The organism is Rhodovulum marinum, from assembly GCF_004343075.1.
GTDB classification, from domain to species: domain Bacteria; phylum Pseudomonadota; class Alphaproteobacteria; order Rhodobacterales; family Rhodobacteraceae; genus Rhodovulum; species Rhodovulum marinum.
The window spans coordinates 1-57,098 of record NZ_SLXP01000012.1 but is presented as its reverse complement, the minus strand read 5'-3'; the positions used below and the strand labels follow the sequence as shown (position 1 = coordinate 57,098).

Here is a 57,098-nt window from a genome sequence, read left to right as displayed (position 1 = left end):
TTGAAGGCAGGCCAATGTGTTGTGCCAATGTAGAAATCGAGAAAGTCTGTTACAGCCCGATACCGCACACGATCGATGACATTGCCCAGGGCTCCGCCAATGATCGCACCGTAGGCAAGCGTTTCCACCGCATTGTCGGCGCGAAACAGCATAACCCCCAGCCAAACACAGATGGCAAGAGCGAAAGCGATGAGGCTCCACCACGGCGCGCCGCCCAACATCCCGAAAGTCACGCCGTCATTACGATAAAAGACGAGGTTGAATCCCGGAAACACGGGAATTCCGGCGCTTAAAGTGACGGCATTCGCAACGACAATGGCTTTGGTGATCTGATCGATCGCGAACGCAGCAAGTGCTGCGAAGACGCCGATCATCGGAGATACCTTGTTTAGTGACATTGCCTCATCCCAACCAGACATCAAGGAACAGCATCAGAACGAGCCCGACTGCGAGACCGAGCGTCGCCCTGTTCTGATGGCCGCTGCGATGGGTTTCGGGGATGATTTCGTGGCTAATGACGTAGAGCATTGCGCCCGCGGCAAAGGCCAGACCCCATGGAAGCAGCGGTTCCGACAGTGTGATGATGCCGGCCCCGAGCAAACCGCCAATCGGCTCGATCATGCCCGTCAGCGCCGCGATGCCCCAGGCGCGCAGCTTCGGATATCCCTCGCCCAGCAGAGATACAGCGACGGCCAATCCTTCGGGCGCATTCTGAAGCCCGATGCCGATGGCGAGCGGCAGACCGCCCTCCATACCTCCGGATCCGAAGCCGACCCCAACCGCAAGGCCTTCGGGGAAGTTGTGGATCGTGATTGCGATGATGAACAGCCAGACCCGCCGCAAAGACGCCGCTTCGGGCCCTTCGCGTCCCGTCTTGAAGTGCTCGTGCGGCAGCTTTTCGTTCATCAGGGCGACAGCCCCCATGCCCAGAAGAATCGAAACGCATACGATGGCCGCAGGCATCGCGCCGTTTTCGAACATCGGCTCCGCCGCATCCAATGCCGGGATGATCAGCGAAAAGAAAGAAGCGGCGAGCATCACACCGGCAGCGAAGCCGAGCGACAGATCGCGTGTGGCCCGAGACGGGATGCGCCCGAACAGCACGGGAACTGCTCCGACTGCTGTGAGCGATCCGGCGGCAAGACTTCCGAGAAAGCCGAGCATTATCGGAGACAGATTTTCCATGGGCGGGCCAGATTATCCTTCGGCGTAGCTCGAAAAGACTTCCGTCGACCCGTCCTTGCGGATGAGGAAGACATCATAGGCCTCGCGGTCGTCTTCTGGCCCCATGCCGGGCGAGCCATAGGGCATCCCCGGAACAGCGAGGCCGACGGCGTCCGGGCGCTCCTCGAGAAGGCGGCGGATGTCAGCGGCCGGTACATGGCCCTCGATCACGTAGCCGTCAATGAGCGCGGTGTGGCAGGAGACCATGCGCTGCGGCACGCCGTTGTCTAGCTTGAAGCGCACGAGAAGCCCGCCGAACATGTCCTGGCCGGTCGGCACAAACCCGTTCTCTTCGAGATGTTTCATCCACGAGAGGCAGCAGCCGCATCCGTTGGTCTTGCGGACGTCGATCGCCGTTGCCTCTGCGAGGGCCTGGGCCGCTGGGAACAGGGCGAGCGTGATGGCAAGAACTTGTGTCATGCGTTTCATGGGTCAGAGCCTTTCGGTTGTCGTTTTGGCAATCTCGCTGCCGAGGTTTTCATTCAGAAGCGCCCGCGCCTCGGCCAGACGCGAGAGCGCGGCGGTATCATCCGCATCGCTCTCGGCCGCTTCGGCGAGCCGGTCGTCAGAGAGGGGGTCAGTCGGGCGCCCATCCACGAGCACCTCATAGTGCAGGTTCGGACCTGTCGCCGTGCCAGTCGCGCCGACGCGGCCGATCACGTCTCCCGCCGCAACGCGTTGGCCTTGTGCCAAGTCTTCCGGCACGGCGCTCAGATGCGCGTAGCGCGTCATGGTGTCGGAGCCGTGCAAGATTTCGACCACGCGACCATATCCGCCGCGCCAGCCGATGAAATTGACCCGCCCCGGTGCCGTCGCTTGAACCGGTGTCCCACGTGCCGCTGCAAAATCGACGCCGGTGTGCATCCGGACGTTGCCAAAGACCGGATGCGTGCGGCGTCCGAACACCGAGCTGAGGCGCGCACCCTCTACCGGCTGTGCGAAGACGCGCAGCACCTCGCCATCGACGTAGATCGTCGCCTGACCGCTGCCGTCGTCCGGCCATACGATCTCGTAAAGCGAACCGCCGATCTCCAGTGCGGCGAAGGCGAGTTCGGGCTGTCCGATCCTGTCCTCTCCGACCCGCGCCTCACGCCAGAGAAGCCTTAGTGTTTCGCCACCGGCCATCTCGCGGCGGAAATCCACGGTCCCACCCAGCATCTGCGCAAGGTCCACGGAAAAACGGGCGGGTATGCCGGCTTCGTCGAGTGCCGCGAAGATCGAGCTGTCGATCATGGCTTCGCCGGCAAGGGTTACGATTTCCGGATCCGGAGCCACGACCTGCGTGGACATCTGCTCGCCGAAAACCACCTCGATCCGAACCCCGTCCTCGACGGCGAGTGAGACGGTGCGGGGGCTGCCGTCCACGGTCGAAGCGACAGTGACCGAGTGCCCCGGCCGCAGCCGTCGCAGATCGTATTCCGCACCAAGCGCGAGGGCAACTTCGGCTCTGTCAGGTGCCGCAAGACCGGCCTCTGACAGCAAGAAATCGAGCGTTTCGCCCGGAGCAATGTCGCGCGACCACGTCGACAGGGGTGGCTCGATCGCTTGCACCGGCCTGTCGGCAAACGCGGCCTGCAGAAGGGGCAGCGGGCTGAGGTCGGGTGCATCGTCTGCCCATGCCGCCGCGGGCAGCGTCACGGGGATGTCAACGTTCTGGGGGGCTTCAGGACCTTGGGGCATCCAGCTACCTGCCTGGGCAAGTTCCGGCGGCACGGGTTCTTTCGACATGGAATCAGAGATGGCGATAGCCGCTCCCGAAACCGTCCCCGCAATTGCGACACAAGCCGCCAAAGTTCTGAGCCTCATGTCGCCCCCTCCATTTCTTCTTCCAGCGCGCGGCGGATCTTCGGCACCGCGAATTCTTTGGGCTCGTGATAGTCGATCATGGTGACGAATCGCCCAGAGGCTGCGAACAGGAAGACGCTCGCGGTGTGGTTCATCGTGTAATCGCCGCTCTCCGCCGGTACTCGCTCGTAGGTGGCGCGGAAGCCGTCCGCGACGCGCGCTATCTGCTCTTCCGGTCCCGTCCAGCCGCGGATCGCCGGATGGAAGTAGCCGACATATTCGGCCATCGTTTCGACAGTGTCGCGCTCGGGATCGACCGTGATGAAAACCACGTTCATCTCGTCGGCCTCGTCTCCCAGATCGTCGAGCCATCCCGAAATGTCAGAAAGCGTGGTCGGGCAGACATCGGGACAGTAGGTGAAGCCGAAGAACGCCATCGTCGGGCGACCGATCAGGGTTTCCGGCCCGACCGCGTTGCCCTCATGATCCGTCAGACGGAAATCCATCTCGGTCAGGGCCACAGGCCGCTGCCCGACAGGTTCGGGTCCACCGGGTCCATCGACCTGCCACCAACCGACGAAGAGCATCAGGGCGACCGCCCCGACACCAGCCGCGCCGTACCCCAGGACCGCCCGTCGCCGCATCAGTCCTCTGGCCCCCGCGCGGCGATTCCGAGGATCGGCACCTTGACCGTCACTTCGCCTCCGTCGTCGAAAAGCAGGGTCAGCGGAAAGGTGTCCCCTTCCGTCATCGGTTCTTGTAGCCGCATCAGCATTGCGTGCAGGCCCCCCGGTTCGAGCGCGACGCTCTCGCCCGGGGCGATCGCGATCTCCCCCGCCGGGCTCATGGAGCTCACACCTTCGGCATTGGTCTTCGTCTCGTGGATTTCGGGCATCATCGCGAGCGGTGTTGTAAGGCCGATCAGCGTCACCGGCTCGTCGCCAGTGTTGCGGATCGTCATGTAAGCGGCCCCGGGACGGTTCATCCCGATGGAGGCGCGGGACCACGCGTTCTCGACGACAACATCCTCGGGTCCGGCCAGCGCGGGCACCGAGAGCCCTCCAAGGGTCAAAAGCGCGGCCAGTGTGCCAGTCAAAATATACTTTTTCATCGTTCTGATCCTGCCCTTTCCATTCAGCTTTGCGCGGCAGCGACTTCGGCGGCCACCAGACGACGCAACTCTGCCTCCCCGAATGGATCGAGCGGCTTGCCGTTCACAAAGAATGTGGGCGTCTGGCGAATTCCCACGGCCTCGACGTCAGCACGATCCTGGTTAAGGATCGCCACGACACCGGGTGCCAGCATTTGCGTGCGCGCGGCTTCGGCATCGAGTCCGGCCGTGGCGGCGATCTGAAGGATCAGGCCAGGCGCCGGGGCACCGTGCGACGCCCATCTCGGCTGTTCCCGCAGAACGGCCTCGAGCACCGGCACGTAAACGTCCTGCATGCGCGCCGCTTCGAGCACGCGGATGGCTTCCTCGGATGCCGCGCCGTGGAAGGGCGTGTAGCGGATCACGACGCGGACAGCTTCCCCATGCTCGGCCATGATGTCCTTCACGATGGGATGAAAGGCGCGACAGGCCTCGCAGGCCGGATCGAAGAATTCGACGATCGTGACGGGCGCATCCGCAGGCCCGAGGATGGGCGAGTAGGGGCGGATCATCGCCTCCGCAAGTTCCGGAGCAACGGGCTCCGCTTCGGCCACTGGGCCGGGGCGGATTGCAAACCAGGTGGCTCCGCCGAAACCGGCGGCGCCGAGGGCAAGAACGGACAGGATCAGGCCGCGTCGATTCATGTTCGTGTGTCCTTCAATGAAAGGGCCGACAGCGCCCCGATCAGCGCGAAGGCGGCGAGCGCCATCAGCGGGATAGGGATGCCGAAGACCAGTTGGTTGTCATCGGTGCAAGAGGGGCCGGTGGCCGTGCAGGGCTGGACGCGTTCGGGAACAAGACCGACGTACAGCCCCATGTGCCAGAGGGCGATTGCGCCGCCGCCAAGCGCCAATGCGATGCCGTAGCGCCCCACGCGGCCGTCCCGCCACCAAAGGCCGAGCCCGAGGACAATGGCCAAGGGGAACATGAAGGCGCGCTGGAACCAGCACAGCACACAGGGCGTCTGCCCCAGCACCTCGCCGACAAAAAGCACGGCAAGCGAGGCGACGAGCGCGATGATCCACGCCAGCCCGAGGGCTGTTTCTCCGGACATACGGTTCATGTCGGTCAGAACCTCTCTTCCAGATCGGCGAGTATCTCTTCGGCGGAGGTGCCGTAGGGCCACGAGTCGGCGAAGCCCGCGTCGGGATCGAAGAGGAACAAATGCGACGTGTGGCCCATCGTGTAACCATCCGGCGCCGCAGCCTCTTCGACGCGTTCAAAGAAGATCGGAAACGTCTCGGATGTGGCGGCGATCTGTTCCGGCGTGCCGGTCAGACCGATGATGCCCGCATCGAACAGCGGGACGTATTCGGCGAGTGCGGCGGGCGTGTCCCGTTCGGGGTCGATGGTGATGAAAATCGGCTGGACCTTGGCGGCATCGTCGCCCAGACCGTCCATCACCGCCGCGACCTCAGATAGGGTCGTCGGGCAGACGTCGGGGCAGTTGGTAAAGCCGAAAAAAACCAGCATCCAGCGCCCCGCAAAGTCCTCCTCGGTTTGAACCATACCCTGGTGGTCCGTCAGTTCGAACTCAGCGAAAAAAGGCGGCTCGGCGTCAGTTCGGGCGCTATCGGCACGATAATCGGACCATAGCAAGAGCCATACGAAGGCAAGCGCTGCCACGCCTGCCAAAACCCAAAGAAACTTCTGTGCCGATGTAAGGGACAATCCTGTTCGCCTGTTTTTGATTCTTATTGCAAGTGCGGATACATCCTCTAGCCGCTAGAGGTTCAAGCACGAAATCATGGTATAGCTTGAACTCACGCGTCTGTGAAACCGACACTTGTTTATTCCGACGGCAAAACCTACACAAACTGTATCTTTTTCATGGAGGCGAAAATGCTCACGATCGGTACTCTGTCAAAGAAGACTGGCACGAAGGTGCAGACCATCCGGTACTACGAACAGATTGGGCTCATGCCCGAACCTGGCAGGACCGAAGGCGGGCAGAGGCGCTACGACAATGCACAGCTCGACCGGCTGTCCTTCATCCGCCATTCGCGACAACTCGGTTTCTCGCTCGATGCGATCCGCGAGCTGCTCGACCTCAGCGACCATCCCAACCGGCCCTGTGATGAGGCTGATGCCATCGCGCGTCGCCAGCTCAAACAGGTGGAGCAGCGCATGGCCCGCCTGAAGGCGCTGCGCACGGAACTGAAACGCATGGTTCACGAATGCAGCGGCGGGCGGACGGGAGATTGCAAGGTGCTTGAGGTGTTGCGGGACCATTCGGAATGCTTGACCGAACACGAGGAAATCGGGGCCTGAAGGAATTCAGCCAACATTCCGGCTGGAACGCAGATCTGCCGCAGAAGTTAATGTGTCGTACAACACAAGCTGGAACCACAAAATGGCCGCTAGACAAGATTCAATGGAGAGACGGACGCTTTGGATCGTTCTGGCGCTCAATATCGGTTTGGCCGTGGCTTTTTTCGCAACAGGCGCCTTCGGCGACTCAAGTGCCCTGATCGCCAACGGGCTCGATAACCTCTCCGACAGCTTCGTCTACGCGATCAGCCTTTTCGCTTTGTCCCGATCCGCCAAATGGAAACGCGGGGCGGCGAACGTTTCCGGCGGGCTGCTGATCCTGTTCGCTGCAGGCATCCTCTACGATGCGTGGCGCCGCTACATCGGTGGGTCAGATCCGCTCGGGACGATCATGATTGCAATGGCCCTGATCGCGGCGGCTATCAACGCAGTCTGCGTTTGGCTGCTCGCTAAGCTCAAAAATCCAAACGTCAATATCCGCGCGGCCAACACCTTCAGTTACAACGATTTCGCCGCGAACCTCGGGATCGTCGTGGCCGGTGGCCTCGTCGCTTGGCTAGGAACCAACTGGCCGGACCTTGTCGTCGGTGTGATCGTCGCCGGGATCGCGGCCTGGGGCGGTATCGACATCCTGCGCGACGCACACGGCGAACACCACAAAGCGGTTCACACGGACAAATAGTTGCGGGAGATTCTTTCTGAAAGAAAGGATTGAAGCTATAGTGACTATAGCAATTAGTCTTGTTCCAAGACGATTCGAGGAGCGACCCGTTGCAGATGATCGACCCCCTACTTGTACCCACCAAACTACTGGATTTTGATGCCGCGCCTCTTGCGCGTCTAATTGAGAACCGCAGCTGGCGCGGCTTATCCGAATACGATCGGATCGGAGCTGCCTATGATTTCGTTCGGAATGAAATCGCGTTCGGATACAATCGAGCTGACGACATCCCCGCATCCGAAGTGCTTTCCGACGGCTATGGGCAGTGCAATACCAAAAGCACGCTCTTGATGGCGCTGCTGCGTGGTGTCGGCATTCGTTGCCGGTTGCATGGGTTTACGATCCACAAAGGCTTGCAGCGCGGTGTTGTCCCTGAGCTGGTGTATCCGCTTGCTCCGCAGGAAATTCTCCACTCATGGGTCGAGATCGAATTTCAAGGTGCCTGGATCAACCTTGAAGGCTTCATCCTGGATGACGCTTTCCTCGATGTCCTGCAAACGTCATTCTCGGACACAGAAAGTCTCTGCGGTTATGGCGCGGGCACGGATTGCCTTGGCGCGCCTCCCGTCGCCTGGAACGGAGAAGATACCTACATTCAGAAAACCGGCATCGTGCAGGATTTCGGCGTGTTTGATACGCCGGACGCCTTCTATTTTTCCCATGAGCAATCCTTTGGATGGCTGCGTGGTGCCCTTTACCGTCATATCATACGCCACTGGATGAATGCGCGCGTTCGTGGTTTCCGCAGCGACCGCCTCAAGACTGACCGACGCGCGACACACGCGCATGAGGAGCCTGCCAATGCCACATGACCACGGGCACGCGCATATCGATCCGGATTCTGGCGATCGGCGGGTTGCCATCGCGATCTGGGCGAACGGGCTTCTTACCGTTGCGCAAATCGTCGGGGGCATATTGTCGGGCAGCCTGGCACTGATCGCCGATGCGCTGCACAACTTTTCCGATATGGCCTCGCTTGTCATTGCCTTTGCCGCACGCAAGATCGCGCGCCGCCCGGCCGATGAGCGCATGACCTTCGGCTATGGCCGGGTCGAAATCGTCGCGGCCCTGATCAACTACACCACCCTCATCGTGATCGGCTTCTATCTGATCTACGAAGGTGGCATGCGCATGATTGATCCACCCGAAGTCATGGGGTGGACCGTCGTCATTCTCGGTGGAATCGCGCTTGTGGTCGACACGCTGACCGCAATGCTGACCTATTCGATGCAGAAGGGGAGCGTGAACATCCGTGCGCTTTTTCTCCACAACCTTTCGGATGCGCTTGCTTCGGTCGCGGTTATCGTCGCTGGGTCGCTGATCATCCTTTACGACATGCGTTGGGTCGATCCTGCCATCACCATCGGCATCGCGACCTACATCCTGTATCTGTCTTTCACTGAAATAGGCGGCCCAATCCGAACCCTGATGCTCGGGAGCCCGCCGGACATCGACAACGAGGCCGTCGTCGAAGCGATGCGGAAAGTCGAAGGCGTCGCCGACGTCCACCACGTCCATCTCTGGCAAATGCAAGAGCACGAGGCTGCGCTCGACTGTCATGTCGTCGTGGCAGCCGAGGGATGGTCGAAGATCGAAGAGATCAAGAGCGCGATCAAGGAGCGGCTGAAGGAAGAATTCGGCATCAGCCATTCCAGCCTCGAATTCGAGCACGAGGATCGCGCTCATCAGAACGCCGATCTCTACGGTCACGGCAACGCAAGTGAAAAGGAGAAGACCAATGTTCAAGGAAACGCTGACCGAGCGTGATGATGTCATCGGGCTCGTCTGCGAAGGCAAGTTGACGGAGACAGAATTCAAGTAAATGCACGCGCTGCTTCATGAGCGTCTTGGAACAACCGATAATCCGGGTCTGGTTCTCGACCTTACAAGTTTCGAGGGCTACGAAGAGCCTTCGGCGATGCTAGAAGATCTGAAGGTCGACACCGCCCACGCGAACGATTTCGGTCGCATAGCGGTTGTCGGAGAACGCAGATGGATGGAATGGGGCGCACGGGTGGTCAACCTATTGACGGGCTCCGAGATGCAGTGGTTCGAATCCAGCGATACCGAGTCCGCAATTGCGTGGGCGCGTGACGGGTAGCCAGCGATTCTGCAAGAAAAGGACTCTGGCCTGGAAATTGACATCACATCAGATGCTTCACGATTAATGGAGGAACGGAACGATCTAAATGTAGTCAGCAACATTTGTCTGCTCGGATGAAACAATCCGATGCAGTTTGATGTCGACTTTAGGCTGCATAATAAGTCCCTACGCGCTGAATTCTTCGAAATTTAACATAAACTTCATTATGCGTCTTTATACTTGGTGTTGCGATAGTATAATATCGTATGTATGCTGGACTCCTGTCGCGTAGCCCTTAATTGTGAGATGGGAAATCCAACGAAATCAACGGCTGAGCTTTGCCCTTAAATATGAGATTTTGCCTTTAATTCTGATATTTTTGCCCTTAAACCTGAGACAGGGTTCACAGACATTTGCGGCAAATATCGATGGATGGTGATGGCGAAGACTGCGTTGCTGTTGGTGCTGAAGAGGCGCGCAGGGCCGCGGTGCTGCGCCCTCTTGTTCAGGCATATCTCAATGGGACTGGCAGCCTGGAACGTGGCATCAATGACGCCGTTTGGGAGCTTGGTGTCAGCAGGGCGACGGTCTGGCGTTGGATAAAACGGTTGGCGGAAGAGGGTGGGCGCACCAGCGCTCTGGCTCCGCGGAAACGGGGCCGCCCGACCGGGACGATGTTAATATCCAGCAAAGTCGAAGCGGTAATCGAGGAGCACCTTCGCCGCTATTTCTTGCGCCGGGAGCGTTCGAGCTTGTCGCGCGTCGTGACAGAAATCCGCAGCGCTTGCTGGCAGGAGGGCTTGCAACCGCCGACACGGCGAACGGTTCAGCGTCGTCTGGATGCGATGGATGCCCGCGAAGTTGCGAAGGCACGAGAGGGCGCAAAGGCGGCCCGCCAGAAATTTGCGCCGGTCACAGGTGAGAACAAGGCCAGTATGCCACTGGAGATCGTCCAAATTGATCATACACCGGCGGACATCATTCTTGTCGACGGCTTTGAACGCAAACCAATTGGGCGGCCTTGGGTCACGCTGGCGATCGACGTCGCAACGCGGATGGTGACCGGATATTACACCTCTCTCGAGGCACCTTCGCGTCTGTCAGTGGCGCTTTGCCTGACACAGGCGGTGGCCCTCAAGGAGGAACTTCTTGCGGAATTGGCGTGCGATGTTCCTTGGCCGGCACAGGGCAAACCGCACAGCATCCACGTCGATAACGGTCGCGATTTCCGGTCGCGCGCCTTTCGGTCGGCCTGTGCGGATTGGGGGATCGATCTGGTCTATCGACCGCCAGCAAGTCCTCACTTCGGTGGTCACATCGAACGGTTGATCGGCACCATGATGGGGGCCGTTCACCTGTTGCCGGGAACAACGCAATCCTCGATCGCGGCAAAGGGCGACTATGACGCCGAAAGCAAGGCCACGATGACGTTGAGCGAATTCGATCGCTGGTTTGCTCTGGAAATCTGCCGTTACAACAACAGCATTCATTCAAGTCTTGGCTGCACGCCCGTTGCCAAATGGGAGGCGCTCTCAGAGCAAATGACAGGCGACATCCCCTTCGAGATGGAAGCCTTTCAGGTGAGCTTCCTGCCGAGTGAACTGCGCAAGATCAGGCGTGACGGCATCCATCTGTTCCAGATAAGGTACTGGTCCGATGCCCTTGCAGGCCACATTGGGCGCGGGGATGGAAAGGTGGTCGTTCGCTACGATCCTCGCGATATCTCAATGATCTGGGTCGAACTGGACGATGGCCGGTATGTTGAGGCGCGGTACAGAAACCTGGAAATTCCGCCCGTCTCGCTCTGGGAATATCGCGAAGCGATGAGGAAGGCCCGTGCCCTTGGCAAGTCCGGGTCTAATGAGCTGGTGCTGGCTGAGCTGATCCGACAGCAACGCCAGATCGAAGCTGAAAGCCGGGGCCTGACGAAGGCCGAACGCAGAACCCGTGAAAGAAAAGGGACATTGAAGGGCACGAACTCGGCCGTCTCGACAACCGAAGGGCTGCGCCCGATCGATACGGGTGATACATCGCGCCCATTGTTCAAGGTGGAGAGATTGCGCACACCGACGCATCCGGTCGGGCATTCCGACAACATCCGGTCACCGCGAGACGTCGCCACTGAGCGTGCTTTCTTGATGTCGCCTCTGTTTGATGCGGTCAAGCTTTTCGAGGTTCGTGATAGGGGAGCCGCGCGCGGCGCCGTGCGCGCCCCACGACGCTGGCGCGGCGTCGCGCGTGGCGGTGGCCCTGTCGCGCGTCATGTTTCGTTCTTTCGCAGTGAGGGGCCGTCCAAGGGCAACCTGTGAGCGTTGTGGACGATGCGGTCGAGGATTGCATCGGCGAAGGTCGGCTCGCCGATGACGTCGTGCCAGGCGTCGACGGGCAGTTGGCTGGTGATGATGATCGATCCGTTCTGGTAGCGGTCCTCGACGATTTCCATCAGGTCGCGGCGCTGCGATGTTGTCAGCCGTTCGGGCCCCCAGTCGTCCAGGATGAGCAGGTCGGTGCGAATGATCTGGCGGAACAAGCGGGGAAACCGCCCGTCACCATGGGCGAGTTCGAGATCGGCGAACAGACGCGACAAGCGGTGATAGAGGACGGTGCGACCGTCGCGGCAGGCTTTCTGTCCGAGCGCGCAGGCCAGCCAGGTCTTTCCGACACCGCAGGGGCCGGTGATGATCAGATTTTGCCGCTTTCCGATCCAGTCGCCGTGCGCGAGCTGGCGAAACAGGTCCCGGTCGAGTCGCCGCGGGGCGCGGTAATTGACGTCCTCGATGGCGGCGCCCCCATGGCGCAACTTGGCCGCGCGCATCCGGCTCTGGTAGCGCTTCGTGCTGCGGTTCGCGGCCTCGCGGTCGATCAGAAGACCCAGCCATTCGGCATGGCTGATCTCGGCGGCATCGTCTTGCCGCTGCAACTCGGCGAAGGCCTCCGCCATGCCATCGAGCTTGAGGGCACGCAGGTGGTTCAGGGTGGGATGGTCGAGCATTCGGATGTCTCCTTATCAGTGGAAATAGCTGGCGCCGCGGATATTGGGATGTGTGATCGCCGGGCCCTCCGCGGGGGTCTCTGGCCGTCGGCGATGCAGGTTGTTCCGGAGGATTGATTTGACCGAGCTGTATGACAGGCCGCCAATCTCGCCAGCACGCAGGCAGGCGGCTTCAAGGGCGTCCCGGCCATGGGGCTTGGCGAGGCGCACGATCCCGATGCAGGCGCGGAAGCCTTGCTCGGGATGGGGCTTGGCGCGCAGGATCAGATCCACGAGGTTCGCCGTGTTGGGACCGATCTTCTCGGCCATGCGCCGCAGTTCGGCGGGGGTGAGCCCGGCATATCGGCGATGGCTGGCGGGCATGTGCGCGGCCACGGTCGTATGCTTGCGGTTCCCAGACGTTCGGACATGGGAGGCCACGCGCTGTCCTTCATGGAAGATCTCGACAGTCCGGGCCGTGATCCGGGCCCAGAGCGTCTTCTTCAGGAGCTGGTGGGGCACGGAGTAGTAGTGCTTATGAACTTCGACATGGTAATCGAGGCCGACCCGCCGCTCGACCCAGTCGGCATACTCGTAGGGGGCCGCGGGCAACGGCCGGAGCGCGGGCTGGTCGAGCTGTTCGAACAGATCCCGGCGGCTGGCGCCCAGGTGCCGGGTCATCTTGCCGTTCAGTCCCGGCAGCAGATCGCGGATCGCCGCGTTCACTTCGGCCAGAGAAAAGAACCGCCGTTTGCGCAGCCGCGCGATGATCCAGCGCTGGACGACAAGAACGCCGACCTCGGCCTTCGCTTTGTCGCGAGGCTTGTAGGGACGCGCCGGCAGGATCGCCGTGCCGTAATGAGCGGCCATCTCGGCATAGGTGCGGTTGATCTGCGGCTCATGAAAGCAGGCCTTGGTCACGCCAGCCTTGAGATTATCCGAGACGATCTGCTCGGGCACACCGCCGAAGAAGGCCAGCAAGCGAACATGCGCGCCGATCCAGTCCGGCAGGCTCTGGGTCCAGGTCGCCTCGACATAGGTATAGTTCGAGGCACCCAGGACGCCGACGAAGATTTGCGCCACGCGGATCGCGCCGGTCTCGCCATCGATCACCTCGATGGTATCGCCGGAATAGTCGACGAACACGCGCTCGCCAGCCGCATGGTGCTGGCGCATGGTGGGCGACAGGCGGCCTTCCCAGCGACGGTGGAGGTCGCAGAACCGACTGTATCCATAGCCATCGTCCGGATGGGCGGCGCGATACTCCTCCCAGATCAGCGACAGCGTGACCCCCTTGCGGCGGAGTTGCCGATGAACCGCAGCCCAATCCGGCTGCGCCAATCCTCGGCGCGTTTGGCCGCCCGGCGGTGCAAACAGCCGTCGTTCCAGCGCGGCTTCGTCCAGCCCGTCCGGGAGCGGCCAACACAGTTCGGCCCGTTCCGCCCGCTTGAGATACTCGCTGATCGTCGACTGCCCGACGTTCAGGCTCCTCGCGATCTTCCGCGTCGACAATCCGGTGGCCCTCAGGCGAAGGGCTTCTGAAATCTTGCGCATTGGCAATCGTCTCATTCTGGGGCTCCTTGCTCGTCCTCGATGACGGCAAGGCTACCCTGCTGCACGATCGCCCAGCAGCCGGTCTCACAACTCGAAACCGGGATGATCGGATACCTCGGAATCCGTGACCGGATTAAATCGGAATGACCGACCGGATATTATCGGAATCGGTGACCGGATGACCCCGGTGTGCGCAGCGGACGCCGTCGCGGAACTCAACCCCGCTGATGACCTCTGGCAGGCGGTTCCGGCCGTCGAGCCTCCGCCATTTCTTCTGCGCCGACATCATCAGCCGGAAGGCCATGGCGAGCCCGGTCTTTCGGCTCAGGCAGCCCTTGGTTCGCCGGGTGCGGTGCCGGACGGTGGCGAAGGTGCTCTCGATCGGATTTGACGTCCGGATATGTTTCCAGTGCTCGGCCGGATAGTCGTAGAGGGTCAGCAGCGCGTCCCGGTCCTTGACCAGCTTGGCCACCGCCTTGTCCCATTTCACGCCGTAGGTTTCGACGAAGAAGTTGAAGGCGACGTTGGCTTCGGCCTTTGTCCCGGCCTGCCAGATGTCGTGCAGGTGTCCTTTGGCCCTGGCCTGCGCCGATTTCGGCAGCGCGTTCAGCACGTTCATGGTCTTGTGCAGCCAGCACCGCTGCTCCTGCGTCGTGGGGAAGACTTCGCGCAGGGCCGTCCAGAAGCCGAGGGCACCGTCGCCGATCGCGAGCTTGGGATCCTGCGTGAGGCCGCGCCGCTTGAGATCGAGCAGCACCTCGCGCCAGCTCTGGGTGCTCTCGCGGAAGCCGTCGGTCATGGCCAGCAGTTCCTTCCGGCCGTATTCATCCGCCCCGACGATGACCAGAACGCATTGCTTTTCCTCGGCCATGCGCGGCTTGAAGTAGACACCGTCGGCCCAGATGTAGAGGAACCGCCGGGTTCCGAGGTCGCGCTTCTCCCAAGCCTCGTATTCGGACCACCAGTTGGCTTTCAGGCGGGTGACGGTCTTGGCCGACAGGCCCTTGGCGTCCGGCCCCAGAAGGGCGGCCAGCGCCTCGCCGAAATCGCCGGTGGAGACCCCCTTGAGGTAGAGCCAGGGCAGCAGTTCCTCGACCGATTTGGCCTTGCGCAGGTAGCGCGGCAGGATGCTGGGCGTGAAGGAGATCCTCTCCGCTCCCGGCTTGCGATCCCGCACCCGCGGCACCTTCACGGCGACCGGACCGATCCCGGTCAGGATTTCGCGCTCCGGCAAATGTCCGTGCCGCACCAGCCTGGCCCGGCCGTCATCGAGCCTTTCCTCAGCGAACGCGGCGAGGAGCGTTGCCAGCTCGGCCTCAACCGCTTGTTCGATAAGCTTGCGCGCACCCTCCCGGATGAGGTCCGTCAGCGGATCCGGCGAAAACCCCGATGGATCGGGCAGCGTGCTGATGGTAGTCTCCGACATGTGGCATGTATGGATGCCGCCTTTGGTGCAAGGGGTATTTTGAACCTCTTTGGGTGCGATCGGGTGCGGTCATGTATTAGGCCTTGTCGTTGCGGCACTGTTCATGGCCGCGGGCCGATATGGTGATGCGCGTACCGGGTCCAAATCATATCCGAGGGCTTGGACGCCCAATGCCACATAGATGGTTTTCCCGGTCCGGATCTGGCCGATCAGTTTCCCATAAAAGCTTCGGTGACCTCCTCACACATCGACCGAGGCAGAGATTGGCGCGTCTCGCTGTTACGCGACCGCCTCGGGGTTCTTGTAATCCTCGTTCTTCGTCAGCATCGCCCAGATCGCACGGGCCATTCTATTTGCCAGGGTGACCGCCGCCACGAGTTTTGGTTTCCGAGCCAGAAGCCGTTCAAGCCACGAGCCCTTCTTGATGCCAAAACGGGTCGCTGCTGAAATAACCGACATGGCGCCTCTGATGAGATGGCTGCGAATGTCTACCTGCCCCATCTTCGAGACCTTCCCCAAGCGGCTTTTCCCGCCTGTGGAATTCTGTCTGGGCACCAGTCCCAGCCAAGCCGAGAAATCCCGCCCGCGGGAAAAACATCCCGGATCCGGCGCGAATGTTTCGACTGCCATTGCGGTTTGCAGTCCAACCCCGGGGACAGTCTGCAAGCGCTTCACCACCGCGGATTTCTTGGCCATTTCCCGCATCTCACCCGTCATCTCTGCGATCTGCGCTGTCAGCTGCGCGATATGGTCGACATAGACATGCGCCAATTCGCGGACTTTGCATGGCATGGACACCGTTTCGTCTTCAATCATCGCAGACAGTTTCTTCAGGCCACACATATTGGTCGCGGCAATCACACCGTGTTCCGCCAGATGCGAACGCAAGGCGTTGATCGTTTGGGTGCGTTGGCCAATGAACATCTGCCGCGTCCGATAGGCCATCGCGCTGATCTGCTGATCCTCGGGTTTGGGCTCGACAAACCTCATGGTCGGACGTGAGCCCGCCTCGGCAATGGCTTCCGCGTCTGCCATATCATTTTTCTGGCGTTTGACATATGGCTTCACATATTGCGGTGGGATCAAGCGTGGACTGTGGCCGAGGCGTTCAATCTCCCGCGCCCAACCGTGGGCGGTCGCACAGGCTTCCATGGCGACGATGCATTTGGGTTGCTCCGAGAGAAACGGCAGAACCTGGCTTCGAGAAAGCTTTTTGCGAAACACGACGGCACCGGCTTCGGAGGCACCATGCGCGTGGAAAACGTTCTTTGCCAGATCAAGGCCGATGATGGTTGCTGTAGTCATGTGGGTGCCTCATTCCTTTGCCACGCTGCCATCAGCATGACGATATGTTGCGATGACGCCGGGCGGCGGCATCCACACCATCATATCCCTTTCTCGGCTGAGAATTGACGGCGTCTGAACACCGCCATGATATGCCGCCCCTCAGGGCATCACCAACTTTCGCGCGTTACTCCTCACTCCCGAAGCGGGAGTTCTGCAACAACGCCGATCTTGCCCGCGATCAGCAAGACCACGGCAAGATTGAAGGAATGGAAGGGATGAACCGTAAAGAAGGTCACGCGGCGGCGCCTGTCAGAATGCTGTCAACTGATGTTGATTCCGCTTTGCCCCGGATCCGCCTTCCGGTCAAGGGCGGGGCCCCGCGCCTGCCTCAGGCGGTGGTGTGAAATCCGTTATCGGCATAGACCACCGATCCGCTCATGGGACTTGCGGCCTCGGTTGCCAGAAAGGCCGCCAGCGTACCGATCTCTTCGATGCTTACCAGTTTTCCCGCAGGCGTACGGGCGCGAATCTTATCCATCAGCGCATCGAACCGGTCGATCCCCGAGGCGGCGCGGGTCTTGACCGGACCGGTTGAAAGCGAAAAGGCACGAATCCCTTCGCCCGCCAGATCGGCCGCCGCATAGCGGACCGAAGCCTCCAGCGCGGCCTTTACCGGACCCATGAGGTTGTAATTCTCGACCACCCGATCCGCGCCGTAAAAGCTGACCGTGATCAGCGAACCACCCGCCTGCATCAAAGGCCGCGCCAGCCGCGCCATGCGCAGGAAGGAGTGGCAAGAGATATCCATCGCCGTCGCAAAACCTTCGGCCGAAGCGTTGACAACGCTGGTGTGCAGATCCTCGCGCGGGGCGAAGGCGATGGCATGAAGCAGAAAATCAAGCCGCCCCCATTCAGCGGTAATGCGGTCAAACACGGCTTCCAACTGGCCGGGTTCACGCACATCGCAAGGAAGGAACAGCGGCGCACCCACTTCCTGCGCCACGGGTTCGACCCATGGCCGGGCCTTTTCATTAAGAAAGGTCAGCGCCAGCTCTGCCCCCGCCGCGCGAAAGGCCCTGGCGCAACCGGCGGCGATGCTGGCCCCATTCGCCACGCCAACCACGAGGCCGCGTTTGCCTTTCAGATCAATCATGTCGCTGCCTCTTCGCTGACGGCCTCCTGGGCGATGATGCTTTCCTCATCGGTCGGAATGACAAGAAGCTGCACCCGGCTGGCGGCGGTGCTGATCCTGCGCGACCCTGCTTCATTGGCATCGGGGTCAAGCTCTGCCCCAAGCCAGGCCAGCCGCGCGGCGACACGGGCGCGGATACCGGGCTGATGCTCGCCGATTCCTGCCGTGAAGACCAGCGCATCGATCCCGCCCATGCTGGTCGCCAACCGTGCCACCTCGCCCGCGATGCGCAGGCAAAAGAGGTCGATCGCCTCGGCAGCCTCTGGGCGCGTGCTGGCCATCAGCTCGCGGCTGTCAGCCTCGAAACCCGACACGCCCAGAAGGCCGCTTTCACGATAGAGCATGGTCTCGACCTGTTTCAGGCTTTGCCCCATTTCGCCCATCAGATGCAGGATCACGCCGGGGTCCAGCGCACCCGAACGCGTCGCCATCGGGATGCCGTCCAGCGTCGAAAACCCCATCGAGCTGTCGATGCTCTTGCCGCCCCGGATCGCACAAAGGCTTGCGCCGCTGCCCAGATGTGCGGCGACCACCTTTGCATCGGTGGCCAGATCGCCCAGTTGCCCGGCGATATAGCGGTAGGAGAGACCATGAAAGCCATAGCGCTTGATCCCCTGATCATAAAGCGCGCGCGGCAGGGCAAAGCGGCGGATCAGGGGCGGGTTGGTGGCATGAAACGCCGTGTCGAAAGAGGCTGTCTGTGGCACATCGGGGTAAAGCCCCCGCATCGCCCGGATCAGCGCAAGGCTTTGCGGCTGATGCAGCGGCGCAAGCCGCGCCAGCGCGTCGATCTGCGCGATCACCTGATCGGTGATCCGGGCTGGTCCTGTGAAGACATCGCCGCCATGCACAACCCGATGGCCGATCACCGCAAGGCGCGAAAGATTGAAATGCCCGGCCAGCCAGGCAAAAGCCTGGTTCAGCACGGCTGTCAGATCGCCGGGATCCGCTGTGATCGGGCCTGAAAAGGTCTTGCCCTCGCGCGTCAGGCGCACTTCGAAAGGCTCATCGCGGAAATCGATCACGCCCGAGGCCAGCGGGCGCGGCGCGGCGGCCTCCAGTGCGTAAAACCCCAGCTTGATAGTCGAGGATCCGGTGTTGAATGTCAGGATCAGATCGCGGGTCACGCCTTCCCCTCCGCTTTGCGGACCGCGACCAGCTTGGCCAGCGCAGCCGAGGCGATGCGGGCCGATAAAGGATCCGCCCGGCTTGTCAGAACGATTGGCACCCGTGCGCCCAGAACCAGCCCCGCGGCCGTGGCGCCCGCGAAATAGATCAGCTGTTTGGCAAGCATGTTCCCGGCCTCGAGATCCGGCACCAGAAGAATATCGGCCTCGCCCGCCACCTGCGAGACGATGCCCTTCGTCGCCACCGCCTCGGGGCTGATCGCATTGTCGAAGGCCAGCGGCCCGTCAACCAGCGCGCCCGTGATCTGGCCTCGAGCCGCCATCACCGTCAGCGCGGCGGCATCCAGCGTGGCGGGCATCGTCGCGTTCACCGTCTCGACCGCCGCCAGCACCGCGACCTTCGGCTGATCGCGCCCCAGAAGCCGCATCAGATCGACGGCATTCTGGCAGATGTCGCGCTTATGCTCTAATGTCGGTGCGATATTGATCGCGGCATCGGTGACGATCACCGGCTTGCGATAGGCGGGCACATCCATCGCATAGACATGGCTGATCCGGCGTTCGGTGCGCAGGCCGCCGCTTTTCGAAACCACCGCCGCAAGCAGTTCATCGGAATGCAGGCTGCCCTTGACCAGCACCTGGACCTTGCCACAGGCCGCCAGTTCCACCGCCCGCGCCGCCGCTGCATGGCTGTGCTCTGTCTCCTCGATCCGGAAGCCGTCAAGCGCGACCCCGGCCTCGGCGGCCGCCGCGCGAATCTTTGCGCCGGGACCGATCAGGATCGGGTCAAGCAGGCCTTCGTCGCGCACCTCGATCGCGCCAAGGATCGCGGATTTCGAACAGGGATGCACCACCGCCGCCCGCACCGGGGGCAATGCGCGGGCCTCTTCGACAAAGCCCTGCCAGCGCCCCTTCGGCAAGACCACCGCCTCGGGAAGGTCACCCGGCACCCAGGTCACCTGCTCGACCGGGGCCAGCACCAGCGCCTCGCCCGAAAGCACCACCTCGCCCCGCTGATTGCGGGCGGTGGTCGTCAGGCGGACACGGTTCTTGCCCTCGATCAGCTCGGCCACTTCAACTTCGGCGGTGATGGTATCGCCTGGCGAAACCGGCTTGTTAAAGCGGATCTGCTGGTCGAGATAGATCGTCCCCGGCCCCGGCAGGCGGGTGCCCAGCACCGCCGAAATCAGCGCCGCAGTCCACATGCCGTGCACCACGACATGGCCAAACGGCCCATGGGCGGCGAAACCGGCATCCAGATGCGCGGGGTTGGCGTCGCCGGAAACAGCGGCGAACAATTCAATATCCTTGGGACCGACGTGGCGGACAAGACTGGCGCGGTCGCCGATTTTCATCTGGTGAAACAGATAGTTGGTCAGAGTGCCGGTCATCTTGTCACCTCTGGAAAACATATGTGCCGGGCGCATCTGCCAGCGCGTTGCCCATTGCGGGCGGCGCGGCGGGGGCACCCGAACGCGCGGCAAGCCAGGCCTGCCAGGGCGTCCACCACGAACCCTCGGTTGCAGGATTGGCCTCGACCCAGGTCTCGGGCGGCAAAAGCGCGTCGTCATGGGCGCGGGTCGCCAGCCGGTAGCGGCGGCGCGGGTGACCGGGAGGAGAGACGATCCCCGCATTATGCCCGCCCGACGTCAGCGCGAAAGTCACCTCGCAATCGGTGAACTGGTGGATTTTGTAGACCGACTTCCAGGGTGCGACATGATCGCGCTCGGTCCCGACGGCAAAGATCGGCACCCGGATGTTCTGCAACAGAACTGTCTTGCCCCCGGCGGTGAAGCGTCCCGAAGAAAGCTCATTATTCAGATAAAGCCTGCGCAGATATTCGGCATGCATCCGATAGGGCATCCGGGTGCTGTCGGCATTCCAGGCCATGAGATCATTCATCGCCGTCCGCTCGCCCATCATGTAATCGCGCACCATCCGGGACCAGATGAGGTCATTCGAGCGCAAAAGCTGAAACGCCCCCGCCATCTGATCGGCAGAGAGATAGCCGCGGTTCCACATCATGCTTTCAAGAAGATGCAGCTGGCTTGGGTCGATGAACAACGCAAGCTCGCCCGGTTCGGCGAAATCGACCTGCGCGGCAAGCAGCGTCAGCGAGGCGAGACGCGCGTCCCCCTTCCCCGCCATGGCAGCCGCCGCGATCGACAGCAAAGTGCCACCCAGACAATAGCCGGTGGCGTGGATTTTCTGATCGGGCATTAGACGGGTGATCTCATCCAACGCGGCCATCACGCCCAGCCGGCGATAATCCTCCAGCGTCAGATCACGATCCTCTGCACCCGGATTGCGCCAGGAAATGGCGAAAACCGTGTGGCCCTGCGCCACCAGCCAGCGGATCAGGGAATTCTCCGGGCTGAGGTCGAGGATATAGTATTTCATGATCCAGGCCGGAACGATCAGCACCGGCTCGGGGTGCACGGTTTCTGTCGTGGGCGTATACTGGATCAGTTCGATCAGGTGGTTGCGGAAGATTACCTTGCCCGGCGTCACCGCCACATCGCGACCCGGTGTAAAGGCCTCGACACCCTCTGGCGGCTCCTGCCGGATCTGGCGGACGACGTCCTGCAGCCAGTTCTGCCAGCCCTTCACAAGGTTCATGCCTCCGGTAGCCCAGGTCCGTGCCACAACCTCGGGATTGGTAAAAGGGTTGTTCGAAGGCGCACAGACATCAAGGATCTGTTTCGCGGCAAAAGACACCACATCCTCGTGGTGCTTCGTCACGCCCGGAACCTCATGGGTGACGTTATGCAGCCATTGCTGCTGCAGCAGGAAAGCCTGCGACATCCAGCTGAAGGGCGGTTTCGCCCAGGCTTCACCGGCGAAACGGCGGTCGCCCGGCAAGGGCGTGATGACCGGCGCGGCCTGCGGATCCATCGCCGAGGCCATCAGATGCGCCATGAGACGCTGCCATTTGCGGCCCGCCTTGACGCCCAGTTCCATCTGCTTGCCCGGTGCCTGCGCCAGATGAAAGGCCCAGTCGACATAGGCCATCATCAGCGAGCCGGGCGAGACCCCGCCGCTGAGCTGTCCCGAGAGCGCCTCTCGTATGCGGTCAACGGCCTGAAAAGCCTCGATGCCAAGGCTTTCATCGCCGGTTGCACCCGAGCCATCTGATTTGGGAGTAAGGGCCATGTCGCGTCTCCAATTTACCGGCGGAAGTTAGCACAGAACTATCAACGAGTGTTGATCGAATTCAAAGAGTTCAAGATTTTTCTTGAACATAGGCATTGCGCCCAAGGCCCGATGCCGACGACATGTCGTAAAGCGCCGTCAAACCGCCGAAACAGCCGCCCCCGGACTGAACAGGCAAAGCATCGGCGTCCGGCGGCGGACACGGAATCCCCTGTCCCTGCCCTGATCATCATGGACGATTACCGGCAAAACGGCGCGACGTCGAGGCCATGACCCGGCCAATGCCGCTGGCACCAACGCCGGGCCAAGGCCGCGGCCTCAATCCGCCAGCACATCACCGATGCCAGTGAAGACACCACCGACCTGATTGAAGACAAAGGCCCCCGCCAAGCGTACCTCATCGAAAAGGGTGTTTTCAACCACAGCCCCGGCCTCGCCGGAAAGCAGGCCGACATAGCGGCTGTGGGCGGGATCATCGGTCGGAATATCGGTAATATCCACGATCCGTATTCCGGTCGCGACCGCCAGGCGCTGGACCGCCGGATCACGCACATCGACAAGCCCAAGCCGTATCCGACGTGCCGAAAGCCGCGACGACAGTTTCAGCGCCAGATCGTCCGAGGAGACGAGCACCGTGATGGGATGCTTCATCGGCCCAAGGCTGACCATCTGGGCGCGGAAAAGATCGATATCAATATCCGGGGCGGCAAGGATGACCTCGATCCGGTCCAGCACATCGTCCCGCCCGGCAAGACGCAGTTGCACCAGCGTCTCCATCGTCAGCCGCGCGCCCATGCTGTGAGCCAGCACCGGCACCGCGTCGGAAGCGGACCGACCCTTTGTCAAAAGCCGCAGCAGATCGGCAAGCGCCGCGCGGGAAAAGTCAGACGCGTCACGATCAGCCAGATAGGCGCCCGGATAGCCTGCCGAGGGCCATGTAAAAAGGACGGGCTTTTCCTCGATATGCGCATCGACCGAAAGCTGCGCGGTACGGAACAAGGCCTCATGAAAGCGGGTGTTGAAGCCGTGGACATAAAGCCCGACCCCCTCGCGCGAGAGACGCTTTGCAAAGGCGTCACGGCTAAGCGTCTGCCGGCTGCGCATCACGAAATTCCGGTCGGCGCTGCTGCCATTGCGATCCGGCCATTCAATCTTTCCCGGCCGATGGCCAGGCGGCACCGAGACCTCGTATTCCAGCCAGCTTGGCCGGATGGAGCGAGAGTCGCCAAAGGCCCCCGGCAGATTTGCCTCGGGCGCGCGGGTGGTCATGGTCAGCACCCGGACAAGGCGGGCGCCCTCGGGCAGGGCACCGGCATCGGGGGCCAGAACTTCCGGCCCCGGACGCGCAGCGCAGCCTGCAAGCGCAAGCGTCAGGATCAGAAGCAGGCGGCCCAACATATGCCTTACCGCAGGAATTTCTTGAATCGTATCAGTGCCAGCCAGAACAGCGCCACCCCGATCGCCGCCAGCGCCGCGAACTGGGGCCAGACCACGTCAAGCCCCGCACCTCGGAACAAGATGCCCTGCGAGAGGATGATGAAATGCGTGTTGGGGGCTGCAAGCATGATGGTCTGGATGATCTCTGGCATGGATTCCCGCGGCGTCATCGCGCCTGACAGCACCTGCAGCGGCAAAAGCGCCATCATCAGCAAAAGCGCGAATTGCGGCATCGACCCGGCGATGGTGGCAAGGAAAATTCCAAGCCCCGTCATGGCGAAAACCATCAGCACCGCGCCCGCAAGAAACAGCACGACCGAGCCCTGCACCGGAACCGCCATCAGCGCCTGCACCACAACACTTAGCGAAAAGATCGACCCCAGCAGCACCACCAGCCCCATCGACCAGATCTTGGAAAACATGATCTCGGTCGTGGTGACGGGCATGACCAGCAGGTGCTCGACCGTGCCATGTTCCTTTTCGCGGATCAGCGCCGCGCCGGTCAGCACCAGCGACAGCATGGTGATCGACCGGATCACGGCGGAAATCGCGCCGAACCACTTCGGATCCAGCGAGGGATTATACCGCGCGCGGAGCGCCAGATCGACCGGCAGCGCGGTCTCGGCCCGGTAGCCCGCCACATATTCCGAAACCTCGGAGGACACGATCTGCTGGATATAGCCGCCGCCGGTGAAGGCCTGGCTCATCCTTGTCGCGTCGATATTCAGCTGGATCGCCGGGTTTTTTCCGGCCAGCACATCGCGCGCGAAATCCGGTGGGATGTTCAGCGCAAAAGTATCCAGCCCCTGATCCATCCGCCGATCCATCTCGGCCGTCGTGGTCATCTGCGGCTCGACAAAATAGGGCGGATAAAAGGCCGAGGTGATGCGGGCGGAGAGATGCGACTGATCCTCATCCACGATCGAGATCGCGGCATTCGTCAGCGCCTCGGGCGAGACGTTCGCAGAGGTCCAGATCGAGAGCGAAAAGGAATAGACGATCAGCACCAGCATCACCGGATCGCGCCAGAGCCCGCGCAATTCCTTGACGCCCAGATTGAAGGTGTTGCGCAGGTTCATCCGCCCCTCACTTCGCCTGTTTTTCCAGGAAGGCCGCCGCCAGCCCGATAATCACCGGAATGGCGATGCCCATGGCCAGCATCGGCCCGGCCAGTTCCGCCATTCCGAAGGCCTTGGAGAAAGCCCCCCGCGCGGCGGTGATAAACCAGGTCGAGGGGTAGATCTCGCCCAGAACCCGGCCAAAACCCGACAGCGAAGAGACCGGGTAGATCAAACCCGAATAGCTGACCGCCGGGATCATCGTCAGCATGGCGGTCGCGAACAGCGCCGCGACCTGACTTGCGATGAAGACCGACACCAGAAAACCAAGCGCCGTGGTCGCGGTGACATAGATCAGCGCCGAAAGGGTAAAGCCCAGAAAACTGCCGTTGAAGGGCACTGCGAAGAATGTGACCGCCATGGCCATCATCAGGAAGAAATTCAGCATGGCCAGCGCGATATAGGGCAGCTGTTTGCCAAGCAGAAATTCCAGCCGCGTCACCGGCGTGACGTAGAAATTGATGATCGAGCCCAGTTCGCGTTCACGCGCGACCGAAAGCGTGGTCAGGATCGCCGGGATCATCAGCAAAAGCAGCGGGATGATCGCCGGGACCATCGCATTCAGGCTGCGCACGTCGGGGTTGTAGCGGTATCGGGTCACCAGTTCGAAACTGCCGCCGCTCGCCTTGTCACCGTAAAGCTGACGCGCCTGACGTGTGATCCAGTCGGCATGCATGCCCTGCACATAGCCCTGCACCGTATTGGCGCGGCTGGGGTTGGCGCCGTCGAACCAGGCCCCGACCTGCACATCCCTGCCTGCCGCGATATCGGCGGCAAAGCCGGGCGGGATCTCGATCGCCAGCGCCAGCTCGCCCGAGCGCATTCTTGCGTCGATCTCGTCGTAACTTGTCAGGGCCGGCTGTTCGATGAAATAGCGCGATCCCGCAATATCGGCGATATAATTGCGGCTGGTGGTGGTCTGGTCGCGGTCAAGGGCGGCGAAGGTCAGATCCTCGACATCCATGTTGATGCCCAGCCCCACCACGATCATCAGAAGAAGGCTGCCGACCAACGCCATGGTCAGCCGGATCGGATCGCGCTGCAATTGCAGGCTTTCCAGCTGCGAATAGCTAAGCAGTCGCCGCAGGCTGAAGCCGGATTGCTGCGCGTGATGGGTCACCCCGGCTGCGGGGGCCTCGGGCGCAGCGGCGGGGGCGGGTGCCGTCTCGCCAATCGCCTCTTCAAGATAGGCGATGAACGCGTCTTCCAGCGTGGCGCAACCTTTGGCTTTCGTGATCCCCTCGGCGGTGTCCGAGGCCAGCACCTTGCCCGCATGCATCAGGCTGATGCGGTCGCACCATTCCGCCTCGTTCATGAAATGGGTCGAGACAAAGATCGTCACGCCATCCTTGCGCGAAAGTTCCGCCAGAATGCGCCAGAAGCCGTTGCGCGCCACCGGGTCCACCCCCGAGGTCGGCTCGTCAAGGATCAGGATCTCGGGCGCATGGATCATCGCCACCGCCAGCGAAAGCCGCTGGCGGATACCCAGCGGCAACGCCTCGGGCAGGCTGTCGGTCACGTCGCCCAGATCGAACCGGGCGATCATCTCGTCAACCCTGGCGGGGATCTTCTCGGCCGCCATATCGAAAAGCCGCGCGTGCAGATCAAGGTTCTGACGCACCGTCAGCTCGGAATAGAGCGAGAAGGCCTGCGACATGAACCCGACCCGGCGGCGCACCGACAGATCGCTTGCATCGACCTCATGGCCGAAAAGCTTTGCCCGGCCCTCACTCGGCTCCAGAAGCCCGGTGAGCATCTTCATCGTCGTCGTCTTGCCGCAGCCGTTCGAACCCAGAAAGCCGAAAATCTCACCCCTGGGGATGCGGAAGGAAACATTGTCGACCGCCACGAAATCGCCAAAGCGCTGCGTCAGCCCCTCGGCCTCGATGGCGATATCGCTGTCATCGGTGGTCCGCGGCGGGATCACCACGGCACTGTCTTCGCCCCGGTCTTCTTCGGGCAAAAGCGCGATGAAGGCTGCATCAAGCGTGTCGGCCCCGGTCCGCGACAGCAGATCGCTGGTGGTGCCGGTGGCCAGCACCCGGCCCGCATTCATCGCAACCAGCCAGTCGAAGCGCGCGGCCTCTTCCATATAGGCGGTGGCGGTGATCACGCTCATCCCCGGCCGTGTCGCGCGGATGCGGTCGATCAGATCCCAGAACTGGCGGCGCGACAGCGGATCGACGCCGGTGGTCGGCTCGTCAAGAATCAGGAAATCGGGATCATGGATCAGCGCGCAGCACAGACCCAGCTTTTGCTTCATGCCGCCCGACAGCTTTGACGCCGGGCGCGACCGGAACGGCGTCATGCCGGTCGCAGCCAGCAGATCGGTGATCCGCCGCTCGCGTTCGGCCTTGTCATGACCGAAAAGCGAGCCGAAGAAATCAAGGTTCTCTTCGACCGAAAGCGTCGGGTAGAGGTTCTTGCCCAGACCCTGCGGCATATAGGCGGTGCGGGGGCAGACGCGGTTGCGATGCGCCACATCGCGCATATCGCCGCCCAGAACCTCGACCTTGCCCTGCTGGATCACACGTGCCCCGGCCAGCAGCGACAGAAGGCTGGACTTTCCGACCCCGTCTGGCCCAATCAGCCCGACCATGCGCCCCTCAGGGATCTCCAGCGTCACATTGTCAAGCGCCGTGACCTTGCCATAGCGCAGCGTCAGGCCGGAGACCCCGGCAACTGAGCCGGTCATTTCACGACATTGGAAAGAAAGTCAGGCCAGGCGGCATCCGGATCAAGCCGCAGATAGGCCATGCCCGGCAGGCCGGTTTTGACATATTCGATATGCCGCGACAGCAGCTCGGGGTCGATGCGGGCACGGACGCGGAACATCAGCTTTTCGCGCTCATCGGCGGTCTCGACCGTCTTTGGCGTGAACTGCGCCACATCGGCAACATAGGAAACCGTGGCCGGGATCACGAATTCCCGCGCCGCATCCATGACAAGGCGCACCTCTGATCCGACCTGCACCCGGCCGACCTGCGATGTCGGCAGAAAAACCGTCATATAGACATCGCCCAGATCGACAAGGCTGAGGATCCGCCCGCCAGAGCCGACAATCTCGCCCTCTTGTGCGATGCGATACTGGATCCGGCCCGTGCGCGGCGCTTTCAGCGTGGCGTCGTCCAGAGAGGCCTGGATCGCATCAATCGACGCCTTTGCCGCCTCGACGGCCGCACTTGCATCGACCACCTGCGCCTGCGCGCTGCTGACCCCCGCCAGCGCTGCCGCATGGCTGGCTTCGGCCGAGGCCACACCGGCGCGGGCCTGGGCGTCCCGGGCGCGGTCATCATCCAGCACCTGCTGCGAGATCGCACTGGTCTTTGCAAGCTGCTCAGAGCGTTCAAGCCTGCGCGACGCGGCATCGGCAACCGAGCCTGCCTGATCAACCGCGGCCCGGGCCGCGCGCTCTTGTGCCTCGGCCTGAGCGACCAGCGCCCTTGCTGTCTCGACGCCGATTTCGGCGCGGGCAAGCTGCGCTTCGGCCTGACGTTTTTGTGCGTTCAGCTGCACCACGTCCATCTGCACCAGCACATCGCCTGCGCTGACCATGTCACCTTCGGCAGCGGTGATTTCGGCGATTCGGCCGCCGGTGAGCGCCGCGATATCCACCTCGGTCGCCTCGATCCGGCCATTGGCGCTGGCAAAACCCGCCGGCAGACCGGCGGGTTGCAGCCGGTCCCAGGCCAGCCAGCCAAGCACGGCGACAACGGCCAGGCCGCCCAGAATAATGGTGTTTCTGCCGGGCTTTGCCATGATCTGCCTCTGATTGCTGTGCTGATGGATGCTTCGCGCATGTCCCGATGCGGTTTTCGCCCTACGCTCCCCTGTTGTCAACGCTCGATGACAGGGTAAAAACCTGTATTGTCGCGCAAAAGCGGCTGCTGGTTGTTTGCTGTTGAAAAACCAGCTAAACAACACGACCCGGTCTGGGCTGCACCTTGCCGCACCTCTGCTCCGGGGCAGCATTTTCAGTTTCTTCGCGTCGAAGCCACCGGACGAACACAAGCCACCCATGCCAAGGACGCTCAACTCAGCCAACTCGACCGACCGCATGCCGGGGCAGGCAACCGGGAAAGAACGCATTCTTGCATCGGCGATGCTGCTTTTCGCGCGGATGCCCTATTCCGACACCAGCCTGCGCGACATCGCCGCCGCGGCTGGGGTCGATGTGGCCTATGTCCATCGCGCCTTCGGGTCGAAGGCCGAGATATTCCGTCAGGCCTTGCTGGCGCTTGCGCCCCTCGATGACATCGCCGCAGGGGACCCCGATGGCGCGACCATGATCAACCGGATCTGCGATCTGGCCTTCCTGCGTGATCCGCGCAAGGTAGAAGATGTCAGGCCGCTTCATTTACTGACACAGTCCAGCCTCTGCAGCGAGGCGCGGGCGATCATTGCGCAATTCTTTGGCACGTCACTAGCCCTGCCTCTAAGCAGGGCGTTTGGCCATGCGGATCCGGGACGGGCGCATTTCGCGCTTAGCCTTCTCAGCGGTTTCGTGACCCATCGTGCGATTTTCGGGCCTGCGGATTTGCTGGCTATCCCCGAGGCGGATCAGCGACAGATGCTGCAAACCGCCCTGATGAACGCAATGCTGCCTGGTTGTTCAGATGGGGTATTCGGCTGGCGTCCCATCTAGACCACTATCCAAGTCAGCTTGCCAACTGCGATCCTGTATAAGTTATGTTGGGATTTCCGCGTTTCGTGCGGAGATTTCAACACGATTGATCGGACGCCTCAGGTGCTTTCAGGCGGCTATATACGGTCGGTCAGATGGCCGCTTGGATCGAGTGTCGGTCTCGTAGGTTGCGCGCCCCCGCAACCATTTCTACGATTTTGCACGATATTCTACGACAGAGTACGATCTGCAACGACGCAGCACTACGCTAGAGCCTGATTGCTCTCACTGAACCCGCAATCAGAAGATGCAGCGACGCTCTTCCGTTGCGCCGATACTTCCGCTAGCTCAGCCGCCCCGCGACTATCGGAAGACAGGCAATGAAATCAACTCGTTCGTCCCTGATCCCGCACAGGGTTGCAAGCTATTGCGACCTAAGGCTCGCTCCTGTCCTCGAACCGGAGGAGGCGAGCACCGTGCGAGAATGCCTCGCGGGCCTGCTCGATCGAAACGAGTACCCACCCTATAAGCGGTGGGTCCGGCGCCGCAGATGGTGGGGTTCGTGGCGCGGCCGGTGATGGTGCTGACCATCTCCGTCCCTGCGCTGCCGCGCTGACGGGGGCTGCTTCAGGGAAGTGGGCGCGCGCCGCAGACGGCGCGAAATCGTAAAAATTGCAGCAGGCCTGTCCAACCAGGAGGCTGAGAGAATGATCGCGAGGATCGGAATCGACATCGCAAAAAACGTGTTCCACGTCCATGGCGTCTGCCCCGCCGAAAGGCAGCTCATATCGCGCAAGCTGCGCAGGTCCCAGGTTTTGGCCTTCTTTGGAAAGCTTGAACCTTGCCTTGTCGGCATGGAAGCATGCGCCACTGCGCACTACTGGGCCCGAGAAATAGCTGCGCTTGGCCATGAAGTCCGGCTGATGCCACCAAAATATGTGAAGGCCTATCTGAAGCGGCAGAAGAACGATGCTGCTGATGCTGCGGCGATCTGCGAAGCGGTTGGGCGCCCTGACATGCGTTTCGTGCCGGTGAAATCGCGGGACCAGCAGGCCGCTCTCATGCTGCACCGAGCCCGGGATCTGCTGATCCGGCAGAGAACCATGCTCATCAACGCCTTCCGTGCGCACCTGGCGGAGATCGGCCATGTCGCCGCCGTTGGCAGAACCGGCGTGACCGAGCTGCTGGAAGTCGTGAAGGCCGATGACGACCGGTTGTCGCCACTTGAACGGGAAACCCTCTCCCATCTTGCAGGCCAGATAGGGGATGCGACCGCTCGGATCACGGCGTTGGAAAAGCGCATCCTCGTCTGGCATCGCAGTAGCGAAGCCTGGGGTCTGATGCCGGAGGGGGCAGAATCCTACGCTAAGGCTTAATTTTTGGGGAATTTCGCTGCAGCGTTCTGTAGACGGTCGGTCTTGAGACAGAGAAGAGCTCAGCTAGATCGCTGATGGAATATTCGCCGGAGGCGTGCATCCGGCTCAGTTCTTTTTGTTGTTTTTCCGAGAGTTTCGGCTGCTTTCCCCGGAGTTTGCCCTTGGCGCGGGCGATGGCCATACCTTCGCGGGTGCGCATGCGGATGAGGTCGGCCTCGAACTCGGCGAAGGTGGCGAGGATGTTGAAGAACATCTTTCCCATCGGGTCGGTCGGATCGTAGACCGATGCGCCGAGGGCAAGCTTGACGCCCTTCTTTTCCAACTGTTCCGCGATGGCTCGTGCGTCGGGGACCGAGCGCGCGAGGCGGTCAAGCTTCGGCACGACAAACACGTCGCCTGCGCGCACGGCGGTGAGGGCCTGGGCGAGACCGGGCCGGTCGCGGTTCGTGCCGGTCAGACCGTGATCTGTGTAGATGCGGTCTTCGGTGACCCCAAGCTCTGCAAGGGCAGCACGCTGCGCCGTCAGATCCTGACGATCGGTGGAGCAGCGGGCATGACCTTGTTGCACTAATCGGACGCCAGGATGATCAGCCCCTTTCCCCGCCTGTTTCAGGCGATGGCTTCGATCTCGGCCCGTCCCAGGGCCGAGCAGCGGTTCATGATGGCGATACGGATCTGGATTTCGGCGGTCTGGCGGTCGGGATCTCGTGACATGATCCGGTCGCCGAAAAGCTTGAGGCGGTTCATTTGGGCTTCGACACGACTTCGGGCGTGATAGCCGGCCCATTTCTTCCAGATGGACCGACCCAGACATTGTGTCGCTTGCAGGATCTCGTTTCGAGATATCGCGGCGGGACAATCGGGTTTCCAGGCGCGTCCATTGCGGCGGATCGGTATGATCGGGTCGGCTCCATGCTCGAGGATCGCGGCATGGCAGCGGCGCGTGTCATAGGCGCCGTCGGCGGTGACAGTGTCGATTTCTTCGCCCGCCGGGATCTGCGCCAGCAGCTCCGGAAGGATCGGGCTGTCACCCTGCCTGCTCGAGGTGAATTCGACCGCACGGATGTCGCCTGTGGCCGTGTCCATCGCCAGATGGACCTTGCGCCATTCGCGTCTGCGCGTCGCGCCATGCTTGCGCGACAGCCATTCGCCGTCGCCGCGAAAACGGATGCCTGTGCTGTCGATTAGGAGGTTCAGTGGCTGGCCCAAGCGCCGATACGGGATCTGCACCTGGATCCGTGCCTGACGCCGGCATAGCGTCGAATAGTCGGGCACAGGCCAGTCGAGACCGGCCATCTCGATCAAGCTCGCAACGAGGCCGACGGTCTGCCGAAGCGGCAGGCCGAACAGGACTTTCAGCGTGAGACAGGTCTGAATGGCGCTGTCGGAGAAGGTCTCGGGATGGCCACGCTTGCCGCTTCGGCCTGCCTTCCAGGGCATTGCCGGATCGAACCAGATGGCCAGCGATCCTCGCCGTTTCAGGGCGGCGTTATAGTCGGACCAGTTCGTCGTGCGGTAGCGGGTGTTGGCAGGCTTGGGCATGCCATCGATCTAACCATCAGGATTCCCGAGATGAATCCCTCTCACCGATATGTGCAACAAGCCCGGGCTAATCAGATTGATCGAGAGCTCATGCTCCCGGCCCAAAAGGTGATCGTCTAGTTTACGGCTGAAGCTGTATTCATTGCCGGTGGTCAGATGCTTGATCTTGCGATGGCGCAGGATCGTATCAAATGCCAGCGTCTCCATTTCCTTCGACAGCTCGGACGGGTCGACATCGAGCGCCTTGATCTCGGCCTCGACATCCTTTTCCTCGTTTGTCAGGAACTCGTAGACCTCGCCATTGCGCTGGATAAGCGTGTTTCGTTCGAGGAAGGACAGCGCCTCCTCAATCTTGCGGCGTTGTTTGTTCTGATCAGTATCGAACTCAGAGAGCAAAAGGACGCCGATGTTGCGCACTGTTGGCTTGAACTCCTTGACGTATTTGACAAGGAAGAGCGCTTTCAGCACCCGGACTGCGAAAGGGTCGATGTCCTGGATTTCCTTCTCGGCAATCTGGATCGACTGTTGGACGGCGGACTTCAGGGCGGTGCGGATGCCCTCGAACATAAGATCGAACGTGGCAAGGCCGCCCACGGGCTGGTCTGCCATCTTCTTAGCGACCTCCTGGAACACACCCAGCATCGAGCGTTCGCCGACCGAGCTGTGCTTGCCCTCAAAGGCGTTGTGCTGCGAGAGCGACGTGATCGCCATCTGGAACAGCATGTATTGATACGGGGGGAACGGGTAGCTCGAGACAAAATGAGCGCGCCCGTCAAAGTTCTTCAGCTTGATCGACCCATCCGTAAAATCAAACAAGGTCTTGAGGTTGTTCTCCTCGCGGTCATGCAGGTTGCCGAGCCGCACCTGGCCTTCGTCGGTCTTCGACAGAAGGCGGCGCTGGATGACCTCAGCCACGTCGGCAGAGTTCAGAGGCATCTTCACGCCAAAACGCGCCATGATCTTCGAGAAGTCCTGCGACTGAAATGCCTTTCCGTCCCCGATGATAGCTTCCATGTCCTGCTGTGAGGTCACGATGACCCAAGCCTGGCCTTTGCATTTCGTATTAAGGCTTTCGGCGATGGTTTGCAGGTTCGTCATCAATTTGACGTTTTCAGCGATGTACTGGCCTACTTCGTCCACGAAAAAGTTCAGCCGGAACTTCGGCGCCTGCTTGTCGATCCAACCCTTCACCTTGTTGGCAAAGTCCTCGATCGAAACTCGAGTGTCAGCGCGATACTGACCCAGAATGTCTGTCGCATCTGCTGGGTCGCCACCTGTCACGGATGCGAAGGCGGTGGCAATGTTCTTACGCTCGAGCGCTGCCTGTTCACGGCCGCGCTCCCAAGGCTTGCCAGCAGCAGCCGCATAGGCATCCTTAAACGCAGCCAGCTGGCCGCGATCATCGAGGTCACGCTCAAACTGCGCGATATGGGGCAGCTTGCCGTAGTAGCCGCAGGCCTCGTCAAAGACCTTCTGGAACACTGAGAGTAGCGCATCCACATCGGTCTTGGAGATAACATCTGCCTTCTGGTCGATGTTGAAAAGGATCGACTTTGAGGGCACGGAGACCGCCTTGCGCAAAGCGCCCAAAAGCATGGGCTGATCGGTCAGCTTATCCTCGAAAATGTCAAAAGCCCGCGTGCCATCGACTTCTCGGTTTTCCATGAGAAGGGCCAGCATCTTCAGGAGGTGCGACTTACCGGAGCCAAAGAAGCCAGAGATCCAGACCCCATTGGCGGTGTCGTAGTTATTATAGGCATCAAGGAAGGTCTCGAGGCGTTTGCCAATTTCATCGGTGATGACATACTCGTCGAGTTCGATGCGCAGGCTTGCTTCATCGTCAGCCTTGATCACGCCATCAATCGGGCGGTCGACAGGCTTGGCGAAAATGTTTCTCAGAGCAGTGGCCATCCGGTCAGACCTCGTAGTTCAGAATGTTAAAAGCACGGTAATATTTGTCGTCATGCAGCAACCCGAAGAGATCGAGGGATCCCCCCGTCGCTGTGGAGTGAGTGTAGCTGCCGGGAAAGAACAGGACTGTTGGCTTGTCTTTGGCGGTGCTCTGGAGGTTGTTGAGCACATTGTGCGAGCGGATATACGGATAGACTTCGCCCACACCGGAGAGAAAGATCACGTCATGCGGCTGAGCGGCGATAGCCGCACCAATCTTTGGGATCAGGTGTTCATGGACATCAAGAACGCCCTGCAAAAGCTCTCGCAGCTCTGACTTGTCCATCTCAGGCTCTGCGGCAAGGACGTCTTCGAGGATGCCGCGTTCCTCGAGAAGCCCAAGGGAGATTTCGTAGAGGCTCAGGTCGAGCGCTGTCACGCCCGCATGGGCGATCCGCTCGATCAGGTCGCGCCGGTCCTCGATCATAGTGACGCCTTCTTCCGCCGGGAACGGGCAGATGAAAAATGGCACTTCGTTGCCGAGGCCTTGCTTGGTCAGGAACCGTTCGCTGGTGATGACCCGGTAGAGGTGCTCGGCGCGTTCCTTGCGTGACAACTGCGGGATCATAATGAGCCTCCCTCGATCGCAACGCCAGGGAACACCGCAAGATCGGTGGGGTCGGTCGCCTCGATTATCTGCCGGAACTGCGCCGAGAGATAAGTCGACTGGATCCGATTATCGCCAGAGATAACGCCAGCTTCCCGCATCATTCGGAACAGGATCTGCCGGAGCTTGTTGCGGGTGCTGTCGCTGATCGAGGCCAACCCCTCATTCCAATCGGCTTTGGCATCAAAGAATATGTCGAAGCTCTCGAGCGGCAGGTCCAGTTGATAGGCGAGATACCGATCACAAATGACCTCAACAGCGAACTCACGCACGAACCTGTAAGCCCGACATGTGGCGATCCACAGTAGGTGTTGTTGTTCTTGTCGACCGGGCCCACTGACGAAAAAACGGATTTCGTCTTCGGTCAGCGTCATCAGGCGGTTGACGATTTCGCGGAGGGTGCGCCGGTTTGAAGCCGCCTTCGGCAAAGACGTCGCTCCCTCTTCGAGCGCGCGTGAAAGCGTTACTTTCCAATCTTCACCAACCACGTGCAGTTCGGCGACGATCACGCTCTCGTTCAGAAACAACCCCCCAGAGGTGAAGGACATTTTGTAGGGCTGATGGTTTGCTCCGAAGTCTGCTTTTCGTGCTGCCATGGTCATCCAACGACCTCGTCTCGATTCAACAGCACGATCTGCTGGTCCTGCGGTTTTCGAGCGGCGGGATCGGTATCAAGCCCCAGCCTCTTAAGCGCGTAGAACAACAGCGCGTGCCGGACCACGATCTGCGCGTGGCCTGCCTCCATGCCGTAATCCATCTCTATCGCGCGGCGTTGGTTGTCGGAGAGGTCCGGATGCGGCCCAATTTCGAGCACGACGTCTGTGTGCCAAGCGGCATCGGAGCCAGGGTCCGACGTAACAGGCCCTTGGTCCCCGACCTCCACAATGCGTGAGAGGAGGAAATCCTTGAAGACCTGGTCATTCTGGCAAAACGCACGGGCATGCCAACGAAAGCCGTCAAATGCGAGAGCGTGAGGTTCAATCCAGCGCGCGTTTGGCTCAGGGCGTGACATCGACTGATAGGTCACCTGTAAGGCGGCCGGCAAACGGATCGCCGCAAGAACATCGCGCAGCGTTTCCGGCGCCACGCCTCGGGCAGGTGTCGGCGTTGCTCCAAAGCCCGGAAAGACGCTGATCCAGCTTTGCGCCGCGCTCACCAGTCCCTGATCGACGGCCCGCAGCTGTGCGAAGTACTCCTCTGCATCCGGCTTGAGATATTTGGGCTTGAATTGTTTGCCGCGCAGGTAGGTGCGCAGGCTCTTGTCATAGACGAGGTTCCGCTTGGCCTGATCGATATAGGCATTCAGGTCCAGCGATGCCTGCTGTGTTGAAACCCCGAACGCGTCCATCAAATCCCCTCGATTTATCCGCCCCTGCCAGAACAGGCGAAACTCGATGAACTCATATCGACGTTCGACACCCCAGTTCAGCTGCTTGCCCTTCTTGCGAGTCACTTGGTGCCCTCATCTATATGTCGCAAAGTTACACGCGTCCAGTTTTTAGATTGACTCACAAATCAGACCATATAACCCTTGAGTTGACAGGAAGTCGATTCGTGACAAGCCCGTCACGTTATTAGACGTATCACAAACTTGGGGGCTCGCCCCAGCATTACCCTCCCGCACCGCTCACTGGAAGGGAAAAGGAGCTTTTGCATGACGAAACTTCGTAGGCTCACCGCATCCTTGTTGATCAGCACCTGCCTGACAGCAGGCGTCGTCGCACAAGAAAGCTCTCCACTGGACGCAGAAATTGCAGCAATCGACAGCCAGATTTCCGAAGTCGATGCGACGATCTCTCGCTATGACGGGGGATTGATCCGCATGCTGGCCGAGAGCCGCCGGGAAGCGCTGCTTCTGTTGCGCACGGTGGTGGAGGCACGACAGGCGGCGGAAGCCGCTGGCGCAGTGATCGAGGTCACCGTACCGGCGGTAGAGCCAGATCCAGAGCGCGCCGAGCAGCTTCTAGGAGAAATGGCCGCACAGCAGGATCGTGTCGAGACCGCGGAGCGAGAAGCGGCCTCGGCAGGGGGATTGATCCAGGCGGTTGCCCTCAGCCGTGTGGAAACGGAAAAGCTCACGCTCGCTCAACTGCAAATGGCCTATCTGCAGGCCCGTTACGGCATCGCCTTCCCGGTGACACCGACCGTGACGAATTCAGCGCCGCCCATATCCGACCGAACTTCACCCGCTGCCATGACCCAAGGTGAAGAGGTCGCTGAGACCGCACTACCTTGGGCCGACCCGGACCACCCGGACATCGACTACAGCCTCACGCCCTTCGAGCAGGCGCATAATGAAGGAGACCGGATCGCAGGCTGGTGGGTGATCAATCAAGAGCGTGCAGCAATCGACGACAGCCCGTCGGTGGTGGCCATCAACTACTCCGCCTATGACGCGCGCCGCTTTGGGGGTCCTACAGCCCTACTCGCGCAATGCCGCGAGGGCGAGACGTCGGTTGTGTTCGTCCAGGACGATTTCTTGATCAGTGCCATGCGCCGGGATTCGTTCGACATCACCTACCGGATAGACAGTAATCCTGCGCAATCGACACGCTGGAACGAGCTGACCAATAATAAGGGGGCCGGGCTGTTCGGCTCTGGCTCAGAGGGGTTCCTGCGCGGCCTCTATGATGCCGAGAGCTTTTTCATCCGGCTCACGGACGGCAATGGCCAACGCCACGATGCAGAATTTGATCTCGCCGGAATTCAGGAAGCGATCGAGGCAGTGGCTGGCGCCTGCGGGTGGTCGACGCTAGATCTCTCGCCAGACGACTACCGCGCGATCCAGACTCTCCTGAACGCGGGCGGGTTTGACGCAGGTACCCCGGACGGCGTTTGGGGCAATGGATCGCGCAATGCGATGCGAGCGTTCCAAGAACAAAGCGGCCTGCCCATCACCGGCGCAGCCGATCGCGCGACCTTGGAAGCTCTGGGCGTCCAGCCCGGCGAATAGCAACCTTGCCCTACACAGCCCCGCCCGCAAATCATCCGTGACGTGATGCGGTGGCCTACGGGCGACTTCACAGGGCTTGGGTCTTCCCTACGGGATCATCCGTTTATGTCTCGTCACCTCCGCAAAAAGATTGGTTTGCCCTTTGCGCTTGCTGCTCGCCCTCCTTCTGTTCTCGTTTGTTGCCGCCCCGCAGGCCCATGCCGATCGCTTGACCGGCGTTGCCAGCGTGATCGACGGCGATACACTGGAAATTCGTGGACAGCGCATCCGGTTGCATGGGATCGATGCCCCTGAAAGCCGACAAGTTTGCGCCACGGCCGAGGGTCAGCGCTGGCGCTGCGGACAACAAGCGGCACTGTCCCTCGCCGACAGGATCGGCCGTCGGCAGGTCAGCTGCACCGTGCGCGATATCGACCGCTATGGCCGCTTCATTGCGGTCTGTCATCAAGACGGTATCGATCTGAACGCCTGGCTTGTGCATGAAGGGTGGGCCGTGGCTTATCGCCGATACAGCCGCGACTACATTCGCGATGAGACCGAAGCCAGATCCGCACGGCGCAATATATGGTCCGGACGCTTTGACATGCCGTGGGACTGGCGGCGCGCGCAACGTGGTGGATGACGACGGGCGACGCGGTCAGCTCGCGATCTTGCTGATCTCCGCAACCACACTCTGCGTCACCAAGGTTGCAATAGTATATTTTCGTATGTATGCTGGGTGAAGATCGTCAAGGGTCATTGCCATGCGTTTCGAATTCAAAAACCTCCCTCTGGTGGCCTTTTTAGCTCTCGCCTTGACCGGCCCAACAGTTCCGACACAAGCACGCGCCCAAACCTATCAGATCGATTGTGCCATCCTGCTGTGTTTGTCCGGTGGTTGGCCAGCTTCCGTGCCCTGCGCCCGCGCACGGGCCGAGTTCATCCGGCGCATAACTCCATGGCCGGTGGAGCCGCCGCTTCAGATTTGGCGCTGCCCGATGGGTGCGTCTTACGATGGACCTGCTAGATCGCGGCCCGCGGACCGGATCTTCGATGCCCTATATGGTGATTCAGGAGCCCCTCCAAACTCTTCAACCCCGCTCTTCGATCAGGCAGCCAGGGCAGGCGGGATGCTTGTGCCTAAAGGCTCCAACGCGGCTTGGGACAACCTCGTAAGGGCCGATTACGCTCTCCAGCTCGTGGAAGACCGCGCCGACATCGATATCAGCGGGCCGGAGTTCAATTTCGTGCGCTCCATCCGCGTCTTTGACGTTCGTTATGCCCGCCAGCATGAATCCGGGCGAGATGGCGACTGCAACCGCAGCGCCGTCGTTGTCCTCGGCACCTACGGGATCCAGGGCGATTTTTCTTGGAGGGCGTCGTCACCCGCAGCGCTTCCCGCGGCGCATGCCGGTCTCGAGCGATGGGGCCAGCACTGCCCGAGCATTTATCACAGATCCGTCTTCGTTGAGTGGCGTGACTATAGCGGGAATTACGGCTTCGAGCAGGTCAATTACTGACTGTTGATGCGCAGCGACGTCGCGCAGAGCCTTGTACGAAATCAAATCTGGAATGCAGGAAAAACCACACAATCGAGGGCCATAAAGGCCATATTCTTCCATATCAGTCCTAGCGACAATTCAGCTGCGTGAGAGACGCGAAGTCGATTTCAGCTTTATCGGCATCGCTAAGATCCGGGTAAATCCTTGAGACGCGCTGTGGGCCATGCATGTCCCACCGGATTGCCAGAGCACCTGTGTTCCAGCGATATACCCAGCCGACAATGGTTTCTTCATCGGCTGCAATCAAATTGGCGATCGCGACGCCTTCGACCTCATTTTCATTCACTGTTTACTGACTTCCTGCAATTTGGCATTGCGGATAGCAGCTCAGATACAAATCGTTTGCTGCAACCGTATGCCGGGCCTCGTTAAAATCGGTTACTGTTCGTCCTCGCGGTAACGAATTCACACCGGGAGAAGTCACCTCCCGTGTTCTCGATTGATGAAATCGCTTAAATCCTGTGGTCGGGCTCCGTGGCGGCTTCGACGATCGCCAAGACATCGAACGGGTCAAAGCCGATGGCGCGCGCCAGAACGACCAGTTCGACGACGTCGATCCGGCGTTCGCCGCTCTCAATGCGCGCCACGAGAGATTGATGGCACTTGAGCCTGTTCGCCAAGTCGTCCTGGCCCAAGCCTGCTCTTTTGCGCGCGTCGACCAACGCCTGGCAGAGTGCCACCTGCCCTTTGCTTCTGATTGTTTTTGCCACGCGTCACATACCTTTTGTGACGTCGCTAGCGGATGAAATCTGTTATCTAAAAAGTAGATATTTGAGGGTGTTATCGGCGTCTGGTTTTCACGGGCTGCTAGTCTGATGCTCCCGAGGCTGCCCATCAATCCCCTACCAATTGCAGAAATCGGCCATAGTCCTCGCTGACTTCCCGCGCTTCCTCGAAAGCGCGGGCGCGTTCGCTGTCAAGGCAACGGAAGTAGCTCTGGATATCCTGGATGTAATTTTCGAAATCGCCGCGGATGATAGCCGCATAGTCCCGTGCGGCCTGCGAATCACTTGGCAGGAAGGGGCGGGGCGGGGCGAAGCAGGATTCCGCCAAAACCGGCCCGGGAACGCAGATCAGAAGGGCCAGAGCTTGCAATGGGAGCAGGCATATCAACCTCGGGTTTCTCAAACCTGTTATCTCCTTGATCGCGGACACTGGCCGAGACTAGTGTTTGCGTGACCAAACTACAGCCAAAGCATGATATTACATCTTGCGGTTGATAATATACTATCGTAACTCTGGGCTTCAAGTGGGAATGCCTAGGGTCGCGCCATTGGAGAAAGCGTGAGCCGGGCCATGAACTGGGACATCGAAGCACCAAATGTGGTTACGGAAGCACGTTTCCGCGAACTCGTGGAAAGCGGCTATAGCGCAGAAATCCTGTGCCAAGAATCGGCACACAAGAAAGGCCCCAGCTATTACGGGGTCTGGATCATGCGTGTGGTCTCCAACGAAGGCGTGGAGAAGCTGCTGGTCACGGCCCGTACTCGGACGACCTATAACGACATCAAGATCCGCGAGTTCAAGACGATCTCTGGCGTGGTGTCTTTCTTCATTGGCCTTGGTTTTGCGCATGTCGACCTGCCGCTTGAGGCGGGGACAAGCCGTACGCACAAACTCGCCCCGCCAGACAAAGCCCCATCAGAAAAGGGCACTGGCAGCTAGCCTCGTCTGTCTCTGGCTGGTCACAGCGCCAGCTTCAGCGCAAATGGTCCTGGTCATGGAGAGCGACGGCTCCCTGACCCCGTCCCGCTCCCAAAGCAGCTTTGCTCGAAACTACAATGACGGGATTGGTCAGGGTTCGGCCTCCGATGGGATCGCAATCTTCGGCGAGGTAGAGGACGAGCAAGAGGGCGTCCAAGTTGCGGCCCTTGCCCGCCTGACTCCCCTGCCCCGCGCCGATGTTCTCTCTGGGATTCAGACCACGGCCTTGCGCTATGCCGGCCATCCGGGCCTGCGTCGCGCGGGGCTTTCCGTGACCGATTGGCTGGCTCTCTATCGGGCCAATATCGAGGTTGAGAGCGCCTATCGACAGGATGCGATCTCGAGCGCGGGCGCTATAGGCCTTGGCCAGCTGATGCCCGCCACTGCCCGTGATCTCGGCGTTGACCCGCGTGACCCGCTGCAGAACCTCGACGGGGCCGCCCGCTACCTCGCGATGATGTTGGACACGTTTGGCGATCCACGCCTTGCCCTCGCAGCCTACAACGCCGGACCCGATGCGATCCGCCAGTACGGCGGCATTCCCCCCTACCGAGAAACCCAGAACCACGTGGCCCGCGTCATGGCCGTCGTGGCCCGATTGGAAGGATCAAATTCATGAGACAGATTTCAAACCTCTTTGTCGCCTCACTGGCGCTATTCCTGCTCATTGCCGAGCCCGCCCTCGCCCAAAGCATCGATCTATCCCCGATCCAAAGCTTGTTGCAGGGCATTGTCGATGCTCTAACCGGCCCGCTCGGCGTCGTGATCGCCACACTCGCGGTCCTTGGCGTTTTCTTGAGCTGGTTCTTCAATATCATCGATCTGCGTCAGGCGCTCTGGGTCCTCGTCGGGATCGCTGGTGTTGCGGCCGCTCCCACCATCGTCGCCGCGGTTTTCGCCGGTGGCTGAGCGCGCGCCTCTCTTTCTGGGCCTCGTGCGCCCTCCGAAGCTTCTGGGCCTGCCCATCATGTACGCGATGGTCTGGCTTTTCGGCTCGGTGCTCTTGTTCGTCTGGGTCCAGCACATTGCGGTGCTGGGCGTAGCCGCCCTGCTCTACCCGGTTCTCTGGAAGGCCGCGGACTGGGATCCGCGTTTCATCGACGTGATGATGACGGCGCTGCAAGAGACGCCGCCCACGCGGAACCGCTCCATCCACGGCGGGGACAGCTATGCCCCGTGAAGCCGCGCTTGATCTCCGCACGATGACGCCGGAGTGGTATGCGCGCGAGACCCGCCTCGCGCACATGCTGCCCTATGTGAGCCTCGTCGATCACCAGACCGTGCGGACCCGGGTCAACGAGCTTTTCCAGTGCATCCGGCTCGACGGGGTAAATAGCTATACGACCGATGACGCCTATCTCGACAAGGTGACCGCGCTCTTTGCCCGGATCATTGCGCAATTGGGGCCGGAGTTCAGCTATTACGTCCATAAGGTCTCGAAGGCGATCACGCCGGACCTCGAGCCGCTGCGCGAGGACAGTTTCGCGGGAGAAGTCGACCGGCTCTGGCGCAAGAAGCTAGAGACCAGCGGGCTGCGCGACAAGACGCTCACCCTTACGATCATCCATCGCCCGCCTCCAAAAAGCGTCCTGCCATTCCTGAACCGCAGCGCGCCGGATCGCCTCAAGGAAGCGACCGAGAAGCGCCTTCGCCGATTGGGCGAGGCCGTGAACGTGTTCCTGTCTGGCCTGACGGAGCTTAACCCACGTGTGCTTTCGGCCAAGTCCGGCGAGTTGATTGGCTTCCTAGGGGCCCTCAACACTGGCCAGGAACTGCCGCTCTATCCGGCGAACACCTATGGCTTCCTGTCCTTCAACGTCGCCAACACGCGAGTGACGTTTCAAGGCGATCACTTCGAACTCTCCGAAGGCGTCGTGGGACACCGCTACGGCAAGAGTTTCACCATCGGGGAATACTCGGAAGGCACCTCCTGCACCATGTTCGACATGCTGAACCTGCCGGTCGACATGATCGTCACGCATTCCTTCACGCCGATCAATTCGAACCTCATGGCGGGCCGGATCAAGCGCCAGAAGCGCCAGATGCAGGCCAGCCAGGACGCGGCCCTCTCGCTCATGGAAGCCCTCGATATCGCTGCCGATGATCTGGAGGCCAAGCGGCAGAGCTTCGGCGAGCACCACATGGTCGTGACGATTTTCTGCGATACGCTGGACGAGTTGCAGAGCTTGAGCGCCGAGATCGTGAACGCCGCGGCCGCCGAAGGCGTGAAGATTATCGGCGAGCGGGTCGCGGCCAAGGCGCATTACCTCAGTCAGCATCCCGGCAACCAGCCCAAGCGCGTGCGTGCCAGTGCGATCACCAATCGAAACTTCGCGGATTTCGCAGCATTTCACCGGACTCAGCTTGGCAAGCCTGCTGAGAAAACACCCTGGGGCAAGGTTATCACCTATCTGCCCACGCCCGAGCAGAGCGCATACCGGTTTTCCTATCACGAGCAAGGCTCGCCCGACAAAGAACCGACCAGCGGGCATACGCTGATCATGGGACGACCCGGGTCAGGCAAGTCGGTCCTCTCGGCCTTCCTCATGACGCAAGCCCGTCGAGCAGGGGCGCGGATCTTCGTCTTCGACTACCGTTTTGGTATGGAGATGGCGGTCCGCGCCAACGGCGGGCGCTACGCATCGCTCAAAGCCGGCCAACCCACGGGCCTCAACCCGCTCTGGACCGAGACCGATGCGCGCGGCACCGCCTGGCTCTCGGACTGGCTCGCCACCCTGCTCTATCGTGCCGACAAGCCGCTGACGCCCGCGCAAACAAATCGCATTCAGGAGGTCGTGCGCCAGAATGCGCAGGCCACGAACCCAGCCTTGCGGAACTGGCGCGACTTCGCATCGCTGTTCGTTTCGACCGACGATGGCGGCGATCTGCACCAGCGGCTGCTCGAGTGGACCGAAGAGGGCCGCTACGGCTGGATTTTCGGACAGACGCTGGAAGACACTTTCTCGCTGAAGGGCAATGTGGTGGGCTTCGATCTGACCGGCATTCTCGACAGCGAGGCCGAGAAGGAACGCATGGCCGTCCTCTCCTATCTCTTCCGCCGGGTTGAGCGCGAGATCGAGGATCGGCGCCCCACCATCATCGTGATCGACGAGGCCTGGAAGGCGCTCGATAACGCGTATTTCGCCGAGCGGCTGTCGAACTGGCTGGTGACCGCGCGCAAGCAGAACACTGTCGCGGTAATGATGACGCAATACGCCAGCCAGCTCGAGCGCACCCGGACCGGCAAGACCATCGTCGAAGCTGTGCCGACACAAATCCTGCTTCCGAACATCCGCGCCCATGCGGCCGACTACGCGATGCTGAACCTCTACGAGAAGGAACTCGACGTGCTGCTCAACACCGGCAGCGACAGCCGCCTTGCGCTCATCCGAGATGACCAGGGCTCGATCGTCGTCGATGCCGATCTGAGCGCCCTCGGACCCAATCTCACCATTCTCGGCGGCATGGAGAAAGGTGAGGCGCTGGTCGGCGCCGATTACCGCGATCACGCTGATTTCTGGAGGATTTCATGACACGGATTTTGTTGCTTCTCGCCGCGCTCGGCGCCTTGGCGTCCTGCGCGCAGTACCAGGAACCGCAGGCCAATTGCTTCACGTTCTTGGCTTCGACGGCACCCACAGCATCTGATTGCAGCTTCACACCCCTCGGCGGCCCGGAGGGTGACATTGAAGTCTAGGCTGACCCATATCCTCGCGCTTTGCTTGCTGCCCGGTCTCGCCTTGTCTCAAGGCGTGCCGACCAATGACAGCGGGTTGACGGCGCGCGATATCATTGAGACCGGCGATCGCGAGGCCGACCTCGCGGTCCAAGCCGACAAACTTGCCGCGCGTGAACTCATCGCCGAGATTGAACGCGAGCAATTGGCCACCCTGCAGCGCATCCTCGATGCCCAAACCAGCTTCGGAGGTCAGGGCTTGCCAGCCATGGTCTCCGGGCTCGAAAGCGGCAGCGGCGATCCCGCTCGTTCCGTCGAGGCGGTCTATGGCACGGGTGAGATTGATCCCAATCCCGGCGGTGCGCAGATGTTCGGGGATGCGGCAGAAAATATCGAGCAGCTCATCATCCGCGTCGCCCAGGAGACCAGCGGGTATGCGGGCGTGGGCCGCGCGGGTCTCTCGCCGGTTCAATGGCGGGCTCTGCTGCAAGCGCTCATCTGGCAGGAAAGCCGTTTCACCATCGGTGCCCGCTCGCCGGTCGGGGCCTTTGGCCTCACCCAGATTATGCCGGGCACCGCCAGCGATCTCGGCATAAACCCGGAATATTATGACAGCCCCTATCTGCAGGTGCATGGCGGCGCGCGGTATTTGGCTGCTCAGCTCAACACCTTCGATGGCAACATCATCAACGCACTCGCGGCCTATAATGCAGGCCCCGGCCGGGTCTTTGAATATGGCGGTGTCCCGCCCTTTACCGAGACCCAGCACTACGTCCAGGTCATCCCCGAACGCTACAATCTCTACCTAAGCCGCATCGGCGGGATCGAAGCGCTTGGGACGATCGACCCCGCTCTGCTGGCCAATGCTAACCTCTCGATGACCGGGCATGGCGCGGCGTTCTATGGCAGCAACTCGCCCGCCGCGATCCGGCAGGCCGCCCTGCGCATCGCGGACATCGTCGAGCGGATTTCCGAGACCGAAGACGTGCAGGAAAGCATCGCGCTCAACACCTATGCCCGCGCCGAACTCGTGCGCCTCGTCGCGGCCCGCATTCGGCTTCAGGCGGCGCGGACCCGCGTCCTTTCCGCCGAAGAATTGGCACAGGCCAGCGCCCGCATGGCCGAGGGCGCGTTCATGGACTTCACGATCAGGGAGATTGACTGATGAGAGATCTACTTGTGAGGACGGCCTTGGCCGCGACGCTTGGAATTGGCCTGCATCTCGGCACCCTGTCCCCTGCCCTTGCACAAGGCGTGCCCGTCGTCGACACCCAGAACATCGCGCAAAACATCCAGCAGCTCCGGCAGATGATCGAGGACGAGATCCTGCAAAACGAGCAGCTGACGCAGCTCCGCGAACAGCTTGCGACACTCACGGACCAACTCGCGGAGCTGCAACGGACCTATGAAGCGCTCACCCGTCTCGCAGAGCTTCCAGAAATCATCCGCACCGAGATGGAGGACGAGCTGAACGGCCTGCTCGATCAGGAATTCGGCGACATCCTCGCCACAATTGAAGCCATCAAGACCGGAGACTTCTCTGGCCTTTCCGGCTCCGGCGCGGGCGAGATCGAAACCCAAATGGACCGGGTGTTGGCCGATCTCGGATTTGACGATGACACGCTTTCGGAAATGGCCACCAGCGGCAATCCCGGGGCCAACCGCGTGGCGACGCAGGCCACCACCGGCGCGCTCGTCTCGGCCGCAGCCCAGAACAGCTATGAAGATGCCGGCCAATCGCTCGAGCGGGTAGACCGCCTCGTCGGGCTCATCGACGACATGGACGAACTCAAGGAAAGCATCGATCTCAACACGCGCGTGACCGCGGAGCTCGCCATTGCGCTGGTCGCCATGTGGCAGCTCGAAGCGGTGCAGACGGTGGGTGACGGCACCGGCGGAGTGATCGATGCTGCGACCATCGCCGAGGAGCAGCGCTTCATGGATTTCACCCTGCCGGACCTGCGGGCTGACTGATCGTGAGGGAATGAGAGGTGGCTACTGAACAGGAAATCATCGAAGAAGAGCTAGTCTATGGCGCCCTGCGCCGCGAACGGCTCTGGCAGCGCCTTGGGCTCATCGGCCTTATCTTCGGCATTCTCGGATGCCTGAGTGCGGCGGCTGTCGCAATTCTCGATGTCGATCCACCCCCCGTGGTCGTGCCCTATGATCCCGAGACGGGCTTCGCGCTTCCCGAGGCTTCGGTGGGCGCGACATCTATCACAGCCAACCAGGCGGTCATCGAGGCGGAAGTCTTCCGCTATGTGACCGACCGAGAGGTCTATAACCAGCTCGACAACGATCTGCGCATCCGCAGCGTTTTGCGCCGATCGGACGGGGCTGCAGAGGGCGGGTTGCGCCAAATCTGGAACAGCGCCAACGAGAACTACCCGCCAACGGTTTATGGCCCCAATGCCCGGCTCGACGTGGAGATCCTCAGCATCAACCGGATCGGAACCAACCGCGCCACCGTCCGCCTGCGCAAGCGCCTGACATCTATCAACGGCGTCCAAACCGGGCTTTTCACCGCCACGCTTCTCTTCGAGTTTCGCCCCGAGACCCGCCGCTCCATCGATGAGGTCTGGACCAACCCCTTCGGCTTCACGGTCCTCGAATATTCCATCCGCTCCGACAGATTGGAGAACTGACGTTGTTGCTTATGAGATCGCTTGTTTTTGTCATTGCTCTGTTGCCCGGCCTCGCCTTCGCGGAAGCCATCCCGCGCGGCGGTCCCAATGACAACCGCGTGCGGCTGGCCACCTACCAGGAAGGTCAGGTCTATCGTCTCAACGTCTCGCTCACCCATGTCACCACCATCGAGTTCGGCGAGGGCGAAAGCATCCGCTCGATCATCGCCGGCGACACAGAGGGCTTCGAGATCGACGGCGTGCCGGGTGGGCAGGCCTTCGCGATCAAGCCCGTCGCGCGCGGTGTCCATACCAACGTGACCGTCTATACCAACCGCCGCAGCTATTACTTCAACGTCCAGGAGACCCGCAGCCTCACCTTCTACGTGGTCCAGTTCCGCTATCCCGAAGACAATGTACGGGCCACGCGTGCCATCGCAGCGCAAGCGCCGAACTACAATTACGGTGCCAGCGCGCGCACCGAGTTCACCCCGACTCGCGTCTGGGATGATGGGACGTTTACGTACTTCGAATTCCCACGGAATGCGCCGGTGCCCGCGATCTTCCGCTACGCGAATGGCCGAGAACGGACGGTCAACACCCAAGCGACCGAGGACGGCGTGATCCGGGTCTCCGGGGTGAACAGGCAATGGGTCCTGCGGATCGGGGACGAGGTGGTCTGTATAGAGGCCACACCGCCTGCGGGGGTGGGATCATGAGCGACACCGGAAACGCGGACCTTGAAAAGCGCCTCGCCGCCCTCGAGCAAGGCAAAGGCGCGAGCTCACTCCCTGCCCCACGGCGCTCGCCGCTGCTCGCATTGGTCGTCGTCCTCGTGATCGGTGCGGGAGGGGCATTGCTCTATCTCCTCTCCCAGCCCAAGGAAGAAGAAGCCCTGCCCACGGCCACGCCCGACGTGTTCCAAAACGAAGGCGACGGCTTCGGCGCCATCGAAACCCTCTCACCACCCGAACCCGAGGTAGTTCTGGTCGCGCCGGAACCGGTGGAACCGAACGCCGAGCTTTTGGCGCAACTCGCCGCCCTTCAGGCCCAGATCGAGGAATTGCGCAACGCCCCCGAACCGGTGGTCGAGGAAGACACGGCTGCCGCCGAAGCCATCGATGCGCTGACCGCTCAGATCGCGGCGCTGCAAGCCGCCTCGGAAGCCGCACAGCAACGATTCCAGGACGAGCTGACGGCGCGGGATCGCAGCCTTGAGCAACTCCGCATGGATCTGGAACTGGCCCAACTCGAGGCCAGCCGACCCCAACCCGCCCCAGCGGGCCCCACGGAAGATGAACTGCGCGCGCGGGAAGAAGAGCGGCTGCGCCGCGAGGAAGAAGCACGGCGGCTTGCGGAACTTGAACGCCGCGCGGCCGAGGAGCGCGCGTTTCAGGAACGCCGCATCACCTCGCCCACCATCGCCTTTGGTGGCACCTCAGGCGCAAATGAAACCACGCCAACCGAACGGACTTTTGGCGAAGTGACGGATTTCGTGCTGAACGGCGCGTTGCCCACGTCGGTGACGCAAGCCGAGGTCATCGCCAATCCGTCCAACACCATCATTCAGGGTACAATGATCCAGGCCGTCATGGAAACCGCCCTCGACAGTTCCCTACCCGGCCAGACCCGTGCCGTCGTTTCCGAAGATGTCTACAGCGTCGACGGCTCTCGTCTCCTGATCCCGCGCGGGTCCCGTCTCATCGGGCGCTATCGCTCTGGCGTCGATATCGCGCAGCGCCGGGTCACCATCGCCTGGGACCGGATCATCCTGCCCGACAACCAGACGATCCAGATCAGCTCTTTCGGGGGTGACGAATTGGGCCGCTCCGGCGTGACCGGCTTTGTCGACACGCGCTTCGATGAGCGTTTCGGCTCAGCGGCGTTGATATCGCTGATCTCCGCCGCGCCAAGCGCTGCTGCTGCAAACGTCCAGGATGAGACCGCCGCGGACGTGCTCGAAGACGTGGGCGATGATCTGGCAGATGCGACAGACAGCGTCATCGGCGATTACCTCTCCATTGGCCCCGTCATCTATGTCGACCAGGGCGCGCGCGTCACGGTGATGGTCGACCGCGATCTGGAGATATTCTGAGCCCATGTCGCTGAGCTATCTCCAGACCTCGCTTGATCGGATCGAAGCCGCAGCACGCGACGATGTCATTGAGATTTGCATCAATCCTGACGGAAGCTGCTGGGGAGAATTCCAGGGCGATCACTTCATGCGAAAGCTGGACCAGAGGCTGACCGCAACAGAAGTCAAAGACCTCGGCAACCAGATCGCCTCTTCCGCCAACACGACAATGAGCAAGGATCGCCCGATCGTTTCGGTCTCGATCACCTACAAGGGGCGACCGATCCGGGCGCAGGTCATCACTCCACCTGCAGTGCTAACCGCCATGTCGATCAGCCTTCGGTTCTTTTCAAGCCTGCCACTCGACGGGATCGCAATCGACTTTCTCTATGGCAAAGAACGCAAGCTCGAAGAACTGCGTCTCGAGAAGACGCGGGAACTGCGCGACGTTGTGGCCGCGGGCGTGATCGACGATGCGCTGGCCTTTTGCGTCGACAACAAGCTTAACATGATCGTCTCTGGCGGCACCTCCACCGGCAAGACCGTGGCTGCGCGCAAGATCCTCTCGCACGTGCCATCCGAGGAACGCATCGTCACCATCGAGGAAGCCGCCGAGCTTCTGCCGACCCAGCCCAATGCCGTGACCCTCATCGCCAATCGCGATGCGGAGTTCCAGACCGCCGATGTGCTGCTCACCGCAACGTTGCGCATGCGCCCCGACCGGATCATCCTGGGCGAGGTGCGAGGCAAGGAGGCCATGACCTTCCTCGAGGCGATCAACACTGGCCATGGCGGCTCAATGACCACGCTTCACGCAGAAACCCCGCAACTTGCCGTGCAGCGTCTGGCCATCGCCGCGCTCAAGACCGAGATCCCCATGACCTATGCCGACATGATCCAGTACATCGAGAACTCCATCGACGTAATCATCCAGGCCGGTCGCCATGATGGCAAACGCGGGATCACCGAATTCTACCTCCCAGGCAACAATGAGATCGGAGCTTCCCAATGAAAACCTTTGAATACGATATCCTGTCCTTTCCCATGACCCGCAAAACCAGTCTTGCCGACATGCAGGCCAGCCTAAATGTGAAGGGGGCCGAAGGCTGGGAGGTCGTGTCGATCAGCTCCTCGGAATTCGCCAATGTGGGACACACTGTCTTCCTGAAGCGCGAGACCACACCCGCCAGAGCCACGGCATGAGGCAGGCGGGCTGTACCCTCGTACTGGCTGCGCTGGTCCTGGGCCTGACGTCGGCACCCGGCTTCGCTGAGCGCAATCTCGTGCCGACCCTCGAGCGCAGTTTCGACGTCTGTCCAGAACGGCCCGCTGAACCCGTGTGGATGCAGGAGATCCCCCTGCGCCAAGCCTATCAGCGCGTGCTGGTTCAAGACATCTACCGAGCCCAAAATCTTGAACGCATCGTAGAGACTGGCAGCTGCGCTTGCGAGATCCGGTTCCCGTCCTGGGACGATGCCGAGGGGGCGTTTCGTGAGCGCCACGCCAGTGACGAACGCTGGGAAATGCTGCAGGCCTCGGACGCCTACAACCGCCGCGCCAGCGCCGTCCGCCCTGCCGCCAAAGCCATCTGCGAAGCTGCAGGCAATTGGTAGGGTAGTCCCGTTATGAGCGTCGTCACTTATTTCGTTGAAACCTCCCAGGGCTATCTCGACACCGCAGCAGAAACCCAGTTCGGGTCGGTCGCGGCAACGGTCGGCACGCTTCTCGTCCTGGGAACAACGCTCGTGGTGATTCTCGTCTTCCTGAACATGATCTACCAATACAAGGCGATGGACGGCCGCACGGCCTTCTGGCTGGCAGTCAAGATCGGCCTCATCGGGATATTCGCGACCAACTGGGTGCAGTTCAACGCCCTCTCCACCGCCATCCTGGCCGGCATCGACAGCATTGCGGGCGCGCTTGTCGCCTCAGTCGGTGGCGGCACCCCAGGTCCCTCTGGGACCTTTGCCGAAGAGTTTGACCGGCTGATCGCGGAACTCGGCGACTACCTCAATGCAGCCGGATCAGAGCTGAACTGGATGGCAGGTGCCATGCTCGACATTGTCGGGGTGCTGTTACTTTCGATCCTCGGTGGGCTCGCCGCCTTCATTCTCGTGGCATCCCGCCTGATGATCGCACTCCTGATTGGGATTGCCCCGGTGATGATCTTCCTGACCCTCTTCGAAGTGACCAAAGATTACTTCGCGCGATGGCTTTCGGCACTGGTTTCCTTCGCACTCTACCCCATCGTCGTCGCCGGCGTGTTCGCAACGATCACTGGCGTCTCTTCCGCTCTGATCGGTGAGCTTGGCGACCCGGAAGGGGCTTCAAACATAGGCGCGCTCATCCCCTTCTTCATGATGGTCCTCATGGCCAAGGGCTTCATCATTGCCACGCCCTTCATCGTCCGCGCGATCTCCGGAAACATCATGATGCCCGCCCTCTCCGGTGGTCTCGGCGGCGGCTACAGCTTTGCCCGCGCCGCAATTGGCAGCCAGCAGGCCTACAATCGCTACCTGATCGGTGGGGCAAGCGGTGCGGAATATGCAGCCCTCAGAGCGCGGCAGTTCTTCGGTGTGCAGCAGATGCCTGTTCGGCAAGGGATGGGGCAGACGGGTTCCGCAGGAGGCACAGGATCCGCAGACTCGGGGTCAAAAATGCTGGCGCAGCTGGCAAGACTGGGTCGACTTGGACGCCGGTGACGGCCCAATGCCGACATCCGCCTTGACATCCAGATGCCGCGGCGCGGCCCGTCGATCCGGACATTCGCGGCAACCGCGAAGCGAACAAGCGAACGAATTCATAATTCGCAGCAAACGACGACTTTCGCTGTTATTGCGCTTGCCTCAGACCCTAGTTAACTCAAACACTTTGGTGGATTTGTAGTGACGTGCTCCCCTGGCTTTCAGCCTCGATGACCTAGGAGTCGGTTCGGCTCCAATGGCGGCCAGTCAACCGACTCAAAGTTCTCAAGTGCGCGCGCACCATAGTCCGGCTCAACGGTCTCCGCCCAAGCGATCAAACCGCGGACATGGTGAAAGATACCGGACACGGAAGTTTGCCTTGAAGCTGCGTGCACAGACGGCCCGTGTGATTCCGATGTCAGGTAATGTAAATGCATGCGGATGTTATCCTTGTATTCGCGCGGCAATCGCGGCCGCTCGGAATCAACTAACATGCCCAGAACAATCCGCCTTGTCCCTGGTCCACGAATGACGGTCTTTCGGTGGTTAGGGCGAAATCCTGACTTATTGAGCTTCTCCAAAACCAAGCGCTTGAAGCGCTGGACGTGCGCAAAGTCGTATTCTTCGCCACACGAAAACGCCAAGTCATCGGCATACCTTGTGAAGGTCATCCCGTATTCCTCAGCGAGCGCGCTCAAAATCTCGTCCACCTTCAACATAGCGAGATTGGCGAGCATCGGACTCGTCGGCGCGCCTTGTGGGAGCATCCCTTCATGCTCGCACTGATAGTATGGAATTGCAGGCCAACGTTCCCCTGGATCAGGTCGCGATCCGGGGCGCTCACACGCGACCGTAGTCAGTCTTGCAAATTCGAAGGAAAGGAGGCGCGGAAACCCCAAGTTCTCGAAGACGGCGGCGACGCGTCCTTCTGAGACTGTATGAAAGAATTCTTCGAGATCGATCTTGAGCAGCCAAGCGCATCCGCAATGCTCCGCCGCCGCTTCATAAGGCCGACAATCGGGATGGAACGCGAAACTGGCGGCATGTGGCCGCGTGAACTGGAGGATGTTGTCAACGATCCATCTCTGAAGGCTCATCAAAGTCCCATTCGGCACGCTGATCATGCGAACACGATTTCTGCCCGGGATACGCTTCTTGAGATAGAAGAACTTGTATGGCCTATGAGCACGCCGCCCCACCAAATCTCGAAGATGCAGGAACGGAATATCGGTCAGATGGCTGAGGTGCCTAAGCGTCAGGACCGGCGTGATTCTGGGATCGACCGCACGAATCCGCTCGAAGGTTTCCACCGCATGGTCGAGTACGGTATCGTCGACACCTTCCAGACGGCCTTGGGAGCGGTAGCGTTGAGGGTTCGGCGCCGGCATCTACTTTGACCCACCCGGGTGGGTGGTACTGCGCGTCGCGGCCAAGACACCGCCAGGCGTGACGTGCAGTATCGCGCAGCGTGAATACTCCGCTCCTCTTTGCGAACGTCGGAAATCCGACGTTCCAGGCCCCCAAGGGACCCGTCGCTGCCGAAGCAGCGCATTTCTAGACCACGTCATCGAGCCCTCAACTGTGTGGGATAGTAGAAGGGTTTGCTCGGCTTTGGAAGTATGGGGCTGCGCGCCCTGCGTCTTTTAAGCCGCCGAAGCTCGGACCGTCCGAGCGCAGACAGCGTGAGCTTTCGCGTCGTCCAACGCGCGATTTCAGTGAAGTCGACGATCTCTTGGACCGTCTCGAGCTTGAGTCGGCTGTGCGCCGATATCTGCGCGAGCGAGCGAGCACCCGCTTCAATCGCCGCAAGCACTAGCATCGTTTTGATCCATCGGCGACCACGCGAGTCTGACAAGTAAGTTTCGGCACCCCGGATACGAAGCAACTGCTCAGCCCGCGCGGCGACTTCCGCACGGTTTGTGCTAGGAAATTCTCCTTTGGCCGCGATGGTGCTGCGCCGCTGGAAGAGAGGCTCCCAGTTGCCCCATCCGCTATGTAGAATGGGCGGAGCATTGTTAGGAACACCATGTTCGAACGCAATAAGCGCTCCCGCCTCGCCATAACCGAGGGGCCTATTGTGATTGGGTGGATATGTTCGGCACAGTTGCCTCACTGCGTCGCGCGTCGGTTTGCGGAACGCGGTGTTGATCGTAGGACATCCGGTCACAGTCAGGACCTTCGGTCGCAAGCGGCTTGATTGTACGAGGCACAAACCCTCCTCGGTGCCCGAATACGCGACGACGTAGAAATCGATCAGGTGGTAGGAGCGCCAACTTCGAACCGAGGCGACAGCGCGAAATGCCTCGAGCATCTCCCAGACCCGCTGCCCTGATCCTATGAAATCCGCAACGACAACAATCGGGCCTGCTTTGCGCTTGCGCAGCAAGTCTGGACCCGGATGGTTGAGCATCTGTTGGCCATGCTGGCGACAGTAGCTTGTAATCATATTCGCGATCAGACCTTCACTTCCGACCTCGGGGCGATTTGGATCAAAGGGAATCGGTGGCGGGCCTTTGCCGACCGCGCGACCGTCCCGGGCGTTAGCGAAGATGGGCAAGACTTGGTTCTTATCCCATTCCACTTCGCGTTCTGCGTAAAAGGCGAGCGGCCTCTTACCTCCATATTGAGCATGGACTTTGTCAAACAGTTGGGTGATGCCGTTCGTTAGCTCGCCACCGCTGACGAGAAGCAGTTCGTCGATGAGGCTAGCGGCGATCTCACGATCCGTTTCTACGAAGCGCTCCAACCAGCGTTGTGCAACCTCTCTTTCCGAGAAATTTGCCACCTATCAATCTATCCTCGTGAATTTGCCGGTTTAACCAGCCTAAGCTACGACGTCAGTGTTAGTCTACTGATTTGGTTCGTGATGAGATGAACCGCAGGCTTCGTTCAAATTGGTGTTCTCTGCTGCGCAGTTTTATCAACACGGACATCGCTCCGCAGTCCGCCGATGCTTAGCATCTAAGGAATCTTAAAAATAAGACTGGGGTTCGCTTTTGGAATTACAATTACCAAAGATGACTTTGCGCGGCTTATGCCCACGTAAAACTTACATCTTCCGTAAATCGTGTTTCCAAAGCTGGCGCGGTCACAATGCATGATCATGGTATTGCTGCATTCGAGGCCCTTGGATTTGTGAACGGTGGAAAGCGTCTTCGGTAGTGGTTTGGGCCGAATTACACTGCGGCGCATGGCAATTTCGGCGTAGCCTTGGGAGGCGTCTTCATACTGTGCAAGCCTTTGCGCTTCCCGGAACTCGCGCTTGAGATCGACCTTTACGTCAGAAAAACCTGCGGCGGAGCTTTTGATGAATTGATCAATCGCGGCGATCGCTGTCGAAATGCCTAAGTGGTTGGGCTCGGCCAGCAGCATCCTGGCTAGACCTTGTATGTTTCCGGGTTTACCTTTTCGGGCTTTACCGCAATTGCATTCAATTTCATCTTTCAAAATGTTGCCGTGCGTTGAAGAAGTGAAGCCCTTTGCAATAGAAGACATGAACCTCGTAAGCGCTTCCGCAGCCCTGACTGCGTTGCCATCGACGGACTGAATGTCTGTTAATAAGATTGACAGTGCGTCGCGCGTATGGCCTTCCCAGATCGGAACCTTCCGGTTCCAGAATGATCGCAAACTGCGCACCAGCTCATTACTGCTGGCAAGAACAAAAAGCTCTTCGTGACCATTCAGGTGGTCATCCAAGGGTTTTCGTTGTGGCCAGCCAACACGGTATCCGCCGCGGGCGGGGGAAGTATTCTCAGCAACAATCACTTTGACGGAAGCTGGGAGAGCCGAAGTCAAATCGAGCGGCTCGTTGGCCAAAAGGGTCTCGCGAGCACTCAGCACCCATTCACCCAGTTCCGAACAACCTTCCGCGTCTTTGGTCCAGCGATGCGGGTGATCCAGCTCATCATGTGCCGCGCTAGCCACCAGAGCTTCCCAACGTGCTCGGTGCTGTTCGGCCGCCTTGGCTTTGCTCTCATAAATGCTCTGCATTCGATCACCGAAGATGCGCAGTTTCGCGCCTTGCCCATGTATAGCCATGATAATTTGGTGATGATCCGGCGAGGCGTCCTGGTGCTCGTCGCAAACAATGATCGGATAGCGGCGTGCCAGTGCTGCCGGAACCGCTTGATTTTTTTTGATAAATACCGCGACACGGGCCGCGACATCTGAGAAACCGTTGTGCGTATAGGCCCAAACGGTCGGGTCCGGCGGAAGGTCTAGCACCTTGTGATATACGGCGGCGATCTCGCAAATCATCGCGTCTATGGTTCTGATCTCAACGGCATTGCGAGAGATGCCCCGGGTACGCTCTTCGAATACGTCGCATGCCGCATTGGTATGCGTCAAAATTAGCATCCGAGCATTGCCGAGCGTCGGTGCAATATCATGGGCATATTCAGCGCCCTGATAGGTCTTGCCACACCCCGCAGGCGCTTCAATCACGACGAGTGGTTCATCGCTCCGGAGCAAATTGAATACGGAATGATCAGACATCCGGGAAATTTTCGGCAACGGTGAGACCAACAGAGGCCAGTATGGCTGCGATCAGAGGGAGCAAACGCGCTGAGAGATCATGCCATCCACCAAGCGAAATCGCCTTTTGAGCAAGTTCAGCGCCACCGGACTCAGACTTGAACCAACTGGACGAATGGCTCTTCCAAGCTTTTCCCTCACCTTCCGGTGCGCCGTCCGAGCTACCGCTCGCCGCTTCAATAACAAGCCGTTTTAGATTTTTTCCGGAGCCGACCAAGGCCGCGTTGATGCTGTCCAGAGTCCGTTCTTTGGCTCCGGCGCGAACTTTCAAGTGCTGAAGGCGATTGCCGGTCATATTTTCACCTTCGAGGCCGATAAGCGCGGGAATTTGATCGTCAGGAATAGCAGAGATGACCGCTTCTTCAGTGCAGCCTTCTTCCCACTGGAGGAGAAGGTCTCCCATCTTTCCTTTTAACGCCGCCCAGTTCCCGACCTTGACGCCTTCATTGTCGGCCAGGCCAGCAAACGTGAGCCCAGCCTTATCAAGAGCTTTGAGCAGTTTTCCTGTGTGATCGTTGCCTTGTCCGTTGCAGACACGAATTCCATGATCCAACGGAGCACACCCCAGGGCCAATTCTAGGATGTGATTAAGAAAGCCCACTTCCGTGACGCCTTCAGCTATCACCGCGACACGTGATAAGAACGTTTCAGGGTCGTTTTTTTGCTGTTTGCCAACTAACTCAGACGGGAGTGAGCCCAGGCGACCGGAAC

Annotated in this window: 59 protein-coding genes (1 of these 59 running past the window's edge); 25 read left to right on the top strand and 34 right to left on the bottom strand. The window is 60.7% G+C overall.

The genetic code is table 11. The features are described from left to right. The 9 genes in view from lspA to EV662_RS15715 are tightly spaced (at most 28 nt apart) and all read right to left on the bottom strand, a layout consistent with a single transcriptional unit that may run on beyond the window. Positions 1-374: the 5' portion of a signal peptidase II gene (lspA, locus tag EV662_RS15755; RefSeq protein ID WP_018001715.1), read on the bottom strand. The gene continues 85 nt to the left of window position 1, outside the view; the window shows 374 of its 459 coding nt (coding positions 1-374); the start codon lies at positions 372-374; the stop codon falls past the left edge of the window. 28 nt (positions 375-402) lie between these two features. Continuing rightward, positions 403-1,185: a ZIP family metal transporter gene (locus tag EV662_RS15750; RefSeq protein ID WP_026155630.1), complete on the bottom strand. Its 783-nt coding sequence runs from the start codon at positions 1,183-1,185 to the stop codon at positions 403-405. 12 nt (positions 1,186-1,197) lie between these two features. After that, positions 1,198-1,653: a DUF411 domain-containing protein gene (locus tag EV662_RS15745; RefSeq protein WP_018001717.1), complete on the bottom strand. Its 456-nt coding sequence runs from the start codon at positions 1,651-1,653 to the stop codon at positions 1,198-1,200. A gap of 3 nt (positions 1,654-1,656) precedes the next feature. Beyond that, positions 1,657-3,030, bottom strand: a complete 1,374-nt coding sequence (locus tag EV662_RS15740) for a M23 family metallopeptidase (RefSeq protein WP_026155631.1) — start codon at positions 3,028-3,030, stop codon at positions 1,657-1,659. Then, positions 3,027-3,653: an SCO family protein gene (locus EV662_RS15735; protein ID WP_026155632.1), complete on the bottom strand. Its 627-nt coding sequence runs from the start codon at positions 3,651-3,653 to the stop codon at positions 3,027-3,029. Before EV662_RS15735 ends, EV662_RS15740 begins: the two co-directional genes overlap by 4 nt. Further along, positions 3,653-4,120: a copper chaperone PCu(A)C gene (locus tag EV662_RS15730; RefSeq protein WP_018001720.1), complete on the bottom strand. Its 468-nt coding sequence runs from the start codon at positions 4,118-4,120 to the stop codon at positions 3,653-3,655. The genes EV662_RS15735 and EV662_RS15730 overlap by 1 nt, the downstream gene beginning before the upstream one ends. 23 nt (positions 4,121-4,143) lie before the next feature. Further along, complete coding sequence (locus tag EV662_RS15725) at positions 4,144-4,803, bottom strand: DsbA family protein (protein WP_018001721.1); 660 nt, start codon at positions 4,801-4,803, stop codon at positions 4,144-4,146. Further along, positions 4,800-5,222, bottom strand: a complete 423-nt coding sequence (locus EV662_RS15720) for a disulfide bond formation protein B (protein ID WP_018001722.1) — start codon at positions 5,220-5,222, stop codon at positions 4,800-4,802. The genes EV662_RS15725 and EV662_RS15720 overlap by 4 nt, the downstream gene beginning before the upstream one ends. 5 nt (positions 5,223-5,227) lie before the next feature. Continuing rightward, positions 5,228-5,830, bottom strand: a complete 603-nt coding sequence (locus tag EV662_RS15715; protein ID WP_018001723.1) for an SCO family protein — start codon at positions 5,828-5,830, stop codon at positions 5,228-5,230. 171 nt (positions 5,831-6,001) lie between these two features. Here EV662_RS15715 and EV662_RS15710 point away from each other — a divergent pair, with 171 nt between their 5' ends. From EV662_RS15710 to EV662_RS15685, 6 genes are all read left to right on the top strand, one after another. Then, entirely contained in the window at positions 6,002-6,430 is a 429-nt protein-coding gene (locus tag EV662_RS15710; RefSeq protein WP_013959865.1) for a MerR family transcriptional regulator, read from the top strand. 103 nt (positions 6,431-6,533) lie between these two features. Next, positions 6,534-7,112 (top strand): cation efflux transmembrane domain-containing protein, encoded by a 579-nt coding sequence (locus EV662_RS15705; protein ID WP_009573601.1) that lies wholly within the window; start codon positions 6,534-6,536, stop codon positions 7,110-7,112. 95 nt (positions 7,113-7,207) lie between these two features. Beyond that, positions 7,208-7,963, top strand: a complete 756-nt coding sequence (locus tag EV662_RS15700) for a transglutaminase-like domain-containing protein (RefSeq protein ID WP_026155634.1) — start codon at positions 7,208-7,210, stop codon at positions 7,961-7,963. After that, entirely contained in the window at positions 7,953-8,918 is a 966-nt protein-coding gene (locus tag EV662_RS15695) for a cation diffusion facilitator family transporter (protein ID WP_010138164.1), read from the top strand. Before EV662_RS15700 ends, EV662_RS15695 begins: the two co-directional genes overlap by 11 nt. Before the next feature lie 55 nt (positions 8,919-8,973). Beyond that, entirely contained in the window at positions 8,974-9,252 is a 279-nt protein-coding gene (locus EV662_RS15690) for a SpoIIAA family protein (RefSeq protein ID WP_234988885.1), read from the top strand. Between the two features lie 410 nt (positions 9,253-9,662). Next, a complete protein-coding gene (locus tag EV662_RS15685; protein WP_243695876.1) occupies positions 9,663-11,543 on the top strand; it encodes a Mu transposase C-terminal domain-containing protein in 1,881 nt (626 codons plus the stop codon). Here the strand turns inward: EV662_RS15685 and istB are convergent. The 12 genes from istB to EV662_RS15625 all read right to left on the bottom strand — a co-directional run bounded on the left by istB (position 11,495) and on the right by EV662_RS15625 (position 28,258). Continuing rightward, positions 11,495-12,226, bottom strand: coding sequence for an IS21-like element helper ATPase IstB (gene istB, locus EV662_RS15680; protein ID WP_132464617.1), 732 nt, complete (start codon positions 12,224-12,226; stop codon positions 11,495-11,497). The genes EV662_RS15685 and istB overlap by 49 nt on opposite strands. 15 nt (positions 12,227-12,241) lie before the next feature. Further along, the gene (gene istA / locus EV662_RS15675; RefSeq protein ID WP_132464614.1) at positions 12,242-13,774 is read right to left on the bottom strand and encodes an IS21 family transposase; all 1,533 of its coding nucleotides are present in this window, start codon (positions 13,772-13,774) and stop codon (positions 12,242-12,244) included. A 118-nt stretch (positions 13,775-13,892) separates the two neighbouring features. Then, positions 13,893-15,185, bottom strand: a complete 1,293-nt coding sequence (locus tag EV662_RS15670) for an IS256 family transposase (protein WP_078542986.1) — start codon at positions 15,183-15,185, stop codon at positions 13,893-13,895. Between the two features lie 279 nt (positions 15,186-15,464). Further along, on the bottom strand, positions 15,465-16,490 hold the full coding sequence (locus EV662_RS15665; RefSeq protein WP_078542988.1) for an IS110 family RNA-guided transposase: 1,026 nt from the start codon (positions 16,488-16,490) through the stop codon (positions 15,465-15,467). 370 nt (positions 16,491-16,860) lie between these two features. Then, complete coding sequence (fabI, locus tag EV662_RS15660) at positions 16,861-17,625, bottom strand: enoyl-ACP reductase FabI (protein ID WP_078542990.1); 765 nt, start codon at positions 17,623-17,625, stop codon at positions 16,861-16,863. Next, on the bottom strand, positions 17,622-18,791 hold the full coding sequence (locus EV662_RS15655; RefSeq protein ID WP_035745643.1) for an acetate/propionate family kinase: 1,170 nt from the start codon (positions 18,789-18,791) through the stop codon (positions 17,622-17,624). The genes fabI and EV662_RS15655 overlap by 4 nt, the downstream gene beginning before the upstream one ends. Beyond that, positions 18,788-20,182 carry a bifunctional enoyl-CoA hydratase/phosphate acetyltransferase gene (locus EV662_RS15650; protein WP_132464611.1) on the bottom strand — a complete coding sequence of 465 codons (1,395 nt, stop codon included), beginning with the start codon at positions 20,180-20,182 and terminating at the stop codon, positions 18,788-18,790. The genes EV662_RS15655 and EV662_RS15650 overlap by 4 nt, the downstream gene beginning before the upstream one ends. 4 nt (positions 20,183-20,186) lie before the next feature. Next, a complete protein-coding gene (locus tag EV662_RS15645) occupies positions 20,187-21,944 on the bottom strand; it encodes a PHA/PHB synthase family protein (RefSeq protein ID WP_051693716.1) in 1,758 nt (585 codons plus the stop codon). A 318-nt stretch (positions 21,945-22,262) separates the two neighbouring features. After that, positions 22,263-23,342, bottom strand: coding sequence for an alpha/beta hydrolase (locus EV662_RS15640; protein ID WP_068767092.1), 1,080 nt, complete (start codon positions 23,340-23,342; stop codon positions 22,263-22,265). Positions 23,343-23,347: 5 nt separating this feature from the next. Next, positions 23,348-24,460 (bottom strand): ABC transporter permease, encoded by a 1,113-nt coding sequence (locus EV662_RS15635; RefSeq protein ID WP_068767091.1) that lies wholly within the window; start codon positions 24,458-24,460, stop codon positions 23,348-23,350. A 7-nt stretch (positions 24,461-24,467) separates the two neighbouring features. Next, a complete protein-coding gene (rbbA, locus tag EV662_RS15630) occupies positions 24,468-27,194 on the bottom strand; it encodes a ribosome-associated ATPase/putative transporter RbbA (RefSeq protein ID WP_132464608.1) in 2,727 nt (908 codons plus the stop codon). Further along, on the bottom strand, positions 27,191-28,258 hold the full coding sequence (locus tag EV662_RS15625; RefSeq protein ID WP_035745651.1) for an HlyD family secretion protein: 1,068 nt from the start codon (positions 28,256-28,258) through the stop codon (positions 27,191-27,193). Before EV662_RS15625 ends, rbbA begins: the two co-directional genes overlap by 4 nt. Before the next feature lie 136 nt (positions 28,259-28,394). Here EV662_RS15625 and EV662_RS15620 point away from each other — a divergent pair, with 136 nt between their 5' ends. Together EV662_RS15620 and EV662_RS15615 are read left to right on the top strand one after the other, a co-directional pair. Further along, positions 28,395-29,144: a TetR/AcrR family transcriptional regulator gene (locus EV662_RS15620; RefSeq protein WP_165915621.1), complete on the top strand. Its 750-nt coding sequence runs from the start codon at positions 28,395-28,397 to the stop codon at positions 29,142-29,144. Positions 29,145-29,830: 686 nt separating this feature from the next. Next, positions 29,831-30,499 (top strand): IS110 family RNA-guided transposase, encoded by a 669-nt coding sequence (locus tag EV662_RS15615; protein WP_425057042.1) that lies wholly within the window; start codon positions 29,831-29,833, stop codon positions 30,497-30,499. Here the strand turns inward: EV662_RS15615 and EV662_RS15610 are convergent. The 6 genes from EV662_RS15610 to EV662_RS15585 are packed head-to-tail and all read right to left on the bottom strand — an operon-like array spanning position 30,489 to position 36,051. After that, positions 30,489-31,067, bottom strand: a complete 579-nt coding sequence (locus EV662_RS15610; protein ID WP_207903634.1) for a recombinase family protein — start codon at positions 31,065-31,067, stop codon at positions 30,489-30,491. The two genes, EV662_RS15615 and EV662_RS15610, sit on opposite strands and share 11 nt — an antisense overlap. Positions 31,068-31,108: 41 nt before the next feature. Further along, positions 31,109-32,041 carry an IS5 family transposase gene (locus EV662_RS15605; RefSeq protein ID WP_132464603.1) on the bottom strand — a complete coding sequence of 311 codons (933 nt, stop codon included), beginning with the start codon at positions 32,039-32,041 and terminating at the stop codon, positions 31,109-31,111. 9 nt (positions 32,042-32,050) lie between these two features. Beyond that, positions 32,051-33,952, bottom strand: a complete 1,902-nt coding sequence (gene brxC / locus EV662_RS15600) for a BREX system P-loop protein BrxC (protein ID WP_243695875.1) — start codon at positions 33,950-33,952, stop codon at positions 32,051-32,053. A gap of 4 nt (positions 33,953-33,956) precedes the next feature. Further along, positions 33,957-34,559 (bottom strand): DUF1788 domain-containing protein, encoded by a 603-nt coding sequence (locus EV662_RS15595; protein WP_132464600.1) that lies wholly within the window; start codon positions 34,557-34,559, stop codon positions 33,957-33,959. Continuing rightward, positions 34,556-35,200, bottom strand: coding sequence for a DUF1819 family protein (locus EV662_RS15590; protein ID WP_132464598.1), 645 nt, complete (start codon positions 35,198-35,200; stop codon positions 34,556-34,558). Before EV662_RS15590 ends, EV662_RS15595 begins: the two co-directional genes overlap by 4 nt. Next, on the bottom strand, positions 35,197-36,051 hold the full coding sequence (locus tag EV662_RS15585) for a BrxR family helix-turn-helix transcriptional regulator (protein ID WP_132464595.1): 855 nt from the start codon (positions 36,049-36,051) through the stop codon (positions 35,197-35,199). The genes EV662_RS15590 and EV662_RS15585 overlap by 4 nt, the downstream gene beginning before the upstream one ends. Before the next feature lie 201 nt (positions 36,052-36,252). Between EV662_RS15585 and EV662_RS15580 the strand changes: the two genes are divergently transcribed. The 3 genes from EV662_RS15580 to EV662_RS19750 all read left to right on the top strand — a co-directional run bounded on the left by EV662_RS15580 (position 36,253) and on the right by EV662_RS19750 (position 39,050). Then, on the top strand, positions 36,253-37,551 hold the full coding sequence (locus tag EV662_RS15580; RefSeq protein ID WP_132464592.1) for a peptidoglycan-binding domain-containing protein: 1,299 nt from the start codon (positions 36,253-36,255) through the stop codon (positions 37,549-37,551). Between the two features lie 142 nt (positions 37,552-37,693). Then, complete coding sequence (locus EV662_RS15575) at positions 37,694-38,173, top strand: thermonuclease family protein (protein WP_165915620.1); 480 nt, start codon at positions 37,694-37,696, stop codon at positions 38,171-38,173. Between the two features lie 121 nt (positions 38,174-38,294). After that, positions 38,295-39,050, top strand: a complete 756-nt coding sequence (locus EV662_RS19750; RefSeq protein WP_207903633.1) for a hypothetical protein — start codon at positions 38,295-38,297, stop codon at positions 39,048-39,050. A gap of 109 nt (positions 39,051-39,159) precedes the next feature. Here EV662_RS19750 and EV662_RS15565 read toward each other — a convergent pair whose 3' ends face one another. The 3 genes from EV662_RS15565 to EV662_RS15555 form a co-directional block, all read right to left on the bottom strand. Beyond that, positions 39,160-39,378: a hypothetical protein gene (locus EV662_RS15565; protein WP_093363035.1), complete on the bottom strand. Its 219-nt coding sequence runs from the start codon at positions 39,376-39,378 to the stop codon at positions 39,160-39,162. A gap of 166 nt (positions 39,379-39,544) precedes the next feature. Beyond that, a complete protein-coding gene (locus EV662_RS15560; protein ID WP_132464589.1) occupies positions 39,545-39,802 on the bottom strand; it encodes a helix-turn-helix domain-containing protein in 258 nt (85 codons plus the stop codon). 124 nt (positions 39,803-39,926) lie between these two features. Further along, positions 39,927-40,178, bottom strand: coding sequence for a hypothetical protein (locus tag EV662_RS15555; protein ID WP_317963157.1), 252 nt, complete (start codon positions 40,176-40,178; stop codon positions 39,927-39,929). Between the two features lie 210 nt (positions 40,179-40,388). On the opposite strand from EV662_RS15555, the gene EV662_RS15550 reads away from it, so the two are divergent. The 14 genes from EV662_RS15550 (at position 40,389) to EV662_RS15485 (ending at position 51,872) form a co-directional block, all read left to right on the top strand. Next, complete coding sequence (locus EV662_RS15550) at positions 40,389-40,757, top strand: hypothetical protein (RefSeq protein ID WP_093363101.1); 369 nt, start codon at positions 40,389-40,391, stop codon at positions 40,755-40,757. Between the two features lie 43 nt (positions 40,758-40,800). After that, positions 40,801-41,415 carry a lytic transglycosylase domain-containing protein gene (locus EV662_RS15545; RefSeq protein ID WP_093363100.1) on the top strand — a complete coding sequence of 205 codons (615 nt, stop codon included), beginning with the start codon at positions 40,801-40,803 and terminating at the stop codon, positions 41,413-41,415. Then, a complete protein-coding gene (locus EV662_RS15540) occupies positions 41,412-41,705 on the top strand; it encodes a TrbC/VirB2 family protein (protein WP_012187323.1) in 294 nt (97 codons plus the stop codon). Before EV662_RS15545 ends, EV662_RS15540 begins: the two co-directional genes overlap by 4 nt. Then, on the top strand, positions 41,698-41,976 hold the full coding sequence (locus EV662_RS15535; protein WP_012187324.1) for a VirB3 family type IV secretion system protein: 279 nt from the start codon (positions 41,698-41,700) through the stop codon (positions 41,974-41,976). Before EV662_RS15540 ends, EV662_RS15535 begins: the two co-directional genes overlap by 8 nt. Beyond that, entirely contained in the window at positions 41,966-44,329 is a 2,364-nt protein-coding gene (locus EV662_RS15530) for a VirB4 family type IV secretion/conjugal transfer ATPase (RefSeq protein ID WP_132464586.1), read from the top strand. Before EV662_RS15535 ends, EV662_RS15530 begins: the two co-directional genes overlap by 11 nt. Positions 44,330-44,482: 153 nt before the next feature. After that, positions 44,483-45,637 carry a lytic transglycosylase domain-containing protein gene (locus EV662_RS15525; RefSeq protein ID WP_207903632.1) on the top strand — a complete coding sequence of 385 codons (1,155 nt, stop codon included), beginning with the start codon at positions 44,483-44,485 and terminating at the stop codon, positions 45,635-45,637. Beyond that, entirely contained in the window at positions 45,637-46,446 is an 810-nt protein-coding gene (locus EV662_RS15520) for a type IV secretion system protein (protein WP_132464583.1), read from the top strand. The genes EV662_RS15525 and EV662_RS15520 overlap by 1 nt, the downstream gene beginning before the upstream one ends. A gap of 17 nt (positions 46,447-46,463) precedes the next feature. Further along, positions 46,464-47,117, top strand: coding sequence for a VirB8 family type IV secretion system protein (locus EV662_RS15515; protein ID WP_100931477.1), 654 nt, complete (start codon positions 46,464-46,466; stop codon positions 47,115-47,117). Positions 47,118-47,128: 11 nt separating this feature from the next. After that, a complete protein-coding gene (locus tag EV662_RS15510; protein WP_207903631.1) occupies positions 47,129-47,815 on the top strand; it encodes a TrbG/VirB9 family P-type conjugative transfer protein in 687 nt (228 codons plus the stop codon). Then, positions 47,812-49,191 carry a TraB/TrbI/VirB10 family type IV secretion system protein gene (locus EV662_RS15505; RefSeq protein ID WP_093363080.1) on the top strand — a complete coding sequence of 460 codons (1,380 nt, stop codon included), beginning with the start codon at positions 47,812-47,814 and terminating at the stop codon, positions 49,189-49,191. The genes EV662_RS15510 and EV662_RS15505 overlap by 4 nt, the downstream gene beginning before the upstream one ends. Positions 49,192-49,195: 4 nt before the next feature. Beyond that, on the top strand, positions 49,196-50,182 hold the full coding sequence (locus EV662_RS15500) for an ATPase, T2SS/T4P/T4SS family (RefSeq protein WP_093363081.1): 987 nt from the start codon (positions 49,196-49,198) through the stop codon (positions 50,180-50,182). After that, a complete protein-coding gene (locus EV662_RS15495; RefSeq protein ID WP_009807516.1) occupies positions 50,179-50,373 on the top strand; it encodes a hypothetical protein in 195 nt (64 codons plus the stop codon). Before EV662_RS15500 ends, EV662_RS15495 begins: the two co-directional genes overlap by 4 nt. Continuing rightward, positions 50,370-50,783, top strand: a complete 414-nt coding sequence (locus EV662_RS15490; protein ID WP_009807517.1) for a hypothetical protein — start codon at positions 50,370-50,372, stop codon at positions 50,781-50,783. Before EV662_RS15495 ends, EV662_RS15490 begins: the two co-directional genes overlap by 4 nt. 12 nt (positions 50,784-50,795) lie before the next feature. Further along, positions 50,796-51,872 (top strand): TrbL/VirB6 family protein, encoded by a 1,077-nt coding sequence (locus EV662_RS15485; protein ID WP_132464577.1) that lies wholly within the window; start codon positions 50,796-50,798, stop codon positions 51,870-51,872. A 203-nt stretch (positions 51,873-52,075) separates the two neighbouring features. Here the strand turns inward: EV662_RS15485 and EV662_RS15480 are convergent, their stop codons facing one another. From EV662_RS15480 to EV662_RS19615, 4 genes are all read right to left on the bottom strand, one after another. Continuing rightward, entirely contained in the window at positions 52,076-53,242 is a 1,167-nt protein-coding gene (locus tag EV662_RS15480; protein ID WP_132464575.1) for a reverse transcriptase family protein, read from the bottom strand. Positions 53,243-53,418: 176 nt separating this feature from the next. After that, entirely contained in the window at positions 53,419-54,639 is a 1,221-nt protein-coding gene (locus EV662_RS15475; RefSeq protein WP_132464573.1) for a phosphoribosyltransferase-like protein, read from the bottom strand. Positions 54,640-54,815: 176 nt separating this feature from the next. Continuing rightward, positions 54,816-56,348, bottom strand: coding sequence for a UvrD-helicase domain-containing protein (locus EV662_RS15470; RefSeq protein WP_132464568.1), 1,533 nt, complete (start codon positions 56,346-56,348; stop codon positions 54,816-54,818). Then, positions 56,341-57,098 (bottom strand): TOPRIM nucleotidyl transferase/hydrolase domain-containing protein (locus EV662_RS19615; RefSeq protein ID WP_207903630.1); only part of this gene is annotated, 758 nt, incomplete at its 5' end. The genes EV662_RS19615 and EV662_RS15470, both read right to left, overlap by 8 nt.

Coding starts and splice junctions, on each gene's coding strand:
- EV662_RS15510 (WP_207903631.1), top strand. CDS start 47,129: ATGAGATCGCTTGTTTTTGTCATTGCTCTGTTGCCCGGCCTCGCCTTC.
- EV662_RS15640 (WP_068767092.1), bottom strand. CDS start 23,342: ATGTTGGGCCGCCTGCTTCTGATCCTGACGCTTGCGCTTGCAGGCTGC.
- EV662_RS15645 (WP_051693716.1), bottom strand. CDS start 21,944: ATGGCCCTTACTCCCAAATCAGATGGCTCGGGTGCAACCGGCGATGAA.
- EV662_RS15710 (WP_013959865.1), top strand. CDS start 6,002: ATGCTCACGATCGGTACTCTGTCAAAGAAGACTGGCACGAAGGTGCAG.
- EV662_RS15485 (WP_132464577.1), top strand. CDS start 50,796: ATGAGCGTCGTCACTTATTTCGTTGAAACCTCCCAGGGCTATCTCGAC.
- EV662_RS15540 (WP_012187323.1), top strand. CDS start 41,412: ATGAGACAGATTTCAAACCTCTTTGTCGCCTCACTGGCGCTATTCCTG.
- EV662_RS15590 (WP_132464598.1), bottom strand. CDS start 35,200: ATGACCATGGCAGCACGAAAAGCAGACTTCGGAGCAAACCATCAGCCC.
- EV662_RS15495 (WP_009807516.1), top strand. CDS start 50,179: ATGAAAACCTTTGAATACGATATCCTGTCCTTTCCCATGACCCGCAAA.
- EV662_RS15735 (WP_026155632.1), bottom strand. CDS start 3,653: ATGCGGCGACGGGCGGTCCTGGGGTACGGCGCGGCTGGTGTCGGGGCG.
- EV662_RS15650 (WP_132464611.1), bottom strand. CDS start 20,182: ATGACCGGCACTCTGACCAACTATCTGTTTCACCAGATGAAAATCGGC.
- EV662_RS15490 (WP_009807517.1), top strand. CDS start 50,370: ATGAGGCAGGCGGGCTGTACCCTCGTACTGGCTGCGCTGGTCCTGGGC.
- EV662_RS15520 (WP_132464583.1), top strand. CDS start 45,637: ATGAGAGATCTACTTGTGAGGACGGCCTTGGCCGCGACGCTTGGAATT.
- EV662_RS15685 (WP_243695876.1), top strand. CDS start 9,663: ATGGATGGTGATGGCGAAGACTGCGTTGCTGTTGGTGCTGAAGAGGCG.
- EV662_RS15500 (WP_093363081.1), top strand. CDS start 49,196: ATGTCGCTGAGCTATCTCCAGACCTCGCTTGATCGGATCGAAGCCGCA.
- EV662_RS19750 (WP_207903633.1), top strand. CDS start 38,295: ATGCGTTTCGAATTCAAAAACCTCCCTCTGGTGGCCTTTTTAGCTCTC.
- EV662_RS15705 (WP_009573601.1), top strand. CDS start 6,534: ATGGAGAGACGGACGCTTTGGATCGTTCTGGCGCTCAATATCGGTTTG.
- EV662_RS15550 (WP_093363101.1), top strand. CDS start 40,389: ATGAACTGGGACATCGAAGCACCAAATGTGGTTACGGAAGCACGTTTC.
- EV662_RS15725 (WP_018001721.1), bottom strand. CDS start 4,803: ATGAATCGACGCGGCCTGATCCTGTCCGTTCTTGCCCTCGGCGCCGCC.
- EV662_RS15730 (WP_018001720.1), bottom strand. CDS start 4,120: ATGAAAAAGTATATTTTGACTGGCACACTGGCCGCGCTTTTGACCCTT.
- EV662_RS15605 (WP_132464603.1), bottom strand. CDS start 32,041: ATGCCCAAGCCTGCCAACACCCGCTACCGCACGACGAACTGGTCCGAC.
- EV662_RS15745 (WP_018001717.1), bottom strand. CDS start 1,653: ATGAAACGCATGACACAAGTTCTTGCCATCACGCTCGCCCTGTTCCCA.
- fabI (WP_078542990.1), bottom strand. CDS start 17,625: ATGATTGATCTGAAAGGCAAACGCGGCCTCGTGGTTGGCGTGGCGAAT.
- brxC (WP_243695875.1), bottom strand. CDS start 33,952: ATGGCCACTGCTCTGAGAAACATTTTCGCCAAGCCTGTCGACCGCCCG.
- EV662_RS15695 (WP_010138164.1), top strand. CDS start 7,953: ATGCCACATGACCACGGGCACGCGCATATCGATCCGGATTCTGGCGAT.
- EV662_RS15665 (WP_078542988.1), bottom strand. CDS start 16,490: ATGACTACAGCAACCATCATCGGCCTTGATCTGGCAAAGAACGTTTTC.
- EV662_RS15505 (WP_093363080.1), top strand. CDS start 47,812: ATGAGCGACACCGGAAACGCGGACCTTGAAAAGCGCCTCGCCGCCCTC.
- EV662_RS15625 (WP_035745651.1), bottom strand. CDS start 28,258: ATGGCAAAGCCCGGCAGAAACACCATTATTCTGGGCGGCCTGGCCGTT.
- EV662_RS15750 (WP_026155630.1), bottom strand. CDS start 1,185: ATGGAAAATCTGTCTCCGATAATGCTCGGCTTTCTCGGAAGTCTTGCC.
- istB (WP_132464617.1), bottom strand. CDS start 12,226: ATGCTCGACCATCCCACCCTGAACCACCTGCGTGCCCTCAAGCTCGAT.
- EV662_RS15670 (WP_078542986.1), bottom strand. CDS start 15,185: ATGTCGGAGACTACCATCAGCACGCTGCCCGATCCATCGGGGTTTTCG.
- EV662_RS15690 (WP_234988885.1), top strand. CDS start 8,974: ATGCACGCGCTGCTTCATGAGCGTCTTGGAACAACCGATAATCCGGGT.
- rbbA (WP_132464608.1), bottom strand. CDS start 27,194: ATGACCGGCTCAGTTGCCGGGGTCTCCGGCCTGACGCTGCGCTATGGC.
- EV662_RS15530 (WP_132464586.1), top strand. CDS start 41,966: ATGCCCCGTGAAGCCGCGCTTGATCTCCGCACGATGACGCCGGAGTGG.
- EV662_RS15700 (WP_026155634.1), top strand. CDS start 7,208: ATGATCGACCCCCTACTTGTACCCACCAAACTACTGGATTTTGATGCC.
- EV662_RS15740 (WP_026155631.1), bottom strand. CDS start 3,030: ATGAGGCTCAGAACTTTGGCGGCTTGTGTCGCAATTGCGGGGACGGTT.
- EV662_RS15480 (WP_132464575.1), bottom strand. CDS start 53,242: ATGCCGGCGCCGAACCCTCAACGCTACCGCTCCCAAGGCCGTCTGGAA.
- EV662_RS15615 (WP_425057042.1), top strand. CDS start 29,831: ATGATCGCGAGGATCGGAATCGACATCGCAAAAAACGTGTTCCACGTC.
- EV662_RS15635 (WP_068767091.1), bottom strand. CDS start 24,460: ATGAACCTGCGCAACACCTTCAATCTGGGCGTCAAGGAATTGCGCGGG.
- EV662_RS15545 (WP_093363100.1), top strand. CDS start 40,801: ATGGTCCTGGTCATGGAGAGCGACGGCTCCCTGACCCCGTCCCGCTCC.
- istA (WP_132464614.1), bottom strand. CDS start 13,774: ATGAGACGATTGCCAATGCGCAAGATTTCAGAAGCCCTTCGCCTGAGG.
- EV662_RS15720 (WP_018001722.1), bottom strand. CDS start 5,222: ATGAACCGTATGTCCGGAGAAACAGCCCTCGGGCTGGCGTGGATCATC.
- EV662_RS15595 (WP_132464600.1), bottom strand. CDS start 34,559: ATGATCCCGCAGTTGTCACGCAAGGAACGCGCCGAGCACCTCTACCGG.
- EV662_RS15470 (WP_132464568.1), bottom strand. CDS start 56,348: ATGTCTGATCATTCCGTATTCAATTTGCTCCGGAGCGATGAACCACTC.
- EV662_RS15580 (WP_132464592.1), top strand. CDS start 36,253: ATGACGAAACTTCGTAGGCTCACCGCATCCTTGTTGATCAGCACCTGC.